The organism is Legionella sp., from assembly GCF_047605385.1.
Lineage (GTDB): Bacteria > Pseudomonadota > Gammaproteobacteria > Legionellales > Legionellaceae > Legionella.
Genome location: NZ_JASGFU010000006.1, coordinates 1 through 57,671, shown reverse-complemented (window position 1 = coordinate 57,671; position 57,671 = coordinate 1). Strand labels below are relative to the sequence as shown.

Genomic DNA, 57,671 nt, shown 5'->3' with positions numbered 1-57,671 from the left:
ATCTTAAGAGACTCATTTAGATTCGCTTAAATATCAAACTGCCATTAGTGCCACCAAAACCTAATGAATTACTTAATACGTAATTAATGGTTCTTTCTTGTGATTTATGCGGCACATAATTTAAATCGCAGCCTTCATCTGGGTTATCTAAATTAATGGTTGGCGGAGCAATTTGATCCCGAATTGCCAACACACTGAAAATTGCTTCTACAGAACCAGCAGCACCTAATAAGTGGCCAGTCATTGATTTTGTAGAACTTACTGCCAAATCATACGCATGTTCTTTAAAAACACGCTTAATGGCTTTGCTTTCGTTTAAATCATTAAGATAGGTGGAGGTACCATGGGCATTAATGTAATCAATTTGCTGCGGTTGGATGTTTGCATCTTTAATGGCAGCTTCCATAGCACGTGCAGCGCCATCAGCATCTTCATCCGGTGCAGTGATATGATAAGCATCCCCAGACATACCAAAACCAACTAACTCAGCATAAATTTTTGCACCGCGAGCTTTTGCATGCTCATATTCTTCCAACACGAGCACACCAGCTCCCTCACCCATGACAAAACCATCGCGGTCTTTATCAAAAGGTCTTGATGCTTTTTCAGGTTCATCATTACGCTTGGACAAAGAGCGTACTGCCGAAAATCCTGCCAAGCATAATGGTGTTAATGTCATTTCTGCGCCACCACACAACATAACATCCGCATCGCCATAAGTAATCATACGTCCAGCTAAGCCAATGTTATGTGTTCCTGTAGTACAAGCAGTCACAACTGCAATATTAGGGCCTTTTAAATTGTGACGGATAGAAATTTGCCCAGCAACCATATTAATAATGCCTGCGGGAATAAAAAATGGAGAAACTTTGCGTGCTCCACCTGCAACCAATTTATCTTGGTTGTTAGTAATCGTTTGAATACCACCAATACCGGCACCAACGGCAACTCCAAAGCGAAGAGACAATTTTTCGTCAATTTTCAACCCCGAATCCAGCATTGCCTCATCAGCTGCGGCAGTACCAAATTGGGTGAACATATCCATTTTTCGAGCTTCTTTGATCGGCACGTAGTCTTCAATGTTAAAGTTTTTCACCTTAGCCCAAATTCGTGTACTGTACTCAGAAGTATCAAAATCATCAACTACTGAAACACCACTCACTCCAGCCAAAATATTTTGCCAAGTATCTTTTACATTTAAACCGACAGGAGTAATCATCCCTATACCGGTAACCACTACACGCCGCTTGCTCAATCAGAACTCCTCGAAGAATTAAGCTTCTTCTTTATCCAAATTTGATTCAATATAATCAATCGCTTCTTGAATCGTTGTAATTTTTTCAGCTTTCTCATCAGGAATTTCTGTTTCAAATTCTTCTTCAAGAGCCATAACTAATTCGACAGTATCTAAAGAATCAGCACCTAAATCATCAACGAACGATGCATCATTTTTTAGGTCTTCTTCTTTAACGCCTAATTGCTCAACAACAATTTTGCGTACACGATCTTCAACAGTACTCATAACTTAATTTTCCTCTTTCGGTTGATAGAAACTTTTTAAAATCTGGCAGTTAATGCTATATCCACTTTATATCTTACTTAAATTCAACATCACACTAAACCACCAAGGTTAAATGGAAGTGATATAGTTTATTCATTTATACAGATAACGCAAGTATCTTACTCCATGTACATACCACCATTTACATGAATTGTACTACCAGTGATGTATTTAGCATCATCAGAAGCTAAAAAAGCAACTGCATTTGCTATATCTTCTGGTTGGCCGAGCTTACGAAGGGGTATTCGTTTTAACAACTCCTCTTTTACCATGTCTGGTAATGCTGTAGTCATATCAGTATCAATGAAGCCAGGAGCTACAACATTTACGGTAATATTTCTGCTGCCAATTTCTTGAGCCAGTGATTTTGAGAAACCAACAACACCGGCTTTGGCTGCAGTATAATTTACTTGGCCAGGATTTCCGCTTGAGCCAACCACAGAACCAATGGAAATTATACGCCCCCAACGCGCTCTAAACATTGATTTTGTGCATATTTTAGATATTTTAAATATGGAATTCAAATTCGTTTCAATCACTTTAAACCATTCTTCATCATCCATGCGTAAAATAAGATTATCTGCGGTAATTCCTGCATTGTTAACTAAAATTCCTGGGGATTGATTTTCTGCAGCCAATGCATCCATAACTTCTTCAATTTGTTCACTACTGGTCACGTCGAGGACGAGTCCTTTTCCTTGCAACTGCTCTTGTTTAAAATATTCGTTAATCTGCTGTGCACCTTTTTCTGTGGTTGCCGTGCCATAAACAAAAGCACCTTGCTGCGCTAATTTCAATGCAATGGCTTTGCCTATACCACGGCTAGCTCCAGTTACAAAGGCAACTTTACCCGCTAAATTACTCATTGATATTCCTTAATACGTTGAAATATGTGATATTTAGGCCGGTTAATTATTAAGAGCATCTAATTGCTCTAAAACTTGCTCCAGACTAATAGTATCGTAAACACTAATTGAATTTAAAGATCTATCTATTCTTTTAATTAAACCACTTAATACTTTTCCAGGCCCACACTCAAGAACTAACTCTACTCCACTATTTTTAAAGAGTTGAATAGTCTCAACCCAACGAACCGGACTATATAATTGCACTTTTAATTTTTCGCGAATCTCGGTTGCTGACTGGTAAATGCTGACATCGACATTACTTATTACATCAATTGTCGGTTTTTTAAACTCAGTAATGGATAAATACTCAGAAAAAACATCAGCTGCTTCTGTTAACAAAGGGCAATGACAAGGAACACTCACTGGAATCACTTTAGCAAGACGTGCGCCTGCTTCTTCAGCCAGGCTAATTAATCGATTTACTGCTGGAGTATGGCCTGCAACCACTGTTTGCTCTATTGAATTATAATTAGCTGGAGTGACAATTTCGCGTGCATTGCTCGCTTCTTTACATAACTGAGCAATTTGTACTTCATCAAGGCCAATGACAGCAGCCATTGCACCAACGCCTAAAGGTACTGCTTTTTGCATTACTTGTCCGCGGTGTACTACTAAATGTACAGCATCAGCTAAAGACAAAGCACCTGCACATACCAAAGCAGGGTATTCGCCTAAGCTGTGTCCCGCCATAAGTGAAGGTTTAATCATTTCTTGTTCTTGTAATAGGCGAAAAACCGCCACGTCTGCAGTAAGCATCACAACTTGTGTATATTCGGTTTGGTTCAAGCGTTCTATAGGTCCCTGTTGTACCAATTGCCATAAATCATAGCCCACTGATTCAGAAGCTTCTGCAAACACATCGACAACAATAGGATATTGCAGTTCAAAATCTGCCAACATTCCTACCGATTGTGACCCTTGACCAGGAAACACCAATGCTGTTTTTACCATATAATCAACTCCAACCTAAAGTAGCTCTATTAACTTCCAAAAATGTATACTGCAAATCACACAGTATGCACTTCGATCAAACTACATTGATTTAAATTATTAATAACGAATAACCATTGCGCCCCAAGTCATTCCCCCACCAAAAGACTCGATTAAAAATAATTCATCTCGTTTAATTTGGTTGGTTCTTACTGAATGATCTAAAGCTAAAGGAATAGATGCAGCAGAAGTATTGCCTTGATTAGCAATAGTAACGACAACACGTGACATTGGAAGTTCCAATTTTTTAGCAATTGCTTGAATAATGCGCATGTTCGCTTGATGAGGAATTAACCATTGAATGTCTGATTTTTCCAGCTGACTCAGTTTCAAAACCTCATCAACAACACTCCCCATAATGTTAACTGCCAGTTTAAATACTTCATTACCACGCATGCTGATTAAACTGCGTTGGTCTTGAAATGCACCATTAGAAAGATTTAATAGTTTTTCAGCATCATATAAAGCGTGAATCACGCTTCCCATAACACCAGCTCGATCACTTGCACTTAAAACAACAGCTCCAGCACCATCACCAAATAGCACACATGTTGCTCTATCCTCCCAGTTTACTACTCGAGACATGCTTTCACTACCAATAACCAGTACATGCTTTGCAGCACCAGACGCAATGTATTGTTTAGCAATATCCATGATATAGACAAACCCGCTGCATGCAGCGCTTACATCAAAAGCAGGTATAGGTTTTTTAATTTTTAGAGCATGCTGCACATAGCAGGCAACTCCAGGGAAAAAATCATCTGGAGTACACGTAGCCACTATAATGAGATCAATCTCATCAACATGAAGTTTAGATGCCATTAAAGCACGTTCTGCCGCTTTGGCGGCCATATACGACGTGGTTTCATATTCTTGGGCAATACTACGGCTACTGATACCAGTACGAGAAACAATCCATTCATCACTCGTATCTAACATTGATTCCAGCTCAACATTAGTGAGTTGTTTCTCTGGAAGGTAGCTTCCTGTACCACTAATTACCGCATTTTTCATAACAACAACCCTTGATTTATAAAGTCGTTTATTTGAGCACGCACTAAATCAATGACATCATTTTCTACTTCGAGAATAGCTTGTTCAATTGCATGCTGGAAGCCTAGCATGTTCGTTCCACCATGACTTTTAACAACAATACCATTCAAGCCCAACATGCTGGCGCCATTATAACGTGAAGGATCCAGTCGACTTTTAATTTGTTTTAGAACAGGCAGTGCAATAAGCCCAATCATTTTGGTAAATAAATTACGATTAAACGATTCTTTAAACAGATTGAGGAATAATCGCGCAATTCCTTCACTAGCTTTTAAAGCAACATTCCCCACAAATCCGTCGCAAACCACTAAATCAACCTCACCGGTATAAAAATGATCACCTTCTACATAGCCAATATAGTTCATCATAGAACATCCTTCGAGCATATGAGCAGTACGTTTGACTTGATCGTTACCTTTAATTTCCTCAACACCTATGTTTAATAAGGCAATTTTCGGATTTGATTTATTTGCAACAGCTTGCACCAAAGCCGATCCCATGACTGCAAACTGAAATAAATGTTCAGCACAGGAATCCACATTGGCTCCCAGATCAATCACCCAGGTCCGCCCTGTCACGGTAGGCACTTCGGAAACAATCGCGGGTCTATCTATCCCCGGAAGGGTTTTTAAAACGTAACGCGCAGTAGCCATTAAAGCACCTGTATTACCAGCACTAACACAAGCATGTGCAATGCCTTCTTTTACCAGATTTATAGCTACGCGCATGGAAGAATCTTTTTTATTGCGCAGCGCGTATGAAGGCAATTCATCCATAGCGACTACTTCAGAAGCATGCACTATAGAAAATTGCTTCGATGTAGAAACACCCAGTTTTTTTAAATAAGCACTAATCTTGTCATGAACACCAACAAGAATAAGTTTTAAATCCGGGTTATTTTTAGCTGCGCGCACACAGGCAGGAATCACTACACTTAAGCCATGATCCCCACCCATCGCATCGATTGCAATGGTAATATTTTTCAAGAAAATTACTCTTGTTCATCTTCGTAAACATTATCGGTATCAATAATTTTTCTACCGCGATAATAACCATCTTCAGTCATATGATGACGACGATGAGTTTCACCAGTTGTTGAATCAACTGAAAGCGTAGGCTTGGTTAAAGCATCATGCGAACGTCGCATGTCACGGCGTGAGCGTGATTTTTTATTTTGTTGTACGGCCATTGTATTACTCCTAAACAATTTGCATTCATAAAGCGTGAATATTACCGATATTTTAGCGTCAATCCAAGTATTAATTACAGAAAATATCAATAAGAGTTGTTTTTTCTGGTTAAAAATTGGTTTATTTCACTGCTACAATCGGTAATTTCTGGGTGGAACTGCAGCGCATAAAGGTGCAATTCATCAATAATCAAATCCTCTAAACGCACTTGAAAATGAGGCGAGGCAATGCACTCATAAAGCTCTAACAACTCCTCAGCTCGCTCATCGCTACAGCATACTGCAATCACAGTATCATTGTCATAAGTGTAGTCAAATTCTTCTAAACAGCGTTGACATTGTAGGTGCAATAACCCATTCACATGCAAGTAAATGAGATAAAAATCACTCTTGGCCTCAACACGATAACTTATGTTCAGCGTACAAGGCGCGGTAACAAAATGAGGTAAACGTTCGCTAAGCGTTACTTTTTGGCTCTGTTGCCCATGTTTAACTAATTCTTGTAAATGCAGCATCTTTGTATTCCTTTGATATACGCCCAACATTAATACATTGCTTTGATCTGGGCTACTTTTATGGCATAATGAGCAGTTTGCAATGGTAGTGCCTATTGCAAATCATCGCGTTTTTTCCCCTAATTTTAAGCGGTATCCGAATTTTATGAAAGCTAAAGTTATTGTTGGCATGTCGGGAGGAGTAGATTCCTCAGTCGCAGCCTGGTTATTAAAAGAGCAAGGCTATGAAGTTGAAGGCTTGTTTATGAAAAACTGGGAGCAGGATAATACTGAAGAATTCTGTCCTGCAACTCAAGATTTGGCCGATGCGCAAGCCGTGTGCAATCAATTGGACATTCCCTTGCACAGCATTAATTTTGCTCAGGAATATTGGGATCGTGTGTTTACCTATTTTTTAAGTGAATATGAAAAAGGGCGCACTCCTAATCCCGATGTTTTATGCAATAAAGAAATAAAATTTAATGCTTTTTTAAATCATGCATTAACTTTGGGCGCAGATTTTATTGCAACGGGGCATTATGCAAAAAATAAAATTAGTGGTGATGTAGGGCATTTATACAAAGCTAAAGACCGTGAAAAAGATCAAACTTATTTTTTACATGCTGTAACTCCAAGAGCCTTAGCGAAAACTCTGTTTCCAATTGGCGATTACACCAAACCTGAAATTAGAGCATTTGCCAAACAATTAGGCTTAGTCACTCAAGCTAAAAAAGACTCAACCGGAATCTGCTTTATCGGTGAAAAACGCTTTAAATCCTTTTTAAAAGAATTCATTCTGGCCCACCCCGGAGAAATTAAAAGTACTGAGGGTATAGTCCTAGGAAAACATGATGGCCTTATGTTTTATACTTTGGGGCAGCGCCAAGGCTTAGGCATTGGCGGCAAACATAATGCCACAGAGGATCCTTGGTATGTTGTGGATAAAGACGTAACTAATAATATCTTGTATGTAGCACAAGGGAGCACTCATCCTATGTTATACTCTCAAGGTTTGATATGTAGCTCCATCCACTGGCTTGCCAATTGCAAAGATCAACTCCCTCTCACTTGCTATGCAAAAACCAGATACAGACAATTGGAACAGGGGTGTATGATTTCACCAGTAGATAACAATCAGCATTATGTGATGTTTTCAAGCCCGCAAAGAGCAGTTACCCCAGGGCAATACGTGGTTTTCTATGAGAAAAATCAATGCCTTGGTGGAGCGACAATCGAGCAAATTATTCGCTAAATTTAATATATAATTTAATAAATAAAGAGATAACTGGAGTTAAAATGGCTGCTATAGATATATCCCCTGCATCCAGCGACATACTTTTCTCGGTCAGTGCTGCAGATAAGGTCGCTGAATTAATTAAAGAGGAAAATAATACTAATCTTAATTTACGCGTTTCAATCACTGGTGGTGGTTGTTCTGGATTTCAATATGGATTCAGCTTTGATGAAATAATTAACGACGATGATACAGAAGTAGTACAGTTATGCTCAGATGGAATAACCTCGGTAAGATTGCTTGTGGACTCCATGAGTTATCAATATCTTCATGAAGCAGAAATTGATTACATACAGGGCATACAAGGTGAACAATTTGTTATTCGTAACCCGAATGCCAAAACTACTTGTGGCTGTGGTTCATCATTTAGTATTGCTGATGATGATGACGATGAATAATAGAACTCTCCAGATTAAGCGAGCCTAATCTGGATTATTTCTAATAAGGCTTAATGATTACCTTAGTACCTATTCTAATAAAATTATTACTTAACCAACGAGCATCGCCGGGATGTAAGCGAACACATCCATGGCTGGCGTTATAGTGTGGTACCTCATAAGAGCCGTGAATAGCATAGTTCTTACTAAAATACATACAATATGGCATTGGCGCCCCTCCTCGACCCAAAGGATAACGGCTGGAGCGACATCCTGGACCGCCTTTACTCCAGACACGATAAACGCCAGAAGGAGTTTTACATCCCCGACGAATGTCTGGACAATATTTTCTTCCCCCTGAGCCTCTTCCGGTACGTACCACTTTACCTTGCTCGTTAATTGCTTTCCATGACAAAGTATTTGGATTAAATATAAATGTATTACCTGCCGAATGAGCCAAGCAGAATGGGAAGATAAATATAAATAGTGAAAATAAAAAAATGCGCGATAGTGGTAAAATGGAGGGTTTCTTTTCCATAATAATTCCTTTTTATATCCTTCTCATTGTTTATTTTAGTTTAAATTTTAAACAAAACAAATTAATTTCAGGCAAAGAAAGATTATTTGATCTACTATTATGAAGTGAGGAAATCAGATTAAGGATGATAGATCATGCAAAAACAATTACTTATAGCGGCCTTCATTTTATTAGGAAATGGATTTGCTTATGCAGCAGATACACCCAGTACTAGTACTACACCTGCAACAGCAACCCCGACGACTGCACCTGCAAACACAACTGCAACTACTCCTGAAGAAAATACAAATGAAATTTCTAAATCCACCTGGTTAGATACGATTGTACCTATGCTGCCTAGTCTTATTTGTAAAGGTTTTATGAATGATTCTGATTTAAAACAACGCCTGGATACCATTAAAATGAGTTATGATCAATGCGTGGGAGCAATTCCTGAAAGCGTTAGCAAATGCCAAAATCAATTATATGCAAATATCCCCGACAAGATCAGTAATTCTGATGCAGCAACCTGGGGGAAAAATCTGGGCGAATGTATTGGTAAAGATTTTGCAATGAAATACTTAATTCCGAAGCAATAAATATTCATAAATCTCAAGATTTGGTGATATGGTCCATATAAAACGAGACCATATCAATATCTTATCCCAACGAAAAACTTGAAATCACTAGGTTCTGTGAACAAAATTGTTTATTCACATCTATAGTGCTAACTCACACAATGTGGCGTCACTTAAGTTCGTCACATCATCTCGAGCGTTAGCGACAGATCCTCGAATACTGGAGATACTTCGTCGCAAGCTCTTCAGAATGACAACTAAACTTCTTAAGATACCACATTAGATACCACATTGCGTGAGCTAGTACGCCCTGCCAAAATGTTATCCAAGCTGCTACTATAAACACTATTCCCAAAAATCTACGCCTGTTTTTTTAGTCAAAAACTCGATGAATTCACGATGCTGTACTACCTCATCATCTTGTGCGCGAATAACTATTGGGTTAGCTAAATGCAATGCAGCAATCTCTTGAGTCTTAACTTTTTGATCATTAACAACCTCCGAAGCCTCAGCAAATAAGCTCCCCTGCCCCCCGGTCATTGCTAAATAGACAAAAGCCAGGATCTCCGCATCAAGTAAAGCTCCGTGAAAGTCACGATTAAAATGGTCGATTCCAAAACGCTTACACAACGCATCCAAACTGTTTCTTTGCCCTGGAAATTTATCACGTGCATAAGTTAAGGTATCAAAAACATCGCAATAGTCTTCCAGTTTCTTTTTCCACTGTACATGGCGTAATTCTGCATTTAAAAAACCCACGTCGAACGCAGCATTGTGAATAATTAATTGTGTACCGCCAATAAATTGTAAAAACTCTGAAACTTTATCTTTAAATAAAGGTTTATCTTGCAAGAATTCATCACTAATTCCATGTACACGAAAAGCTCCTTCGTCAACTGTGCGCTCAGGATTCAAATACACATGAAAGTGCTTCCCAGTGAGTTTTCTATCCACGAGCTCTACACAGCCAATTTCAATAATGCGATGCCCTTGTTCATGGCCTATACCGGTGGTTTCTGTATCTAATACAATTTGTCGCATAGACTTACTCACTTAACTCTTCAATACCTTGGTTCGCCAGGGCATCGACTAATTCATTTTCAACATGGCCAGAATGCCCCTTGACCCAATGCCATTTGATTTGATGTTGTCTTGCCAATTGCTCCAAAACCTGCCACAAATCAGCATTCTTCACCGGTTCTTTCTTAGAATTAACCCAACCATTTTTTTTCCAACCAGCCATCCAGGTAGTCATTCCTTGACGTACATACTGAGAATCAGTATATAAATCAACCTCGCAAGGACGAGTTAAAGCCTCTAATCCTTTTATGGCGGCAGTTAATTCCATACGATTATTGGTAGTATGCGCCTCGCCCCCATATAAGGTTTTTTCTTTATCTTTATAACGAAGTAAAACCCCCCATCCCCCAGGGCCTGGGTTTCCTTTGCATGCACCATCTGTGAAAATTTCAATACTCACCTATTCCCCTTTTATTCAGCAGGTGTCTTATCTAAAAAAACGCAAGTATACTCTGGAATCAGTTCTCTCGACTACAGGGCGATTTCATCAAAATTCAAAAAATAAACACTTAGATTAAATAACACGTAGGATGTGCCTTTTCTCAACAATTTCAGCATCTCACTTAACATCATGTTGGGCCAAGGCCCAACCTACTTTTATATTGTTTAAACTAGATGAATAAAAATTATACGTATCGCTTATCACCTAATACAGTTTGTGAAAATTCCTCATTAAGAATAATCTCTTTCACCACCACTAAGTCCGGAGCAAAATAGCGATCTTGCTCATAAGGCGCCACTTTACTACGTAATTTATTGTAGGCTCGCTCTAATAAAGGCGAAGTTTTTAAAGGTTTACGAAACTCAATGCCCTGGCAAGCAGCTAATAATTCAATAGCAATAATCGTTGCTGTATTGTCATTCATTTCATGCAAGCGTCTTGCAGCATTAGTTGCCATCGACACATGATCCTCTTGATTAGCTGAAGTTGGCAAACTATCCACCGAATGCGGATGCGCCAGTGCTTTATTATCACTAGCACAAGATGCTGCGGTTACGTGTGCAATCATAAAACCTGAGTTTAAGCCACTCTCTTTAACTAAAAAAGCAGGCAAGGAACTAAAATGCTTATCAATTAATAAAGCGACTCGTCGTTCTGCATTCGCACCAATCTCAGCAATTGCCAATGCGAGATTATCAGCAGCCATAGCAACAATTTCGCCATGAAAATTACCTCCGGAAAGAACATCATCTTGTTTACTAAAAACTAAGGGATTATCAGAAATTGCATTAATTTCCACTTGTAAGGTGTCACGAACAAAACGAAGCTGATGTAACGCTGCGCCCATAATTTGTGGTTGACAGCGTAGGGAATAAGGATCCTGAATTCGTGAACAATGTAAATGCGACTGGCGAATTTCACTTCCTGTTAATAAATCCCGATAATGATTGGCCACATCTCGTTGCGCCCGGTGTCCTCGTACTTCATGAATACGATCATCAAAAGGCACGTCACTTCCTAAAGCAGCGTCTACCGATAACGCCCCAGCAATTGCAGCGGTTTCAAACAAATTTTCAGTAACAAAAAGTGCTGATATTGCCAATGCAGTAGACACTTGAAGGCCATTTAACAAAGCCAATCCTTCTTTAGCTTCCAGCTCCATAGGATTTAAACCAGCGATGTTTAATCCTTCCACTGCACTAATGAGTTTACCTTGGTAACGTACTTCACCAACTCCTAATAAAGGCAATGATAAATGTGCTAAAGGCACCAAATCTCCTGAAGCGCCAACTGAACCTTTTGCAGGGATACAAGGATAAACCTGGTGATTCAATAAGGCCATTAAAGCCTCTATCAATTGTAAACGAACACCAGAAAACCCTTGAGCAAGATGATTTATTTTTAATAACATAATTAAGGAAACAATCTCATCACAAAGCAATTCCCCAGTTCCACAGGCATGCGATAATACTATATTCCTTTGTAATTGCTTTAAATTTTCCGGTGAAATAGTTTGATTAGCCAAAGAACCAAAACCAGTATTAATTCCATAGACTGTTTTATGCTCTTGCAGCACCTTTTTCACAGTTTGATGTGAAGCTTCAATTGCTGAAAATGCACTGTTGGCAAGTTTACATCGGAGTTTATTGCGTAAAATATACTTAATCACTGCTAATGATAATTGGCCTGGATGAAGAATAAAATGCTCAGACATTAATTAACTCCTTGTACATGCATTGGGCTATCGCCCACTAAGAACAAATACTTACAACATCGGCAACCATAGATGATTTTCTTTAGCACAATGCATTGCTAATTCATAACCCGCATCAGCATGCCGCATTACTCCTGTTGCCGGATCATTAAAAAGTACTCGTGCAAGACGTTGCGCTGCTTTTTCAGTTCCATCAGCAACAATAACTACTCCTGCATGCTGAGAAAACCCCATACCTACCCCACCACCATGATGGATACTGACCCAAGTAGCACCACTGGCACAATTTAATAAAGCATTCAATAAAGGCCAATCAGATACCGCATCGCTGCCATCCAACATCCCTTCCGTTTCACGGTTAGGACTTGCCACTGATCCTGAATCTAAATGATCGCGACCAATCACAATAGGTGCTTTTACCTCACCTTTTTTAACCATTTCATTAAAAGCCAAAGCAAGACGTGCTCTATCTTTTAAGCCAACCCAACAAATACGCGCCGGTAATCCTTGAAATACTATTTTTTCTTTAGCCATCGTTAACCAATGATGCAAATGTTTATCATCTGGAATTAGTTTTTTCACCATTGCATCGGTGGCATAAATATCTTCTGGATCTCCTGATAAAGCAACCCAACGAAAAGGCCCTATACCTTCACAAAATAATGGACGAATATAGGCAGGTACAAAACCTTCAAAAGCAAATGCATTTTTTTCACCAGCCTCAAAAGCCATTTGCCGTATGTTATTGCCATAATCAAATACTGGAATCCCCCATTGGTGAAATTCGAGCATGGCGTGCACTTGTACAGCCATGGACTTCTTGGCTTCAACAACAACTTGCTCCGGATTGGTTTGACGCATCATTGCCGCTTGCTCCAAAGTCCATCCCGCGGGCAAATAACCATTTAATGGATCATGAGCACTGGTCTGATCTGTTACCAAAGAAGGTGTGGCTTTGCGAGCAACCAATTCCGGGAATATTTCTGAAGCATTGCCTAAGAGCCCAACCGATAAAGGAGTTTTTCTCGCGCAGGATTCGTTTATCCAGGCCAAAGCTTCATCCAAATCAGAAGTATGGCGATCCAAATAACGAGTTCTCAAACGTTTTTCAATACGCGCCGGGTCACATTCCACTGCCAAAATACTAGCACCTGCCATTGTTCCTGCCAGGGATTGTGCTCCCCCCATACCACCAAGGCCACCTGTTAAAATCCAACGCCCCGATAAATTTCCACCATAATGCTTACGTGCAGCGGCAACAAAAGTTTCATAAGTTCCCTGCACAATCCCTTGAGAGCCAATGTAAATCCAGCTTCCAGCGGTCATCTGACCATACATCATCAAGCCTTTCTTATCGAGCTCATTAAAATGCTCCCAGGTAGCCCAGCGAGGAACCAAATTTGAATTAGCAATCAATACTCGCGGCGCATCTTCATGCGTGGTAAAAACACCAACAGGTTTTCCTGATTGCACTAGCAAGGTTTGATTAACATCTAATGTCTTTAAGACATGTTCAATTTTAGCAAAGCAATCCCAATTACGTGCAACCTTCCCCATGCCACCATAAACAATTAGAGAATCAGGATCTTCAGCAACTTCAGGATCCAGATTATTACGCAACATTCGCAATGCCGCTTCTGTAAGCCAGTTTTTTGCCTGCTTTTCACTACCGCAATTTGCTCTAATAACATGCCTGGATTGGTGATCGGCCATATAGCAACTCCTTTGCTAAAAAATTTGACTAATCATACACTAGACAGAATACAACGCCTAGTACTGTGCATAAGCAAGGATTCTATAAGAATCAGTTTAACTTATTGAATAGAATAAATAATTAGCACCAAAGACAATACATAGTCAATTTTGTATCGCTATGTTATACTCGCCAATTATACTCATGACTGTGAATAATAAATTGTCTGAATACATTGATAAACACCCTCAATCCTTGCGGGTTTATTTTGCTACAGAAATGTGGGAACGCTATGGTTTTTATGTTGTCCAATCTCTTTTAGCTCTTTATTTGGTATTACATTTCAAATGGCCTGACAAACAAACTTACGCTTTGGTCGGCTCTTTTACTGCCCTCACTTATCTTTCGCCTGTAGTTGGTGGCTGGATAGCAGACAAATTAATTGGTCAGAAACGCGCTGTCCTTTTAGGAGCTCTAGTGCTTTTTATTAGCTACTGCCTCCTATCAAGCGTCGATAATACTCAAGTCTTAACTGCTGCTTTAGCGGGTATTGCTGTGGGTACAGGATTATTAAAACCCAATATTTCATCCCTTTTAGGTAATGAGTACCTGCGAGGCTCTGCTCGTCGTGAGAGTGGTTTTACTATTTTTTATATGGGTATTAATTCGGGTATTATCTTAGGTACTACCTTACCCAGTATGCTTAATGAACATTTCGGCTGGGCCGCTACATTTACCAGTGCCGCATTAGGTATGATTATTGCTTTTTTTGTTTTCTCTTTTGGCATCAAAATCTATAAAATTAAAGATTATAACCCCTTTGTATTTTCTTATAAAAAAATCATTACTGCCTTCGTATTAATGACATTTCTATGGTCCTTATCATTTTTTATTTTGAACTGGCCCCAATTGGCCAATGTAGTTTTTGGACTCGTAGTTTTATTTTCTGCAGGTTATATTTTATATGCGGTTAGTGAAGAAAATGCAAACCAATCACGACAGACTCTGGTGATCGGTCTTCTATGTATTATATCTGTAGTTTTTTGGGCATTCTATTTCCAAATATTTATGTCACTGACTCTTTTTATCGCACGAGTGGTTGAGCCTAAATTTTTTGGTATTCAATTTCCTGCTCCCTATTATGTAGCTATTCAAAGTGTCGGTTTGTTAATTATTGGATATTTTTTATCAAGAAAATATCCACAAATGAACTTGATTGAGCGTGGCTTAAGTATTGGTAGAAAATTCCTTTATGCCATTTTTATTATTACTACCGCTTATGGCATTATTGTTTTGGCCAGCAATATAACTGATAAAACAGCCTTATTATCACCACTGTTAATTATTCCAGCCTATTTAATGTTTTCTTTAGCTGAATTATTACTCTCACCTGTTGGTCTATCTGCAATTACTTTGTTGGCAGATAAAGGCAAAGTAAGCACGATGATGGGGATCTTTTTTGTTTCTTTAGGTATAGGCGCATTTTTATCAGGGAAATTAGCCTCACTCACGGCAATTTCTGCTGGTGAAACCAATATTGTTACCTTGAAAACGCTGTATGCAGCAGCATTTACCCAGCAGTTAGAAATATTATTCATAGCAGCGTTGGGTTGTTTGATTTTATTTGCAGTGATTAAATTTCTCTTAACACATGTCCAGCTTTCGGAGTAATGCTGTACTCAAAAATTAAGTATTTCAATCGTAGATATATCAACCTAAGAAGAACTAGCGCTCACGAATAACATTATTTGATTGATTTAAAATCATAAATGGTTTAAAATAAACCATTTTGTTAATTATAAATATATTTTGGAGAAATGATGGAAACTGATTTATCTATATTTTTGACTGCACTAATACATCATCCAGTCCGGTTAGCTACTACTACTTTATTCGTAGCAGGCGCTACCTATGTAGCGAGTTCCAGTGTGGGAGTTGATAATACCACTTCGATAGTTTCTGGATTGGTCGCCGGTAGTATTTTTACCTATGTTAACACGGTGAATACTGAAAAACATGCCCGCCGATCTGCTCAGCAAGAGAGCATTCAGATCTTTTAATAAATAGAGTTTTTTCCTAACTTTTTTGAGTATCAATCTTTAGCCTTGCTCGATTAATTGATTGAGCCCTGTATTCTTGCCAAAAAACTTTTTATATTCGGAAAAAACTGCTATTATTCACCGCTTTTTGATAGAACGATTTTTTACCTATGCCAAATCAACATCCCAGGTTAGCCAAATTACTACACGCACTCGAAGACATTCAAGCCGTTGATATTAAAGTGCTCGATGTTCGTGAACAAACAACCATTACTGACTACATGATCATTGCCTCAGGGCGTGCTTCGCGCCATGTTAAAGCAGTAGCACAAAAAGTTATGGAAGACATGAAAACCGCTGGCATGCCCGCTTTAAACTGTACAGGTCTTGAAGCTGGTGATTGGATACTTATCGACTTTGGAGATATTATTGTTCATGTGATGCAACCAGAAAGTAGACAATTCTATAATCTGGAAGGTCTGTGGGACGAAACATCTGCCTAAGCCATGTTAAAAATTACCATTATTGCTTTAGGCAATAAAATGCCCGATTGGGTTACTCAAGGCACTCATGATTATGCCAAACGTTTTACTGATGGTATTCAACTAAAAGTAATCGAAATCCCTTTAATGCGCCGCAGTAAAGCTTTTGATTTAACGCGCATTATGGAAAAGGAATCTACACTGGTTAAAGAAGCAATGCCAACTGGTGCACGTGTTATTGCATTAGAAATCGAAGGCAAATCGTTTAGCAGTGAAGAGCTTGCGATAAAAATCAGCCAATTGCAACAAACATCAAGCCACCTATGTTTCCTTATTGGTGGTCCTGAAGGCCTGTCGCAAGAACTGCTGAAACTTTGCCAAGAGCGCTGGTCTTTATCCAAATTAACCCTACCCCATCCTTTAGTACGCATCATGCTGCTGGAAACTTTATATAGAACCTGGACTATTATTAATAACCATCCTTATCATAAATAAAGGTAATTTTATTGAAGCAATAGAAAAAACCTATATTTTAAGATACTATGCCGCTTTGTGCTCCTACTAACCCTCTGTACGTAATGAGTCTAAATCAATCATTTAAGAATTACCACACAGAATCACAGCATCAACGCGTTCGGCTTAATTTGTTGGTAGCTTTTATCATTATATTGTCTTTAATTCTGATATTAAGGCTGGCTTACCTGCAAATTTCAGAGTTTAAAAAATACCAAACACTCTCACTGAAAAATCAAATGAGCATTACCCCCATTGCACCACCTCGGGGAGTAATTATGGATCGCAATGGCATTTTATTGGCTGAAAATATCCCCGTTTATGTACTGGAAATCATTCCAGAACATGTAAAAAACATGCAGCAAACATTAAAGCAATTACACGAATTATTACCATCAATTACCGAAGATGACATTGATAATTTTAATCGTGCACGTAAGCAAAACCGCTCTTTTATGCCCATCCCACTCAAATTAAAATTAACTCAGGAAGAAGTTGCCCTTTTTGCTATTAACCAATACCATTTTCCAGGTGTAAGTATTAAAGCACGGTTAATGCGCCATTATCCCTTAAGCGAAGTTACTGCCCATGTATTGGGTTATGTGGGACGTATTAATGTTCAAGAATTAAAAACAGTTGATCTCTCAAATTACCGCGCCACCAACTTTATTGGAAAAGCGGGCTTAGAGAAATATTATGAAGATATTCTCCATGGCAAGGTAGGTTATCAGATGGTGGAAACTGATGTCAGTGGACGTACTCTTAGAGTAATTAACAAAATTAATCCCCACTCCGGTTCAAAACTTTATCTCAGTCTCGATGTACGTTTACAAAAAGCAGCCTTTGAAGCGCTGAAAGACAAACGGGGAGCCGCAGTGGTAATCAATTCCAAAAACGGTGAAGTATTAGCAATGGTCAGCTCACCAAGTTTTGATCCTAATATTTTTGTCAGTGGCGTCAGCGCTAAAGATTACAAAATATTATCGAACACGTTGCAAAAACCTCTATTTAATCGTGCTGTCCGTGGTGTTTACCCCCCAGCATCAACAATTAAACCTTTTGTGGGCTTAACAGGCTTGGATAAGGGTTTTATTACTACCTCCACTACCATTTATGATCCGGGCAAATATAAATTATCTAATTCCAGCCATATTTACCATGACTGGAAAAAAGGTGGTCATGGAATGATTAATTTTAAGCGCTCAATCACTGTTTCCTGTGATACGTTTTATTATCAATTAGGTAATAAAATGGGAATTTCCAATATTGAAGACATGTTAGTTAAATTCGGCTTAGGCCATTTAAGTCATATTGATCTTTATGAAGAAGCCACAGGCATTGTTCCAAGCTTACGCTGGAAAAAGCAAAATAAAGGCGTGACCTGGTATCCAGGAGATACCTTAATCACTGCAATTGGGCAAGGATTTATGCTGGCAACACCCTTGCAAATGGCCAATGCAACGGCTTCATTAAGTCAACATGGACAACGATTTAGACCCCACTTACTCACGAAAATAGCGAACAGCGATAATGGTAAAATCAAATACTATAAACCAATTGAAGAGTACCCTATTTATCTTCATGATGAAGCCAATTGGGAAATTGTCAAAGAAGCGATGCACAGTGTTCTGACAAGTAATGAAGGCACAGGCTATCGTTTTGGGCGTAATCCTCCTTATCCTGTAGGGGGAAAAACAGGTACTGCACAAGTTTTCAGTGGCCGTCAATACGAAAAAACTAAATACGAAGATATCCCGGAAGCCTTGCGTGATAATTCATTATTTATTGCCTTTACCCCAGTGGATAAACCTGAAATTGCCGTAGCCGTGGTTGTTGAAAATGACTTTGTTGCTTCGGTTGTAGCTCGCAAGATCCTCGATGCTTATTATAAACTTTACCCGATGAAATTAAATAATGAACAGAAGACATCATAAACCCGTTTATCGTTTCACAACACAGGCATTACATTTGGACTTTCCCCTACTGGGACTACTGCTATTATTAATCTGCTTTGGGTTGGTAATCTTATACAGTGCATCAAATGCCAACACGGGCATGATTTTTCGCCAATCCATGCGCTTGATATTTGCTTCGCTGATCATGATTATTTTAGGCTTTATTCCACCTCATAAATACAAAATATGGACTCCATGGATTTACAGTACTGGCTTAGCTTTACTTATTGCTGTCATGTTGATGGGAAAAATAGGAAAAGGAGCTCAACGTTGGCTGGAGTTAGGCTTATTTCGCTTTCAACCCTCTGAAATCATGAAATTAGCAGTCCCGATGATGGCGGCTTGGTATTTTGATCGACAAACACGCCCCAGCAGCCTTAAATCAATTACAGTCGCAGGCATTATTATTGGCATTCCCGCTTTACTGATTGCCAAACAACCAGACTTAGGCACGGCAATTATGGTCGCCGCAGCTGGTGCCTGCGTAGTATTTTTGGCTGGTATCCGTTTTAAAGTAATTTTATTATTGATCTTGCTGATTGGTTCTGCCGTCCCAGTAGTTTGGCAGGTAATGCATGATTATCAAAAACAAAGAGTGTATACCCTTCTTGATCCAGAGCAAGATCCCCTAGGATCTGGATACCACATTATTCAATCGAAAATCGCTATTGGTTCAGGCGGGCTTGTAGGTAAAGGCTGGCAACAAGGCAGTCAATCTCATCTTAATTTTTTACCTGAGCATGCAACTGACTTCATCTTTGCGGTAACAGGAGAGGAATTCGGATTTGCAGGAGGCTTTGCAATAATTACACTCATTGTTTTAATTTCTCTGCGTAGTTTAAATATTGCTGCTAATGCCCAAACAACATTTACACGACTATTGGCAGCCAGTTTGGCAATGTCCTTTTTTATGTCTGCTTTTGTAAATATTGGCATGGTGATGGGAATTATCCCCGTAGTAGGAGTCCCATTACCACTAGTCAGCTATGGTGGAACAGCGATGGTGACTTTTCTTGCCGGGTTTGGGGTATTAATGTCTATTAGTTCGCATAAAATCTTATTTAATTGCGTCCGTTAGTAACCACCGCTACCCAGCACGTATAAAGTAGATGAGTACTTTATAGCAACTCCGCCACGGGTGCATAACTTCTGCGATGAATTTCACAAGGCCCCAAGCGTACCAATGCTTCACGATGAGCGACTGTCGGATAACCTTTATGTCCAGCAAAGCCATAACCAGGATAAAGTACATCCAAGGCCTCCATTTCTTCATCGCGTAATACTTTAGCAAGAATTGAAGCAGCACTGATTTCAGCAATAAGACTATCTCCTTGAATAATCGCTTTGCAAGGAACATCCAATTTTGGAGTATGTGCACCATCAACCAAAACCTCATTTGGTTGAATCGGTAAAGCCTCCACCGCACGACTCATGGCCAATAGAGTCGCTTGATTAATATTCAACTCATCAATTTCTGCAACCTCTGCTCTGCCATAAGCAAATGCTAAAGCCTCTTCTTGGATTTGTATTGATAATAATTTGCGTTTTTTAGGTGTTAATTTTTTAGAATCAGCCAAACCATCAATCGGTTTTTTTAAAATAACCGCAGCGGTTACCACAGCACCAGCCAAAGGCCCACGCCCTACCTCGTCTACTCCTGCGATTAGTATTTTTTTATTCATTATTATTCCAACATTGTTTTATCTGGTCCAATAATACCTATTTAAAATTGATTTATCACTCAAGAAATGCGATTATCGCGTACAAATAATTAGCAAACAAACAAAATATGAGTAAAATTCGCTGTGCAGTTATTGGTGTCGGCTATCTTGGCCGCTTTCATGCACAAAAATACCAACAACTTTCTAATGCTGAACTCGTCGCTGTCTGTGATTTAAATCAAGAGTCAGCACAAAAAGTAGGCAATGAATTAAATGTTTCTGCATATACTCATTATCATGAGCTGTTTAATCAAGTCGATGCAGTAAGCATTGCGGCAACTACTAACAAACACTATGAACTTGCTAAAGCCTTTTTAGAGCAAGGTATTCACGTATTACTTGAAAAACCCATTACCGAAACCATTACACAAGCAGAAGAATTAGTTCAATTAGCTAGACAACATCATGCTAAATTACAAATTGGACATTTAGAGCGTTTCAACACCGCATATCTGGCTTTAGATAACTATTTGGAAAAACCATTATTCATCGAAGCTGAACGTTTAGCTCCATTTACCCCTCGTGGTACTGATGTCAATGTAGTGCTTGACTTAATGATTCATGATATTGATTTAATCTTAAATAGGATTAAAAGCCCCGTAGTATCCATTCTGGCCCAAGGATTACCCGTATTAACAAAGGCAATTGATGTGGCACACGTACGGATGACTTTTGCTAATCACTGTGTGGCTAATCTCACTGCAAGCAGGGTGAACTTAAATACATCACGTAAAACACGTATTGTACAAGAACACTCATTTATTGCTCTAGATTATCAAACCAAGCAGCTTTCTTTCTTTAAGAAAGGTCCAGGTGAAATGTTTCCAGGGATTCCTGAAATCGTCGAAGAAAAACAAGAGCTTGAAAAAAGTGATGCCCTTTTAGAGGAAATCAAGGCCTTTTTAAATTGCATCACCAAAAACACTCCACCTATTGTTCCTGGTGAAGACGGCCTGGTTGCTTTACAAACAGCAGAGCAAATTACTGCATTAATTAACAATAATCTGCTGGAGCATCATGCAAGCAAGTAAACATATTGTCATTGTTGCTGGTGAGGAATCTGGAGATGTTCATGCCGCAGCACTAATCAAGCAATTAAAAAGCACTTATGCACACTTAGAAATCAGTGGCATTGGCGGTAAGCATATGCAAGAAGCAGGAGCAGAATTAATTTGCGATCTAGCGCATTTTGGCGTAACGGGTTTTACTGAAGTAATACGTCACTTGAATGTCATTCGCAAAGCATTTACTGGGATGAAAAAACATTTAAGTGAGCGCAAACCTGATTTGCTGATTTTGGTGGATTACCCTGGCTTTAATTTACGTCTTGCAAAATATGCCAAAAGCAAATTAGGACTCAAAATTTTATATTACATTAGCCCGCAAATTTGGGCCTGGAAAGAAAAACGCATCCACACTATCAAAAAATGCATTGATAATATGGCAGTAATTCTGCCCTTTGAAAAAAATTTATACGAGCAAGCTGCTGTTCCCGTCAGTTTTGTTGGGCATCCTTTAGTGGAAAAAATAGCTACTGTTGGTAATTGTGCATCAGAGCGCCACGCTTTAAATCTCCCTCAAGACGCTAAAATTTTTGCTTTACTTCCAGGAAGTCGTAATCATGAAATCGAGCGTCATGTTCCGATACTAAGAGATACAGCAAAACTCCTGTATCAGAATTATCCTGATTTACAATTTGTTATCCCTATTGCTGGGACTATTGAACCCCAAAAGGTAAAGCGCTACTTTGCGCAAAGCACTTTACCGATTCATTTTATTAAAGGACAAGCATTAAGTTGTATGGCTGCTGCAAATTTTGTAATTGTCGCTTCAGGCACTGCGTCACTTGAATGTGCTTTACTGGAAAAACCGATGTGTATTATTTATAAGTCCTCCCTGTTAACCTATCTTCTGGCACTTAAATTGATTAAGGTAAAATTTTTAGGTTTATGTAATTTATTATCCAATAAAATGATTGTTCCAGAGTTTTTACAGTATGATTGTAATCCATATGAATTGAATAAATACATCACGAATTTTTTTAATGATAATGAGCAACCACATAAGATGCTTAGACACTTAGAAAAACTAAAAGACTCATTGTCAAAAGAGAGATCTGATAGAACTTTATTCAATCTAGTAGAGAGTGAATTGTTCGAAAAAAATGCATAGTTTTCGCATGAAGATGTAGAATATCAATTATCCTTCATGTACAATTAATTTTGCTTTCACTATAAATGTAAGCAATTGGACTGTTGTTGATTTAATTAATAATAAGGAAGTTAAGATGAATGTCATTGAAACACCTGAATCTACACAAACAATTATCAAGCAAGACCAAGGTCTTCAAGATTTAGTATACAGCCTGGTGACTCGTTTTCTTGCTGAAAACAAAAATAAAAGCATTGACGATCTGTATGACATGATTTTGTCAGAAGTCGAGCCACCCTTACTACAAGCAGTAATGGAAAAACGTCGCGGCAACCAGCTTCAAGCAGCCAAGATGTTGGGCATTAGCCGTGGCACCATTAGAAAAAAATTACAAAGGTACTTCGGAACAAAATATTTTCGTCTAACTGATGAATAATCTACTTCGTTAAAATGAAAAGGCTCATACATTGAGCCTTTTTTAAGAATTTGAAAGATCATAAATCCGAACTAATTTTTCAATGTTATTCGTCCCATCATCATAGTTATCTAGAACTTTTTATGAAATGCGATTCATGTGACTTTTTGAAAGAAATCAAAACTATTTCAATATATTTTTGTTAATTAGAATATGTTGGGCTCTCATGCCCAACATAATTATTATGTCTTTTATATCTTACGATAAAACCAGCAGTTTATTCACGCGATTAATAAAATCTGCAGGATTATCCAACTGGCCACCTTCAGCAAGAACTGCTTGTTCAAATAACATGGTTACCCATAACTCAAACAAACTATCGTCTTGAATATCATGCAAACGCTTAATTAAGGCATGTTCCGGGTTAATTTCAAAGACTGGTTTAGTTTCAGGAATTTGTTGCCCTGCAGCTTGTAAAATACGTTGCATTTCCAAATTCATGTCATGTTCATCAGCAACAATACATGCAGGAGAATCAGTTAAACGATTAGTCAGCAATACATCTTTAACTTTAGAATCCAAGACCTTTTTAATGTGCTTTAGCATAGGTTCTAAAGTTTTTTCTTGCTCTTTAATTTGTTCTGTTGATTCATCATCAAGCTCTACCTTACCCTTAGAAATTGATTGCAGTTTCTTACCGTTATATTCACTCATATAACCAACTAACCACTCATCAACTCGATCGCTTAGCAACAAGACCTCAATTCCTTTTTTGTTAAATATTTCCAAGTGTGGACTGTATTTTGCAGCATTGTAACTTGAAGCAGTAATGTAATAGATCTTATCTTGACCTTCTTGCATACGGCCAACGTATTCATCTAAAGACACATCTTGCGTTTCTGAAGCTGATTTAGTAGTAGCAAAACGCAATAATTTGGCAATAGCTTCTTTATTTGCAAAATCTTCAATTGGCCCTTCTTTTAAAGCCAAACCAAATTCGCCCCAGAATTTCTGATACGTTTCTTTATCTTGGGTACTCATTTTCTCAAGCATCGATAAAATACGTTTCGTGCAGGCCGCGCGAATACTTTCTACTTGTTTATTATCTTGTAAAATTTCCCGTGAAATATTCAATGGTAAATCACTCGCATCAACAATACCTTTTACAAAACGTAAATAACGAGGTAAAAATTGAGTTGCATCATCCATAATAAACACGCGTTTTACATACAATTTCAAACCGTGTTTCATTTCTTGTTGCCATAAGTCAAAAGGTGCATGTGCAGGAATATACAGCAAAGAAATATAATCATTTTTACCTTCTACATGATTATGTGACCAAGTTAATGGATCTTGGTAATCATGAGAAATATGCTTGTAGAGTAATTTATAATCTTCATCGGTGATTTCTGATTTTTGCAAAGTCCATAAAGCAGTTGCTTTATTAACTTTTTCAAATTCATTGGTTTCTTTATCTTCTTCATTCCTTTTTTTCATTTCAATTGGCCAGCAAATATGATCGGAATACTTGCTAATAACATTACGTATACGCCAATCGCTTAGGAATTCATCCATATCTTGTTTTAAACGTAAAGTAATTTCTGTCCCACGAGTAGCTTTCTTTTCATAACCAATGGTAAATTCGCCATCACCTTTTGATTCCCAAACAATAGCCTCTTCAGGCTTTAAACCAGCACGACGGCTTTTTACTGTAACTTTATCAGCCACAATGAACGCAGAGTAAAAGCCCACACCAAATTGGCCAATCAATTGTGAGTCTTTAGCATTTTCACCCGTTAACTGACTCATAAATTCTTTAGTGCCTGACTTGGCTATAGTTCCTAAATTTTCTACAGCCTCATCCCAACTTAACCCAATACCATTATCACTAATCGTAATGGTTCTATGTTTTTCATTAACTTCAACTGTAATTTTTAAATCAGAATCATTTTCAAACAAAGAGCCGTCCGATAAAGATAAAAATCTTAATTTATCTAACGCATCAGAGGCATTAGAAATCAACTCGCGTAAAAAGATTTCCTTGTTACTGTACAGTGAATGTACGACCAAATGCAACATTTGTTTGACTTCAGTTTGAAAACCCATTGTTTGTTGCTTGCTAACCATCTAACCCTTCTCCTATTTAATCTATTTGTATGTCAATATAGGGTTAGACAAAGGAATTTCAAGTGTAGCTCGCTGTTTTCCTGATAAAATTAAGTAAAATCAAAATTAGGCAGGGTTAAAGTACCACCTGAATGAATAAGAAGTATATTCCCTTTTAACGCCACTAATTCGATATAACGTCTGGATTCATAAAATAATTTTGCCGAGTAAATCGGATCTGCTAAAACTCCTTCTTCACGTGCCAAGCGTTTAATTTCATTCTTAATTGTTTGATTAACCGCACCGAAGGCTTTGGCCGTTGTAGGATAAAAGCATTCATAATTTTGGGGTTCAAAATCCAGCCAGGAAACTAATTTTGCTTTAAATATCTTCGCATCATCTACGAGTAATAACACATGAACTTGGGCTAAATGGCCTAATTGTTCTAAACCCTTAAGTAATGCTGCGGCAGAAAATCCAGTCCCGGCATCAATAAAAATATGATCAAAACGAATTGCTAAATCACGTTCATTTGCGATGATATCCTCTGCAAGACTCATAGCACCTTTCATAGCTTGGGGTACACTGGCTCCTTCTTCTAAAATAAATCCTGGTTCTGGCAAAGTCTGTAGATATTTTTGCGCCAAATCATTAACGCTATCCCAATCTTCTCGCGCCACCCATACTATTTCGTGTTCGTCTAAAAAAAGGCGACTAAGCTTAAAATTTCCCTTAAGTTCTAAATTCCAAGGCTTAATTAAAAATGCAGTGACTTTCCAATTAAATTCACGAGCCAGTTGCAATGCAGCCAACACATTATTTGATTGTGGGCTACCAATGATAAGCAAATGTTGTATGCCTTGCTCATCAAGAAAAGGCATTAAACTGGAGTATTTGCGTAATTTAGAACCACAAATACCACAGCCAAGTTCATCATCTCTTTTCACATAACAACGTACTTCTTGATTAGGAAAATGATTTAAAAGATGAACCCGACTATTTAAATTCCACATAAGTCGCTTATTTACCTCGGACAAAGTCTAAATGATTTGCGCTTGAGGTGCCAAGATGATACTCATAACCAAGCTCTTGAAATGATTTGATGCCTTCCACATCATCGATTTCGTTTTGCATCATGAACTTAGCGAGAGTACCTCGCGCTTTTTTTGCATAAATGCCAATCATCTTAAGTTGCCCTTTTTTACGTTCATAAAAATTAACAGTAAGCATGGGATACTGCAATTGCTTCTCATTCACTACTTTGAAATATTCCGAAGAAGCTAAATTAATCACAATTGGACTTTTTTGCTCTTTTAATTGCTGATTTAATACCTTAGTAATAATATCTTGCCAAAACTCATACAGATTTTTTCCTTTGGGATTTTCCAAATGTACGCCCATCTCCAAACGATAAGGCTGAATATTGTCTAAGGGTTTTAATAAGCCATAAAGTCCTGACAAAATACGCAAATGAGATTGTGCATACTCCACAGTCTTTGCATTCCAGGTTTTTGCTTGCAGACCTTGATAAACATCTCCCTGAAATAAAAACAGCGCGGGATAAGCATGAGGTGAATTCCCATCAAGAGCAAACTCTTGGTAACGCTCATAATTTAAGAGTGCTAAGTTCTGCGATAAATCCATCAATGTGGCAATGTCAGCCACTGATTTACTCTGCATAATATTAACCAAGTTCTTGGTTTTTTCTGGAAATAAAGGCAGTGATGTGGTTCCAGAATACGGCTTGGTTGCTTTTAATAATTTTTTTGCTGGTGATAATAAAATTAGCATAATAAAAAAACCTATAAGGAACTTGTTATCGTCCCCACGCAGGTGAGCACTGCCATTAAGTTAAGGAACATAATGAGGCAGTGCCCTGTTCTCAAATAATCCTTATAGACTGTAATACAATTCAAATTCATAAGGATGAGTTAAACTTCTAATCTTAGTAATTTCCTCTTCTTTCAAATCGATGTAATTATTAATGAAGTCCGAAGTAAATACATCGCCTTGTAATAAGAACTCATGATCTGCTTTTAAATTATCCATAGCTTGCTCTAATGAAGAACATACAGTAGGCACATCAACAAGCTCTTCTGGTGGTAAATCATAAAGATCTTTATCCATAGCTTGGCCTGGATGAATTTTCTTTTGAATACCATCTAAACCTGCCATCACCATCGCAGAGAAGGCTAAGTAAGGATTAGACATAGGATCAGGAAAGCGAACTTCAATGCGGCGTGCTTTAGGGTTACTGACATGTGGAATACGAATTGCTGCAGAACGGTTTCTTGCCGAATAAGCCAATAATACTGGCGCTTCAAAACCAGGGACCAAACGCTTATAACTATTAGTTGCCGGGTTAGTAAATGCATTTAGTGCGCGTGCATGTTTGATAATACCACCAATATAATACAGTGCTGTTTCAGAAAGACCGGCATAGAGATCCCCTGCGAATAAATTGACCCCATCTTTTGAGAGTGATTGATGACAGTGCATACCACTTCCATTATCCCCTACTAAAGGCTTAGGCATAAACGTAGCTGTTTTACCATAATTGTGAGCTACATTATGAATTACATATTTTAAAATTTGGATTTCATCTGCTTTGTTGCATAATGAATTAAACCGCGTAGCAATTTCACATTGGTTTGCTGTAGCTACTTCATGGTGATGTGCCTCAACAGTAATGCCTAATTCTTCTAAAACCAAACACATTGCAGAACGAATTTCATGAGATGAGTCAACTGGAGGTACTGGAAAATAACCGCCTTTAATTGAAGGACGATGACCAATGTTTCCACCTGCAAACTCTTTAGCAGAATTCCATTGCCCCTCTTCAGAATCCACCTTAGAGAAGGTACCAGAAATGCCTGTTTGCCATTGCACACTATCAAAGATAAAAAATTCTGGTTCAGGACCAAAATTCGCCGTATCTGCAATACCTGTTAATTTAAGATATTCTTCAAGGCGCTTTGCCAAAGAACGAGGGCAGCGCTCATAACCCATCATCGTTTTGGGATCAGTTACATTACAACGAACAAACAAAGTATTATCCTGGAAAAAAGGATCCAATTTAACTGTATCAATATCAGGCATTAATGATAAATCTGATTGATGTATTTTCTGCCAACCTTTGAAGGAAGACCCATCGATCATTTTACCATTTTCAAAAAGATCATTGTCTACTGCAGAGATAGGGATGGTGATATGCTGCTCTTTACCTCGAATATCGGTAAAACGCAAATCAACAAATTTAGCATCATGTTCCTCTATTGCTTCAACTACTTTGTTATTGCTCATTTATTTCTCTCCAGAATAATGTGGTTATAGTGTACCTTAAGTGACTTATTAAACCCAATAGATTAGACTCTATAGTTTTACTCTAGATTAGAAAAAAATGGGTGCATACCAATACCAAGCACTAAAAAAAAATGGCAATACCAGCAAAGGCGTTTTGGAGGCAGATTCTGAACGCCATGCACGACAATTATTACGTGATCAAGGCTTAATACCGACCTATGTACAACTATTAACGCAACAACGCAATAATGGAAAAACCACGACTAAAAGCAAAATTTCTGCAGCAGATCTGTCTTTATTTACGCGCCAATTAGCCACTTTACTTGCTGCAGGCATTCCCGTGGAAGAATCATTACGGGGTGTAAGTGAACAAACGGAAAAAGATAAAGTTCGTGAATTAATTATTGGTGTACGCGCCAAAGTACTTGAAGGATATGGATTAGCGCAAGCTATGTCACATTATCCACAAGCCTTTCCAGAATTGTATCGCGCAACGGTAGGTTCTGGTGAACAAACTGGGCATTTAGATGTGGTTTTAGAAAAATTAGCGGACTACACTGAAAACCAACAACAAACTCGCCAAAAAGTGCAGCAAGCACTAATTTATCCCATTTTAATGATCCTTGTTTCTGTAGGTATCATTTCATTTTTATTAAGTTTTGTTGTGCCTAAAATTATTGAAGTATTCACTAGCAGTGGACAAACCTTACCCACAATGACTGAACTGTTAATAAAGATCAGCAATTTTGTAAAATCTTATGGTCTATATGCTTTATTAGGTTTAATTCTGCTAATTCTTACCTTCAAGAAAAGTTTAAACAATATTAAAATTAGAACAGCTTGGCATCGCTTATTACTCAAATTGCCTATTGTTTCTTATTTGGTAAAAACAATTAATGTCGCACGCTATATTCATACCTTTGGTATTTTATTTGCCGCAGGAGTTAGTGTTTTAGAAACCATGCGCGTGTCAGCAAGTTTGGTCACCAATTTAGTCATGCGTCAAGCCTTTGATATGGCAACACTTAAGGTTCGTGAAGGTGCTGGTATTAGTGAAGCACTTAAAGAAACCCGTTATATTAGTCCTATGGCCATACATTTAATTGCCAGCGGTGAAAAAAGTGGGCAACTTTCTGCTATGATGGAGCGTGCAGCCAGCCATTTAGATAATGAGGTAAAACGACTAATTGATACATCTCTCACTTTATTGGAGCCCTTAGTAATTTTATTCATGGGGGCCATTGTTTTATTCATCGTTTTAGCAACCTTATTGCCTATCTTCTCGATGGAGCAATTAATCACTTAGCAAAAATTTAACTTTTAATAACACAGGAGTACAAATGAACAAACAAAAAGGCTTTTCATTAATTGAAATTATGGTAGTCGTTGTTATTTTAGGTATTTTGGCCTCCATAGTCGTGCCTAAGATCATGGGACGCCCAGATGAAGCACGTAAGGTTAAAGCCAAACAAGACGTATTAGCCATTCAAAATGCATTGGATTTATATAAATTAGATAATGGAAATTATCCAACTACAGATCAAGGTCTAATTGCATTAGTAGAAAAGCCAACATCCAACCCTATTCCCAATAATTGGAAACAATATTTAAAATCACTGCCTAAAGATCCTTGGGGTAGAGATTATCTTTATTTAAACCCTGGGCAACATGGTGATGTGGATGTCTTCACTTATGGTGCTGAAGGCCAACCTGGTGGCACAGGCATTAATGCAGAAATTGGTAATTGGGATGAGAAATAAGCGAGGATTTACTCTTATTGAAATTATGATTGTCATTGTAATCATAGGTATTACCGTTGGTTTTGCCTTAATCGCATTTGGCGATTTTGGCGAAACCAAACGTATTTTGTTTGCTGCTGAGCAATTAGCCCATAATCTGCAACTTGCGCAACAACAAGCTACATTGGAAACAAGCACCTTAGGCTTAAAAATTGACAATAGTAGTTATCAAATTCTGCAATTACAAAATAACACCCAATGGGCACCGGTGGCAAATAAGGGAATTTTTAAGGTTAATTATTTTCCTAACAATACAGTAATCACTCTTAATACCAATACCCTCACCCACTCAGGCGCACACGCAATTATTATTAATGACTCTGGAGACATGACCCCGTTTAGCTTAAGTTTTGGCACCAGCAAAGAGAATAAAATAGCCACCTTACTCGGCACACGTAATGGAGATTTAAAATTTGAAAAGGTAACAGCTAAATGAATATAAAACGTCATACTTTAGGATTTACCTTAATCGAGGTTTTATTAGCGTTAACCATCATTGCCATTGCCCTAGCTGCCTTGCTCAAAGCCATAGCACAAAATGTCGAACATACTCATCGCATTAAAGAAAAATCCGTAAGTCATTGGGTTGCCATGCAAGGAGTAGCCATGGTACAACTCGGCTTATTACACATTACTCCTGGTCAAGAAACAACTCAAGAAACGACGATGCTGAATGAACATTGGTTTTGGCGCGCGCATCTTAGCGTAACCCCCATAAAATCAGTTCAGCTCATAACCATTTCCGTCAGCACCCAAAAATCGGGACCTTTTCGTGACGAACTACAAGCATTTAGGTATCAACAATGAAGAAACTCCGAGGATTCACGCTCATTGAAATTTTAATTGCTTTAACAGTTTTTGCAATTTTGGCAACGATTACCTCTTCCACTTTATATCATGCATTTAATACCCGCACTCGTGTTAATGAGCAAAGTAAACGTATTGCCAACTTACAATTAGCAATTAGCCTGCTACAACAAGATTTGAGCCAAACATTAGAAAGAGCTATTCGTGCTAATGACATGCGTCTTTTTCCTATTTTTTTAGGGCAAGCAGATTATATGGAGTTCACTCGCGATGGAGATGTTAATCCAGGAAGTAATGAAAAACATAGTACCTTAAAACGTGTTGCTTACGTGTGTACCAATAATAGTTTAATACGCCGTACCTGGGACACTCTTGATCCCGTAGAACGAAAGAACAATGCCAATAAAGTACTGCTGAGCAATCTAAGCAATTGCCATTTCGGTTATTTAAACAACAGCTTGCAAGTATTTCCTGACTGGCGTGCAGATGCTGTAAATCAAAACCAAAATAAAGAATCATTGCCCAAAGCAGTGCAAGTGAATTTTACCGTGCAGGATCAAGGCGAAATGAATTTATTATTCCCCATTCCTGAGGCATTGTATGCACTCAATTAAACACAAGTACCGCGGTGGTGCCTTACTAACTGCCTTATTTATTATGACCTTGGTCGCCATAGTTGCAACTGCAATGAGCAGTCATCTACAAGTTGACATTTATAGAACCCGCCTGATTGTAAATCATGACAGGCTTTATTACGCTTCTCAAGCAGTCGCTTTTTGGGCAATGAGCGAATTAAATGATCCGAAAAAGAAATTTAATATGAGTAATAATGAAGGCGTAGTCGGCAGACTTCCAAAGTCAATGAGTCATGTCTACCCTTCAGTCATCTTAAGTGGCGAACTCTATGATCTGCAATCCCGCTTTAATCTTAATAACTTATTAAATAGAAAGAGTTTTTTAGGTTTTGCAAACTTAGTTAGCCATGTGATTTCCGATTTAAATGGTCCTGAACGGATTAATTTGGCATTCGCAATTAATAACTGGATTTCAACTTACGATCTAGCTTTAGGTACTGATAAATATCTATCTTATTACTTGAAGCAAAAACCACCGTATCATCCTAGCCATCAATTGATGCAAAGTGCCTCTGAGCTTCGCTTAATTAAAGATGTGAATAGTAACACGTACTTAGCATTACAACCTTACATTACCGCATTACCCGAAACAACTTCCTTAAATATCAACACCGCAACACCCAAAACCTTGCTGTCACTAGGAACCTTAGATAATGATAAAGTGAAGCAAATCATTGAAGCTCGCGGCGAAAAAGGATTAAAAGATCTAGCGAAACTTGAGCCTCTTTTGAAAAAGCTAAATATAGCCTATGAGCAAATTACGTTGGAAAGCACTTATTTTCTCAGTGTAGCGCATGCTACCAGCGATAATCAGAATTTCACCGTTTATACTTTACTCAAACGCAGCCGCGATAAAAAAGGCAAATTGTCAGTGAGCATTCTGCGCGAAAGCATTAATGTGTTCTAAGTTATTGCTTGGTTGCCGGCACGTTGTTTGCAGGTACTTGTTTATCCTCTGCTTTCTCTTCACCCTTTTGTGTTGAGGCCTGAGTCATCTTTTTAACCAATTGCTCAGCCTCTTTGATGTCTTGAGCAGACATTTTCTCCTTAAGGACTTTAAGTTCTTTAATTGCTTCCTCATTTTTACCACTGGCAGCAATTCTAAACCAAGCATAGGCAGTCACCCAATTTTGTTCGACTCCTAAACCTGCCAAATACATATAACCCAGTTTTGCTTGGCCTGCTGGATTTCCCTGTTCGGCAGATTTAGTAAACCAAAAGGCTGCTTGCTCATAATCTTTATCTACACCAATTCCAGTTAACAGTAACTGCCCAATTTCTGCCTGAGCATCAGAATCCCCACCTTGAGCAGCAACTTGATACCAGTAAGCTGCTTTTTGTGGGTTTGCCTCAGTACCATAACCTTTGAGATAATAAAAGGCGAGGTAACTAGCTGCTTTGATGTGGCCTTGATTGGCAGCTTGCGCAAACCAATAAAAAGCGGCCTTATCATCAGCTACAATTCCTGGCTCTTGTCCTGTATATAACAACCCTAAACTGTAAGCTGCTTTGGTATCTCCCTGTTCTGCTGCTTTTTGATACCAATATAAAGCCTTATTCACCTCTTTATGGGTACCTATGCCCATAATGTAATTGTATGCTAGATTTACTTGCGCTTTGGAATAGCCTTGTGCTGCTGATTTTTTAAACCATTGCATGGCTACTTCATTATCTTCTTTAACTCCTTCACCAGTAGAATACATTAACCCCACATTCCGTTGTGCAATAGGATTACCTTGCTGTGCGGCTTTCATGTACCACTTAAATGCTTCAGGATAATTTTGTTTAACACCCTCACCCAAATCATAGAGAAATCCCAAGCTCAATTGTGCCAAAGCATTTTTATGATCGGCGGATTTTTGATACCAATTTAATGCTTCACTGTAGTTTTTGGAAAGTCCTTCTCCATATTGATACATACGTCCAAGCAAATACATCGCTTCAGGATTCCCATCACGAGCTGCTTGCATTAGATGAGGATAAGCAGTGGTATAATCTCCATTTTCATATGCTGAAAAGCCAACAACTTCATCCGCAAATGCTGCATTCATCATGAAAAATGCTAATGCTAAAATTAGACGATACATACCGACTCCATTTCGATTCTCTTACCTAAAATAGTAGGATAAAGAATCAACAAAGCAAATATTTATAAATATTGGATTGTTTTTGTAATATTACTACTCGCCGGCTAACATCATCTTTGCAATTAATACAGAACCACAACGCATGGCGATATTAGTATTTAGGTCATTACCTACGGCAATAATGTCTCGATACATATCTTTTAAATTACCCGCAATAGTAATCTCATCCACTGGAAATTTAATCACCCCATCTTCCACCCAATAACCACTGGCTCCACGGGAATAATCTCCAGTAATTCCATTAACTCCTTGCCCCATAAGTTCCGTTACTAATAAACCAGTACCCATCATTTTGAGCAATTCAGGAAGATCTCCAGCATTAGAATCAACTGTCAAATTATGGACTCCATCACTATTAGCAGTTGTTTTTAACCCCATGCGCCGTGCAGAATAACTGCCTAAAACATATTGCATCACCTTACCTTTTTCTACAATAAGATTAGGACGTGTAGAAACACCTTCCCCATCAAAAGGTGAACTGCCTAAAGCTCCTAATAAATGAGGTTGTTCATAGATATTAATAAACTCAGGAAAAATCTGCTGTCCAATAGAATCTAATAAGAAACTATTTTTGCTATACAAATTAGAACCACTAATCGCGCCGATAAAGCTGGAAAATAAGCTACTGGCAATCCGCGATGAAAAAATAACCGGTGTCATTTGTGTTTTTACTTGTTTTGCGCCTAAACGACTCAAAGCACGTTCTGCAGCATTTTTTGCCACCTCATGCGGTGCTGCTAAATCCTTAGCATTACGTGCGGTCGTGTAATCATATTCCCTTTGCATTTCCTCACCTTCAGTGGCAATCAAAGAGCAACTTAAACTATGACGAGTACTGTGAATAAATCCTGAACCTCCGTTGGTATTTGCAAAACCATGATGAGACTCATAAGAGGACACATTAACACCATCCGAATTAGTAATACGTTTGTCTAATGATAAGGCATAAGATTCACACTCTAGCGCTAATTCAATGGCTTTTTCAGGATTAATATCCCAAGAATGAAATAAACCCAAATCCGGATGCTCTGTAGTCATTAATTCTCTATCAGGCAAACCAAAACACGAATCTTCAGCACTAACTCGGGCAATATCACATGCAGCCTTGACCATTGCTTGTAATGCTTCAGATGAAGTATCCGTACTACTGGCACTGCCTTTACGTTGACCAATATAGACCATTAAGCCCACACCTTTATCTTCACTAAAAGCAACAGTTTCTACCGCTCCCATACGTACATCAACTGAAAATCCACGGTCATTATTCACGGCTACAGAAGCGTCTGTAGCGCCTTCTTTTTTAGCCAATGCTAAAACTTCATCCATCAATCGAGTTAATTCAATTGTTGACTTATGTACTTCACTATTGTTATGTTGCGTTCTAATTTGCATAAGCGATTCCGTGGTGTTGAATGATGCCCATAAGGATACAATAACATGTCTTCGCAAACCAATGATTATCTTGAAAACAAATCATATTTGTTGAACCTGCTCTTTTTTCTTGCAAGCACTCTGTTCTCTTATTGTGCTACTGCTTCAGATAATTGGCAAAGATTAAGTCCAGGCATTGAATATCAAGATTTAGCAGGAGGAATACTCGCCCCTTGGTCTCATATTTATGCATTTCGCATCGATCTTAATAAAAATAAATTGGCAATCGTCAGCGCAAAATCTTTAGCGCTAAAAAATGCTTCTGCAGATCAATTTGCTGAACAAAGTCAGGCATTGTTAAGTATCAATGGTGGTTTTTTTGATCATAATTTCAATCCTCTGGGATTACGCATCAACGAGAAAAGAATGGAAAACCCTATAAAACACATCAGCTGGTGGGGTATTTTCTATGTAAAAAATAATAAAGCCTTTATTTCTAGCATGCATCGCTTTCATCACAGTAAAGACATTGATTTCGCCATGCAAAGTGGACCACGTCTATTAATTAAAAGAAAAATTCCTTCTTTAAAACCAGGAGATGCAGATCGCTCTGCTTTAGGTATTACTGCCGATGGTAAAGTCATCATTCTAGTATCAACCAATGCAGCCATGTCCACTAATAAATTAGCACGACTGATGAGAACCGCTCCTTTATCTTGTACAGATGCAATTAATTTGGATGGAGGGAGTTCAAGCCAATTATACGCACATATGGGTTCTTTTTTACTCAACGTTCATAGTTTTTCTAATGTAAGTGATGCAATTATTGTAAAAAAAACTTAGAATCATTAGATACGACTTATTTTTCCAAATGACTGAAGAGCCCTAAGAGAGCAAAGAACATTTGTTCCTTATTTACTCGATTTTATACTGAATTAAACTGGAACTTAAAAAAATCCACCAACCCACAAGTTATCCACAATATACTCCCAATTTGTTCTATTGACCATTAAGTAAAAACACATTATCTTGTTATATAAGCCACGATATGACCCTACATATTGGGTTTTATGCTATAATTGTAAGAGACAATGAACAAAATTCATTTGACTGTTAATAACAAATATACTGCTTGGAGGAAAAATGTCCGAAATACTTGACCCGGTGAATGAAGTACCGCTAACAAGTCAACAGGAATTGACAGCTAATGCTCCGGGTGTACTAAAAACAATAAAACGTAACGGTACAGTAGTGAATTATGAGCAATACAAAGTTGAAGTAGCAATCACTAAAGCTTTTATTGCGAATGAAGGTGGTACTGCCCCTACTTCTGATCGTATTCATCAATTGATTAAAGAACTGGCTCATCAAGTTACCCAAACATTCAGACGTCGTATGCCAAGCGGTGGTGCAGTCCACATTGAAGATATTCAAGACCAAGTAGAGTTAGCTCTCATGCGCAGTGGCCATTATAAAGTTGCCCGTGCCTATGTACTCTATCGCGAGGAGCATCGCCAAGCCCGTCTGGCAAAAGTAAAACAACAAGCAAGTGACAGCAAAACCTTATTAATCACCATGCCTGATGGCGAGTTGATACCTTTAGATATGGAGCGCATCAATACCATAGTAAATGAATCCTGCCGCGCTCTTGAAAATGTTACAGCCGAACCTGTCATTAAAGACGCCTTACGTAATTTATACAATCAGGCAAAATTCGAAGACGTACACAAAGCATTGATTATGTCTGCGCGCACGCTGATTGAAAAAGAACCAAATTATACTTATGTTAGTGCTCGTTTGTTATTAGACAGTTTACGTATGGAGGCACTAAGCAAATTACAAATCAAAGCAGATGCAACCTTTGATGAAATGGCAGCACTTTACCCTTCCTACCTCCAAGCTTATATTCATCATGGCATCAATCAAGGAATTCTTGATGTGAAAATGGCTGACTTTGATTTAGACAAATTAGGTAAAGCATTGCTTCCCGAGCGCGATATGAAATTTACCTATCTTAGCCTGCAAACTTTATATGATCGTTATTTCATTCATGAACACGGTGTTCGTTATGAATTACCACAAGCTTTTTTCATGCGTGTGGCTATGGGCTTGGCAATGCGTGAAAAAAATAAAAATGAGAAAGCAATTGAATTTTATTTATTACTGTCTTCTTTTGATTACATGTCCTCTACACCGACTCTATTTAACTCCGGAACTATTCGTCCGCAATTATCCAGTTGCTATTTAACCACAGTTCCTGATCATTTAGATGGTATTTATAGCGCGATTAAAGACAATGCTCTACTTTCTAAATTTGCTGGTGGTCTAGGTAATGACTGGACCCCTGTTCGAGCTATGGGTTCACACATTAAAGGCACCAACGGCAAATCTCAAGGTGTTGTTCCTTTCTTAAACGTAGCAGATGCTACCGCAGTGGCAGTAAATCAAGGAGGCAAACGCAAAGGAGCCGTCTGTGCTTACCTCGAATGTTGGCATAAAGACGTTGAAGAGTTTCTTGAATTAAGAAAAAACACTGGGGATGATCGTCGTCGTACCCATGATATGAATACTGCCCTGTGGGTTCCTGATTTATTCATGATTCGTGTACGTGAAGATGGTGAGTGGACTTTATTCTCTCCAGATGAAGTGCCTGAGTTACATGACCGTTATGGTAAAGAGTTTGAAACGCTCTATAAAGAGTATGAAGAGCAAATGCGTCAAGGTCGCATTAACAATGCCAAAACCATCTCTGCGGTAAAATTATGGCGTAAAATGCTGTCTATGCTGTTTGAAACTGGTCATCCCTGGCTTACCTTTAAAGATCCTTGCAACTTACGCTCACCACAACAGCATGCAGGTGTAGTTCATAGTTCTAATTTATGTACTGAAATTACATTAAATACTTCTGAAGAAGAAATCGCTGTATGTAATCTAGGTAGCGTTAACCTGCCAGCACATATTAAAGATGGTAAGTTAGATAAAGAGAAATTAAAACGTACAATTACCACAGCAATTCGTATGTTGGATAACGTAATTGATATTAATTATTATTCTGTACCTCAAGCACGTAATTCCAACTTAAAACATAGGCCAATTGGTATGGGTTTAATGGGCTTCCAAGATGCGTTATATGAGTTAAAACTTGATTACGCATCACAAGCAGCTGTTGAATTTGCTGATGAGTCTATGGAGTTAATCAGTTACTACGCGATTGCGGCTTCTTGTGATTTAGCAAAAGAGCGCGGCAGCTACTCAAGCTATGAAGGTTCATTATGGAGCAAAGGCATATTACCGATTGACTCGATTAACTTGTTACAACAAGCACGCAGCAAATACCTGGAACAAGACCGCTCTCAACGTCTTGACTGGGAAAGCTTACGCATTAAAGTGCGCACCCAAGGAATGCGTAATTCAAACGTGATGGCAATTGCGCCTACAGCGACCATTTCCAATATTTGTGGTGTGGCGCAATCGATTGAACCAACCTATCAAAACCTCTATGTCAAATCGAATCTATCTGGAGAATTTACTGTAATTAACCCTTATCTGGTTGCTGACTTGAAAGCCCTAAACTTATGGGATGAAGTCATGGTTAACGATTTGAAATATTTTAACGGCAGCGTGCAACCAATCAGCCGTATTCCTGCCCAGCTGAAAAAACGTTATGCAACCTCATTTGAAATAGATCCAATTTGGTTAGTAGATGCAGCTTCTCGACGTCAAAAATGGCTTGATCAAGCACAATCACTGAATATTTATATGGCTCAACCTTCCGGTAAAAAGCTAGATCAGTTGTACATGCATGCATGGATCTGCGGATTAAAAACTACTTATTATTTACGTAGCATGGGAGCAACCAATGCTGAAAAATCAACCATTACTGATGGTGCATTAAATGCGGTAAAAATCATCAGTGATGAGCAACCTAAAGTGTGTTCAATCCTTGATCCAGATTGTGAAGCATGCCAATAAACAGGAGAATTTTAATGTCAAATATGAATATACATGTTACAACTTCCTGTATTATAGGAGCTACAGGCTATGAAACTCTCGAAATGGGAGCAGCGCGTATCCACGTTGATGATAAGCAAATCATTAATTGCCGCGCTGACTTAAATCAATTAGTTCCATTTAAATACAAATGGGCTTGGGAGAAATATTTAGCTGGATGTGCTAATCACTGGATGCCTAATGAAATCAACATGAGCGCTGACGTTGCTCTGTGGAAAGACCCTTATGGTTTAACTGAAGATGAGCGTTTAATCATTAAACGCAACCTGGGTTTTTTCTCTACTGCCGATTCACTGGTTGCCAATAACTTAGTATTAGCAGTATATCGACATATTACAAACCCAGAATGCAGACAATACCTTTTACGTCAGGCATTCGAAGAAGCATTGCATACCCATGCTTATCAATACGTCATTGAAAGCTTAGGATTAGACGAAGCTGAAGTATTTAATATGTATCGAGAAATTCCTTCTGTTGCCACTAAAGCAGCTTGGGCTCTTCCTTTTACACAGAGTTTAGGTGATGAAACCTTTCATACGGGTACACCAGAAAATGATCAACGTTTATTACGTGATTTAATTGCATTTTATGTTGTATTCGAAGGAATCTTTTTCTATGTAGGCTTTACACAAATTCTTTCCATGGGACGTCGTAACAAAATGGTAGGGACCTCTGAACAGTTCCAATATATTTTACGTGATGAATCCATGCACATGAATTTTGGTATTGATGTAATTAATCAAATTAAAATTGAAAATCCACACCTATGGACACCTGAATTCAAAGAAGAAATGATTCATTTAATTCGACAAGGTGTTGAGCTGGAATATCAATATGCTAAAGATACTATGCCACATGGTATTTTAGGAATGAACGCAGAAATGTTCGAAGAATATCTGCACTTCATTGCTAATCGCCGCTTAAGCCAAATTGGTTTACCGGAGCAATATCCACGCGCAGAAAATCCGTTCCCATGGATGAGTGAAATGCTTGATTTGAAGAAAGAGAAAAACTTCTTTGAAACTCGCGTTATTGAATATCAAGCTGGTGGTACATTAAGCTGGGATGATGAGGATGAGGACCAATAATCATCCTTTATTGGGCAATAGCTCTTGCTTTGCCCGACTCCTTTTCTGCAGCCATAAAAACTTTTAAGTTAAAGCTGTTTTTTATCTTTTTCTTTGCTATCATAACAGGCCTTGTAGTGAATTTATTTCCTGCCTTTCTGTGGATATCTCTCTTAAGCATTTCGTATAGCTAAAAAACAGCTTGAAATAAAATCCCCAAAAAACCCTTATTCTATAAGGGTTATAACCAATTTTTTATTTTAAAATTTATCCACAAAATCTGTGGATAACTCTGTGTATAGGCTGTAAAACATACTGTATTTTCAGGATTATTCATCCCTGACTTAGAATTTATCAATCTGCTAAATCATACAAAATCTTCTCAATATCCTAGCCTAACCATCTATAAAACCCTCCGAGTTAGTATTGGCTTACACTTCAATTTTTAATCATTCTATACTTTGACATAAGACAATAACCTCTGCTTTGCTCAACCTCTCTTACAAATTTTCTCTTCCATTTTGGTAAAGTAACTGATACATTTCTTAACATAAAATTAAAAAAGAGGTGAACAATGGTAAAAGGAAAACAATCGCAAGAAAAAACTAATTACTACTTTTTACTAAAATGCATGGGAGCTCTCATTACTGCTGCAGCAGTAGCAGCCACTGCACTAACTATAGCCATGTTTAAATTTGGAACCGCAGCAACAACTGCATTCACAGCAACTAAAGCGACTTTTGCAATATCAGCAATCAGCATTGCTCCATTTGTTCCTATTTTTATTGGCGGCTGCTTCTTAACCATGTTTTTATTGGCTTGTTGCAGTGATAACTGCTTCGTAAACAACCACTATCACTATGCAAGAGTTCCAAAGCATAGCCCAAGTTTTTATCCACCAGCCCCTGTTAATGTTCATCCACCAATATATACTATACGTAGGGTTGGTCCTGTACACCAGCATGGCGCTCCTGTACACCAGCATGGCGCTCCTGTACACCAGCATGGCGCTCCTGTACACCAGCATGGCGCTCCCATACACCAGCATAGCGCTCCCATACACCAGCATGGCGCTCCCATACACCAGCATGGCGCTCCTGTGCATAATAAGCTCTGGTAACTCCAAATAGCGCAGCAACTATTTGGAACCTTTCATAATAATTGCTGCCTTCTACCTGAAATAATAATTTTTGGTGATACTTAGAATGAAAATACATTAGGAAATACTAACTGATATGGGATTCGAGCTGTAATACAAAGATTTGTACTCAGATTGATTGCTTAGCCAAGATCATTGGACAAATTTAAATACGTTTACCTTGCTTAGGTTGTTATTTACGAACGATAAAGGTAGACTTAGCATCTACGTCCCGGTGGCACAGATGGATAGCGCAGCCCCCTCCTAAGGGGCAGGTCAGAGGTTCAAATCCTCTCCGGGACGCCATTAAAATCAAGGGATTACGCCAAATACATCTAACCTAATTTAATTTACAGGGTGCGCACAGGGTGCATATTGATTGAATGAGTATAGTATAAATTGTAAAACTATATATGATGATGCAATCAGCAATGATGAATAGTTAATTATCTTTGAACCCTAATCAAATGGATATAGTCGCTATATGAAGAAATTTGCGTTAATTATTTTATTGCCACTCTCCCTCCCTTCTTTTGCTTTTGACTGTCATCCAGAAATTAATCCTAATCTGCCACAATATATTGTTGGCTATGGAAGTTTAATCGATGAGACATCTAAAAGAAGAACAGATCCATCTGCTGAAGACAATGTCTCCATTTTGATAAAAGGATATAAAAGAATTTGGGCGGGCACGGTAATTTACCCGGAGTAAATGCTACATTTTTATCTGTAATTGAAAATAAAAGTTCTTCTTTTATTGGCGTAAGTTACCAATTGAGCGAACCGTCAAACATCAGCAAGTATGATAAAAGAGAAAGTATTTATTGCAGAAAAAAAATTAATCTGGATAACTTCGTGTTCCTCTCTCAATCTTCAAACTTTTCAACTCAAAAACAAGTTTGGATATACACTATAACCTCAACGGAAAATCAATTACCTACCAAAGACTTCCCAATTGTCCAATCCTATGTTGATATTTTCTACGTGGCTGTATTCAAGTTGAAGAAAAATTTAAAATTACAAATTTTGCTAAAGATTGTATTGAAACTATTGATGGATGGCCGATTTATTGGATAAATGATAGGATTTTTCCTCGGCGCCCATCTTTTTATGAACCTTTTGCTGCGCAGATAGATGCTTTATTAAAAGATACTGTGACGGAGCAATTCAAACATATTAGTTTTGAAAAGCCATGAGCCAATCACAGCTTTATTTATTTTCTGTGCAATTCCAACCAAGAATCAAGATCATCTTTTAAATAGCGAACAGACCGACCAATTTTAATGTATTTAGGGCCAGGAGTTCTATTTGCTAAGGTTCCATAAGCTCTATCTTGAGAGAGAAAAGAACGACTCATACAAATATAATTTGCTGCTTCAGCCTCTTTAAAAACCCTTTTTTCCATAATTGCATCCTTATAGATATAAATGTACTTGTAAGTAAATACATTATATACCTTAAAAAGGTATAACATCAATATAAAATACGTTTATTGCGTATATCTATTTTAAGATATTATCTTGTACTTCAAAAATTCTTCGCTCTGCAGAGAATTTATCTTTAAACATCCTAATCCCTTCATCGCGCATCTTAGCTGCGAATTGAGAAAAATAAACATTTAGAGATTCTCGATTTTCCAGTTGATACTGAACTGTTAATTTTTCTTTCCCAGAAACATCTTCATTTTCAGGTTTTAAAATACTGGCTTTAATAAATCCCGGGAACTGCAGCATTTCTTTGGCATGCTCTTTTAACCATAATTGAAACTGAGAATAAATATCCCCGTCAATAGCTAGGTTCACTTCGTAAATAATCATATTTTTTTCCTTTAAAATGAATAAAAATCAAACATACAATAGCACACATACTTATTGGGATACCTGCATTTAATTGATTTTTTGAAGTTACAATTAAATAAGGCATTAATCCGCCAAATATAGTCAAACTCATGTTATAGGAAATGGCTAGAGCCTTACCCCTTTGATTTAATTGAAATAGAGATACCATATATACAGGTAATGCTGAATTAAGTAAGGCTTGAATTATTGCGAAAAAAATCAACATAACAATACAACAAATACTATTCATTTGAGCTATAACAGCAAAAGCCATATACGAAAATAATAAATAAAATAATGCAGCAATTTTTATTTGCCTTTCTACCCCAATTTTATCAGCTAAAACCCCCATAAATGGCAATAATATGATGTACACCAATAATACTATTATTGTAATCATAAGAGCTTGTTGGTGAGAATGTAGATTTAATGACGTTGATAACATTGTAGGCATAAAAATAAATGTAATATAAAAAGCTGATGCAGAAAGGCTTGAAACTATAAATGTGGTTAACAACTCTCTCTTGTGGCTTTTGAGAAGATTGCTAAAACTCGAATACTCATATGCTTCAGAGATAAAGCAATCGACTTTACACCTAATCATGATCAAAACAAAACAACCAAAACTGCCAATTAAAAAAGGAACACGCCAGGCATACTCAATGATTTGCTCATGGGGCATCAAATAAACAAGAATTAAAACACTAAGATTTGCTAATAAAAGACCTACACTCCCACCAACAAATGCAAAGCTACCAGAAAAAGCCGAAGGTTTCTTTCCTTGTTCCACAACCATGATTATTGCTGAAGAAAACTCTCCAGAAATTGATATCCCTTGGACAATTCTACAAATAATTAGACCTGCTCCATAATAAATCCCCATAATATTTGATGGAAGCAAACCAATTGCTGATGTAGCAATCGTCATAAGAATAGTTGTAACAAGCAACACCCTTTTTCGACCAAAATGATCTATTAAATATCCAAAGCCAATAGAACCCAAAGGCTTAACAACATAACTAATGGCATAAGCTAAAATGGTAAAATTGATTGCGTTGCCGCTTTCTTGAAAAGAAAAAAACACTTCAGATAAGATCGGAATAAGGAAAGGAAATAATGTAAAATCATAAACTTCAATCAAGGTTCCTAAAAAAGCAGAGATTAAAGTAACTTTTTTCATTTACATCCCAGTAGAGATTGATTAGATTATTGTATCACTGAATGTAATAAAATAGCAGCATGGATATTTGTACAACACTAAAAGCGCGAAACATACACAATATTTTTCCTGAGATGTTCGAATTACAATTTTACCTAGTTTTTCATTCCCTAAAGTTGTTAGGGTGCGACTACTTTTATTTTTTGGGATTAGACGCAGGACTTTCCTACAGATTTTGTACTCATGAAGATTGGATTGACTTTTATCATGATGAAAAACTTATACTAAATGATCCATTAAAACGAGTCATAGAAGATACTAAATTTATAGTTCTTCCATGGGAACAAGTAACTCATATACATGGTAATGAAAAAAGAACTATGAGTGGAAGAATTTCTTTTGGATTATTTAATGGATTAACAATAGCCCGGAAGCATCATAATAGAAAATATATTTTTGCATTAGCAACTGAGCTTAAAGAGCATGATATAGCAAAGTATCTTCTACTGGAAAAAACAAATCAGTTAGAAAAGTTCGTCTCTGACTGTATGAGGTTATTTGATCAGTATTTACTATTAATGTTAGAACCAATTGCACAAATCATGTAATTATTGAGACATCAATTTTTGAGGCCTTGTCAAATGAAGAATCACCATGAACCTAAAACATTTCTGGAGTTCCAGAAAAATATAGTCAATAGCCTTTCTTATTTTATGTTCTATAGTATCATAGACCTAATTTATATACAGTATGTACTCTAAACGTTTCTTCACATTCCATTCAATTGAAAAAATTGTGGCCGCAGTGTTGGCGGCAAAATTACAATCGATAATTAAACCATAAAAAATTCCTGATTCTTTATCTGTAGTAACATCTTTAGGACTCACCAGATACTGAACAATTTATTTCACATAACTGGTCTCTGACAATCAACTGACCAAGTATCACATGATAATGTGACTTTTTTAAATTAACCTTAAAGCTTTATATAACCACTTCAATTTAATCTTTTCCGAAAGAGGTTTTTAAAACCTTCATTACATTTATTGATTAAGCCCTGACATTGATGAATCAGCAAAGTATTTTATGGACATAAAAATTTCAGTTTGACTTTTATTTTTAAATGATGAATGATTGTCATAGGATTTATATTAAGGATAGAAAAATGATTGAGACAGAAAGACTTCTTTTAGAACCAATCAAAGAAGAATATTATCAAGTATTAAATAAGGAAATAAAAAAATCTCACTCTTTCCTTTCTCAATGGTTGTTTTGGGTAACCCCCATTCCTACAGAAGAAGAAACCAAAGCGTTTTGTATTGATTGCCATGAGAAATATTTACGAAACGAAAATCTTCAACTCGCAATATTTGATAAAACCCATAAAGTGTTTATGGGATGTATAGGAATCCACTCTTTTAATTATAAGAATGAAAAGAATAGCTTTAATATAGGCTATTGGATGGGTACCGACTTCTCTCATCAAGGATACATGTCCGAAGCACTAAAAGCCTTATGTGACTATTCATTTAAAACTTTAGGTGCCACAAAAATATACATTACTAATGATGCGGAAAATATGCCAAGTAATAAGCTTGCCAAAAATTCTGGTTTTTTACTTATAGAGAGCATAAAGAATCACATCAAAAATGTGAATGGGGAACACAGAGATACCAATGTCTATTGCTTATCAAAATAAACATTAATCCCCCATTCTCAATATACAAAGAATATATTTTTAACCACAACCATAAAGGAGCTCATGATGATTGGCAAACCACACAACTAAGCAATTCACAAAGTTCAAATAATCGCCTTTTTAAGCATGTATCTTGATGCATGCTTAGTATTTAAACTCCATATGTGAATCATGATGAATTATATTAAATCCCCCTGCTTTGAAGCATTTACTCTCGATGGAAATAATGTCATTTTTACTGGCTCAAGACAAAAAATTATCACCAATCAAGAGTTTTTCTTTGAGGTGATTGAAATCGCCAATTTTTGTAATGAACCTAGAAACTCTTTAGAACTTAATGAATTTATGATTCATAATCACATAAAACAAAACTCGCTTGAATATGCCCTTGAACATAAGATCCTAATAAACAATCAGATTGATCTTTCTTCAAGATACAGCAGGAATGATATTTATTTAGAGTATCAAGGCATAGACAGCAAAGCATTACGCGAAAAACTTCAGGAAATGAATTTCTTGATTGCCGGATGTGGTGGCATAGGAAATATTATGTCATTTACCATGACCTCATTGGGAGCAAAAAATCTAATTCTCTTAGATGATGATGTGGTAGAAATCTCCAATCTCAATAGACAATTTCTGTTTACCGAAGAAGATGTAGGTCAAAAAAAAGTGGACGCATTGGAACGTAGTCTTAAAAAAATAAACTCGACCCTTAATATAAAGAAAATAAATTCAAACTTAGAACGTCTAGAACTGAATAATAGCGATGTATCCTTAATTATTTTATCGGCAGATAGTGATAACGCATTAGAAATGGTTACTCGATTTGCGACCTCTCGCAGAATACCCATATTAAGTGTTGGATACTTAGCAGATATTTCTTGTGTGGGTCCATTTTATATCCCTAGGGTTTCTTCATGCCCTTTATGTACTAATATCTATACAGATGAACATAAAGAAATTGATGAGCGCCTGGTACTGGTGAATTCTAATTACAAAGCACCTTCCGCGCCAATGAATAACTTCTTAGCATCCATTCTCGCGGTGAACGACATTATTAATTTTATTTCAGGAAACACAGAACGCATTAAATCGCTAAATAAAAGATATGGGATGAATTCATTTACCTTTGAACAAGATTATATTGACTGTCCGATATCTGGACACTGCCGCTATTGCTCGGATAATTAAGTTGTGAGATAAAAGAATCAAGCTTAAATAAGCAATCATCATGAGGATTAGCCCAATAATGATTAAGCTCTGTATCCCATAAGAGTTAATGAAGTATCCCGAGATTAAAAGGCCAGCTCCTGATAAAACCGTAGTCAACACATATAAGAAACTATCAAATCTTGCTCTTATTTGCTTGGTAATGTTTTTGTGAGACTTTGCATTGGTTAATATTATAGTGATTCTTACGCTAAAGAATAAAAGGCTAAGGCCCAAAATCATGAAATAACTATTTGAAAGTCGAAGTGATGCACTTAAAAAGAGAAGCGATATCAAAATAAGAAAAAAACTCAAGGTTAAAATGTTCACTCGAATATGCCTGACAAGTTTTCCTGCTAAAGATTGAAGACAAAGGCTTATTATAAATATCAAACCAAGGAAGTAAGGATTTTGTTGTACTACAGAAATACTTGACGCAAGAACTTGCCAATATTGAATCACCACTTGATAAAATAAGGAAACAAACATTAATGGAGCAATAAAAGGTAATAATTGCAGTACTTTTCTTTTTATTAATTTTATTTCATAACTTTTTCTAGAACTTACTAAAACATTGTTATGACGCCCTTTCTGAGCAGGTAAGAATAAAAATCCATTAATAATTAGAATCACCATGAATACAAACGCTGCAAAAAATAAGTATTCACCGAGGTATTGATAAGCAATAGAACCAATCCCTGCAAAAACCGCCATTCCTAAAAAAGATAAATTCGTGTATTTACCTAAAATAGATTCAAACTCTTTATTTTTTTCTATCTTAAAATATTCATCTAAAAGATAAGCATTATAAATACTATTAAAAATAACTAAACCGATGGCATTAAATAGTTCAGCGATATAGAAATAAAAAATATGAAGACACCATCCTCCTAAAAAAAACATTAAAAGCCATAATGAAGAGGCAATCATGGAAATCAGGTACATTGATTTTCGATCAAAACCATCCATTCGATGAGCAATAAAAATACCAAAACACAAAGTGATAAGCGCTTGCACGACTTTTATATAAGCGATGCTATCTAGTCCCACACCTGCCTGAAACATATAGATAACGGACACAGCTCCGGTCAGCATCCTTAGGCTGCTAAAGGTAGCCATATTTAATACAATGGTGTTATAGCTTTTTATTCTCTGAATCATAAAGAAACATTATTCCATGCTGTATGAATTTTCTCGAAGATGACTTCAAAAGAAACAAATACTTTGATTTTATTATTTACTCCAATGTCATGTAAAGATTTTTTTGTGACTCATTTTATTTTTTTTCATTACCCTCATCAAAGAAAAGATCATCCTTCGTTTTCTTATCGATTGCAAACAGCCATCTCATACATTAATTCAATAATAGGATCACTGGATTTAAGGTTTAGTACCCTATATTCAATAAACTCGGATCAAGAACCAATTTATCTTTCTCTACACGCGATAATTTTTTAATAAAACGCTCTACGTTCATTGCGGTTAATTTATCGTTGATTTCCCAGGATTGGGCAATTTTTATTGGCTTAAAACTACGCGTGTATTTACATCTACCGGTACCGTCAACATGAGATAAGTAACGCTTTTCAAGATTATTCGTATACCCAGTATAATACGTATTGTTTTCGCAAAGTAATATATAGACCCAATAAGAGACGTCACTCACCTTTGTTATCCTTACACTTAATTTCTCTATCAATTGGCGCGCATTATTCGATGAGACCTGCTTACAGTGAGTTAATCCAACACCAATTGTTTGAGCATCCACGTATCACACCCGTAATGTCCTGTATCCCCCATCGCCTGAGTTAAAAACTCAAACCCTGCTTTACGATATAAAGAAATCGCTTGCGTCATCTGCGATAACGTTTCCAAGTACATTGCTTTATAGCTGGAGGTCGCATCGTGCATTACTCGACGCAACAACTCATTACCAAGTCCCAGCCCTCTACTTCCTTTGTCTAAATACATCTTACGTAATTCACACACATCAGGACTCGCCCCGTGTAACGGAGCAAATCCTATCCCTCCCAATAATCTATGGTCCTTTACAGCAACATAGTATCTTTGTCCCTGTTCTTGATAAAACTCATACATCGAATGGGTTTCTTCGTCCATCGAGGCAAAACCTGGTTTATTGGCACCAAACTCACTTAAAACCGCTTTGATTAAAACACAAAGAGATTCATTATCTTTTTTCTCAATAGGACGAATCACTACGCCTTGAAGCGTACGTGATTTTTTAAGTGCGTGACTGTACCCTCTTAATCCTTCACTAACCGTCTTATGCTCTTCGGGTGTTAAATAGTGAAGCGCAGAAGCCACGTTGGTTCTTGCCTGTTCATTAATCTCTTTAACTTTCATTAACCCTAAATGAGTCAGGCGGATGGGTTTATTTTTTTTATTCTCATCGACTTCATAAAAAGTAACATAATCAAGGTGGATTAAGGATTTGATTAATCGACTGACGTAGGATTTATTTACTCTTAAATTGTTAACCAAAAGCTGTTGTTCGATAATTCCATAACGCTCACACTCAAGTAATACATGAATTTGCGCCACATTTAATTCATCATTTTGAGCATTCTCGTTTAAAAAACCCAATTCGCGAATCAGCTCGCGTGAATAAAAGCGTAATTCATCAACCGTATCTAAATTCATAATGCACCTTAAAGTTTCCTTGAGAAACAATACAGAAATTTAAGAAACCATTCAACTCCTTTTTTATGAATGAGCTAATAAATCATGCCGCTTAATACCCAGCTTAACTAAAGCGAGTGCGGCATGGCTCAATTTAAAGGAAACCACCCGTACTCATAAGAAAAATCCATGGTGCCGTTTAAAGTGTAATCAGGAAGGGATATGAGTCACACGTTTGAGCCATTGAACTAATTGAGAATGAAGCATCCAGCCATCATCAATACAGGTGCTGAAGCGTTGCTTGGTGCACTTAAAATCATTCAAAAGAATCCTCGGAAAATAACTAATCACCGGTATCTCATCGGGTACCCAGTCCATGCAGTGACGGATTAAACTCTGATTTTGAGGCAAACATGCCAGATTAATGAACATGAGATGATATGGAGTGGTGTTAAGATCTAATTCCTCTTGAGTAGTCACGTAGGTGATGTCATGCTCTAAATGGAGAAACAAACGCAAAATGAGATGCGCCGTGTGTGGATTGTCATCAATAAGCACAATGGGATTAAATCGATGGAGCATGCAGTTCTTCAAAAAAATTCCTAAGAAAAAATGAAATTAATCAAAGAAGGCATGCCGTGCACGCTGCACGAGCAAGTGGCTTTAGAGAAAACCAAAGAGCGACTGCGATGCTCTATTGAGTTATGACCCATGGCAAACCATAGATACATGCGCACACGCAAATTGTCACGCGCAATAAATATGATACACTGTACTTAGCCACAAACTTAGTTAGCGCTAGGATTGTGGTTAGTGCAGTGCGACATGAAGTCGTTTTATTGATTGTTTCAACTCAACTAAGAGGGTGAAACCAGTTGTTTCGCCAACTGTTTCCTATCCAAACATGCGATCTTAGCAATGAGATGGTGTGAAGCTTTGGAGACAATGAAGCCACTAATACAGTAAGAGTAATCGTGAGAGTACTCTTAGACCTCAAGTATCTAAAGGTCAGGCGCTAGGAAAGGTGGTATGGTTAAAACGAAATGAATCCTCTAAATCATCGTAACCAAAAACAGCTAAAGGTACTGATAAGCTTAACCAAAAGGTAAGTAGTCGGTATAGGAGCTTGCACTTCTCCTATCGCGAACAAAGCACTACCGGTGAACAGAAGAAACCTAACCCATCTCGGCAATAAAACGGAACATGGTAAGCCTGTTTACCTCCCACGGGGAAAGTAGCCTGCAAAGGATACCATGGGTAAGCAGGTAAAGGAGGATGGAAAAAGCGAAGGTCATCTTGTAATGAGATGGATAGAGGTTGAGACAACAACATCACCTCACGTGAAAACGAGCCCACTTCCATCTGGTTCTTCATTACGAAACCAATTAGGACACCGAATGAAAGCAGGTACGCAGGAAAGGAGCTCTAGAAATAGAGTTGACGCGGCCTCACACACCTTAAATTGGCACCAGATTAACTGGCATCAAGCCTACAAGACTGTGAATCGGCTCCAATCACGAATCGTAAAGGCTACACAGGAAGGAAACAAACGCAAGGTCCGTGCGTTACAAAACCTTCTAACCAGTTCACTCGCTGCATCTGCTGTAGCGATAAGACAGGTGACAGAAAATACGGGAAAACGAACACCGGGTATTGATAAGATATTATGGCGGACACACCAACAGAAAAGCAAAGCGATTCCAATCGTACGACGCCATCAATACCGAGCGAAACCTTTACGCCGAATATACATACCGAAACCAGGTAAACCCAATCAAAAGCGACCATTAAGTATTCCCTGTATGGACGACCGAGCAAAACAAGCGTTATATAGTTTAGCCCTAGCGCCCATTGCCGAATACTATGCCGACCCTAATTCTTATGGCTTTCGCAAACTCCGCTCAACAGCAGATGCTATGGAAGCTTGCCGCAAGGCGCTCGTAAGCGTGTCGCTACCTCGTTAAAAATTCTGGGACATCCCAGTCCCCAGAATTCACTCGCCAACGCGACAGGTTAAAGGCCGCGACCGTCCTGTTTCCGGCACGATTGCTCTGAACGAGCAATACGTATGCCTGCACCAATGACTCTACGGCTGCATAAAGATTTACTCCGCATCCCTTCGGGCTGTCTGCGTAAATCGCAGCCTATCGCGGTCTCCTCGCCTCGGCGTTCCGCCTTCCATAGCGAGCAGTAAAAGAAAAGGTTCAGCACAATGGGTTTTAGAAGCAGACATCAAAGCCTGTTTCGACACCATCGCACATGACTGGCTCCTTAAATGGATTCCTATGGATAAACGGATACTCGCTCAATGGTTAAAAGCGGGATATGTAGATAAACGAGTTCTCTACCCAAGTAATCAAGGAACTCCTCAAGGCGGAATTATCTCTCCTCTGTTGGCAAACTTAACCCTCGATGGTTTGGAACGCACCATCAAACTCCAATTCAAAAGAGGAAAAGTACATGTCATCCGGTACGCCGACGACTTTATTATTACAGGAAACTCAAAAGAACTACTGGAAAACAAGGTTCAACCGGCGGTAGAGAAATTCCTCGCACCAAGGGAACTCACCTTATCGAAGGAAAAAACTCATATAACTCCTATCCAAAATGGTTTTGATTTCCTAGGATTCAACTTCCGTAAACTGGATTCTAAATTAAGAATTCAACCAGCGAAAAAGAAAATCAAAGAAATCAGGAGCAAAATAAAAACCATTATTAAAACGCACCAACAAGCTAAAACAGGAACGTTAATAACCAATTTGAACCCCATCATACGGGGTTGGGCTAACTATTATCGCCACTGCAAAAGCAAACAGGTGTTCTCATATCTCGATCACCAAGTCTTTATCCTAACATGGCGCTGGGCAAACAGAAGGCATCCAAATAAAGGAAAACGGTGGATTAAAAAACAGTATTTCCGAGTGACTCCTCACTCCGCCTGGACCTTCTGCGGAACCACACCCGACACCAAATCAATTTCTCTACGACTGTTTCGAGAGACATTTATTAAACTCCATATAAAAATTCGTAGCGAAGTTAATCCCTACGACCCACAATATGGACTCTATCTCGAACAAAGGAAAACAAGAGATATACATAAGTCTGAATACAGTAAATACATTCAGAAATTTTTACTCAGGCAAAAACACTCTTGTCCTATATGTCATGAAGAATTGAATCAGCAGACTGGCTGGCACTTGCACCACCTGACTCGTCGAAGAGATGGGGGAAAAAATCATAGAAACAATCTTGTCCTCTTGCATCCCACTTGTCATGAGCAGTGGCACAGCCGCAACCGTGGATGTGTAACCGGGCCCCTACGTAGAGAGCCTTAGAAGAGCTTGAGCTGTATGCAGTGAAAGTTGCACGTACAGTTCTTAGAGGATAGGATGGCAGTAATGCCATCTTCTTACTCGACGCGCTGGTGTTACTAGCACCAGCACGGCACGCCTTAAAGATTAGTTTATGGCGGTTTCTACCCAAAAGTCAATCAATCTCATCCGCTGGTTTTCTCTTCGATTTTATTTCAAAATACATCAACACTATTGAGCCTACTAAAGAATAAAGGACAGTTTTCCCACGTACGATTTAAATAAACGAAGCAGACATGATAGGAGTTTCAGAAAAGAGGCCTTCGTGCTTGAACACAGCATCAACACACCTTAAGCCCCTAAGGATTCAAGTTCGACCTCCTGTCGATTGATGGCTGTGTCAAACTCGTTTAGTATAAACATCTGTATTTTGTTGATACAGAAGAGACAACTGATTAACACCGCAGAAATTTCTTATTTCACACCCTAAACACCTAATACACACGCACTTTAGGGAGTTCAGACCAGCGACTCATATATGCAGGGGATTTTAACTCCGAACGCATCGCCCAGGGCTTTGCATAACCTTCGGCCGCCAAGCGAAGCGTGCTGCGTCCGTATTTTTGATTCACTTGGTCCAACACGTTCATCAGTCGCTCGGCATGAATGCGCTGCGCCTCATTCGGTTGTTCAAACAAATCCAATTGCTGCGTTGTTTTGGGAATCAACTCATGAAGACACACACCTACTTTCTTATAAAAATATCCTGGTTTAAACAGGCGCTGCACACACTCTTTGGCCCTCTTTGTGATGATTCGTACATCATCGACAGGATTTACAAAATGGGTTTCAATAGATTGAGCATAATATGCCAAATCCTGACGAAAACGAGGGGTACACACAAACACCGACATCCTGTGGGCAATTAACCCTTGCTGACGCATTTTGTCCACCGCGCGAGCGCAATGACTGCTCACCGCTTGCGCCAGGGCAAACTCATCTGTTTGCAGGGTACCAAAGGATTTGGACGACATGATGTTTTGTTTTAATGTGGCGTCTTCAAGTCCTCCACATGAAACGCCACAAAGCTCCATGGCCGTGCGCATCAACACCACATTAAATTGCCTTTTTAACACTTGGGGATTGCCTACGGACAAGTCATAGGCAGTGTGAATGCCTTGAGCACGTAATTTTTTATCCCATGAGCGCCCTATTCCCCATACCTCCCCTACATCAATGTGTTTTAATAATTGCATCTGATGTGTGATGTTCACCACAGGCACGTGAAGCACTTTTTTACATAAATGATTCGCTACTTTCGCTAACGTTTTGGTTTTCCCAATCCCAATAGATGTGGGAATTCCCACATGTTTTAAAATCTTTTTTTGTAAATCCCGACAAAATGATTCATGTTGGGTTGTAGGCATCGAACTTAAATCCAGAAAAGCTTCATCAATAGAATAGAACTCCACATGGGGCCAGCTCGCTTCAATAGTATTCATTACTCGTTGACTGATGTTTCCATAGAGGGTGTAATTGGAGGAAAACACCTTGATGCCATGCTGTCGGCACATGTGTTGGATTTGAAAATAAGGCACGCCCATGGCAATGCCTAATGCCTTGGCTTCATTAGAGCGCGCAATGCAACACCCGTCATTATTCGACAAAACCACAATAGGTGTATTTATTAAATCCGGTCGAAACACACGCTCACAACTGGCAAAAAAATTGTTGCAATCAATGAGGGCAAACATATTTAGAGTAACTCATGAAAGACACACGTCACCACACCCCAAATTACCAGGTCCATTTCTTCAGTGATGTCAATAGGTGGAAACTTAGGATTTGCTGACAGCAATTGCACACGCCCTTTCGTGCGCGATAAGCGTTTCACCGTTAATTCACCATTGATGGCGGCAATCACAATATTACCATCAGCTACGTCCAAACTTTTATCCACCAACAACCAATCACCCGAAAAAATACCCGCATCGGTCATGGAATCCCCTGTGGCCTGCACCACAAAGGTTGCCGAAGGATTGCGAATGAACTTACTATTTAAATCCAAATGCCCCTGAATGTACTCATCAGCAGGCGATGGAAAACCTGCTTGTACTTTACTTGAATACACTGGCAGTGCATACGTTTTTCGAATGAAGTGGGGCGCGAGTTCTGCTTGAATCATTGGCGCTCGCATCATGGAAATTGACTCCCAACGAAAACATTCTGAGCCCCCTTTTTTTCCATCACGAGAAATCATCATCGCTACCTTTTTTAATTGCTGATGCAAAGAGGATAGAGAGCCCTAATGGTGCTGTAAATCCCCGAACATTAAAAGAATAAACTCACAAAAGTTAACTCTTGGAGAATATTCACTATTTATTTTTTAGAACACTCAAGTCATGAATGAAATCACACCAGAATAGAATACTGCAACCCTATCACCCGCACACGGCGGTATAAAACCTATTTTTGCCGGGACGAAGTACGCATTATTACACGAAATCACGAAAAGCAACTTATCGCTTCCAAATAGATGCTCAAAATACCTTATTGATGTATAATAAACACTCAACACAAATTTAAGAGAGTTGTATGGAATCTGAAAAAGAAGAGCCCACCCTTCCTATAAACATACTCAAACAAACGAGTAGCTATCTGAATACAACAGAGGCCTATTGCTGGTCTATAACCTGCAAAAGGTTCCATTTTTTATTTCGTACCCATGATTTTTTTCTTTCATCTTTTCTAGAGTGCGTGGTTCGTGGAGAACAAGACGATGCCATGAACTTTTTGAAAAAAATAGACCTCACCTTAATGATTAAAAAAGGCGCGGTAATCGATTATTCAAACCGTCATTTTTCGAACATTTCGGCATTTCAATACATTCTAGGGGCTTTAGACACCCGCTACATGTGGGGTATGTTTCTTCGCTGCATTAGAGAAGATAAGCTTTTATCATTTCAAAAAAAGAAAGAAATTGTTTTAGAATTACTCAATCAATATCAGGAAGTTGAGAACAAAGGAATTACTTATACTTTGCATGGGATAACTCATAAAAATGAACCCCACTTTGGTTTTACTCCATTACTTAAAACACTGGGTACTTATGTAAAAGATTATCGGTTATTACCTCAACCAGGAATCTACTTCGGTAAGGAAGTAGGTAAAGCACAAACGTTAGTCTCAGCACATGTAGCACAACATTATTGCGACCTAGATTATTCTTTTTCCGCAAAAACAACCTTCACCGCAGAACGATTTATGCGACGTTTAGATGTTCATGGTTATTGGGGTGGCATCTTCAAATGGTGGAACTCCTCCGTTTTAGGTCAGCTGTATGGCGCTATTTATGGCACTATTCGGGCAGATAATAACGACGCAAAACAAATGTTCACACCATCGCCTATGTTAGCAAAAATCGACCTAGACGCAATGACCACCTTATTTGAAGTAAGAATGAAGGATAGATTGGCCATAGGTACTCAGTTGGAGATATTCCTCAAAGAACTTGAGCAGGCTTTGAATTCGCAAGAGCATTTCTCGTTGAACATAAAGTAAATGCGCTCGCTCTGCGCCATACGCCGCAGGAGCGAACTCTCAAGGCGTTTCCAAAAGAACCAGTAATTTCTAAACCGCAATTACTCAATTGTATTCAATTTTTATTATTCCATTGGGTAATGTAAGGATTGGGGTATCCTTCAATCGCAGCAACTTGATTCCCCCAGGTATGCTCCCAAGCATTTGGTGGAAACTGTTGATTCCACGCCTCGAATAATTGGCGTTGCGACGAACTTAAGGACAAGTGATAATATTCCGCCATAAAAAGATACGCACGGGCTACCACCCCTTTAGCCTCATCCGCAGGCTCCACCCTTCGTGAAAATTTATCAATTTTAATAGTACATCCCATATAAGAATCATGATTAGGTAACACCCCAAATCGATAATTTGACCGTGCTTGATTAATTAAACCGACCTCTGGCCATAAATTATAGAGTTCCGCTTCAATATGGCGAAACCGCTCATCCATTTTTTGACAACAACGACGCCCTTTATAGGCTTTACCATTTGGACTCTGACACAATGGTTCACGCCAACAAGCAAACTGCTTCCCAAAATGCTCAGCCGCCATAATGTGCTCCCATTCAATCCGATGCGCTCTTTTTTTCGAATCGGCTTCTTGCATTCCACAAGACGCAAGATATACCGTCTTTTCCTTATAAGTACATTGGCAATAAACCGTTTGTGGATGATCATGA

General features: G+C 38.1%; 61 protein-coding genes, 1 tRNA gene and 2 pseudogenes (1 of these 64 running past the window's edge). 30 read left to right on the top strand and 34 right to left on the bottom strand.

Annotation, left to right across the window (positions count from 1 at the left end; translation table 11 throughout):
• The 9 genes from mltG to QM652_RS02680 all read right to left on the bottom strand — a co-directional run.
• Positions 1 to 16: the 5' end (the start) of an endolytic transglycosylase MltG gene (gene mltG / locus QM652_RS02720; protein ID WP_415072644.1), read on the bottom strand. 983 nt of this gene lie to the left of the window's left edge; the window shows 16 of its 999 coding nt (coding positions 1-16); the start codon lies at positions 14 to 16; the stop codon falls past the left edge of the window.
• Positions 17 to 1,255: a beta-ketoacyl-ACP synthase II gene (fabF, locus tag QM652_RS02715; protein WP_415072642.1), complete on the bottom strand. Its 1,239-nt coding sequence runs from the start codon at positions 1,253 to 1,255 to the stop codon at positions 17 to 19. It lies immediately after the preceding gene.
• 18 nt (positions 1,256 to 1,273) lie between these two features.
• Positions 1,274 to 1,522, bottom strand: coding sequence for an acyl carrier protein (gene acpP, locus QM652_RS02710; protein ID WP_006871648.1), 249 nt, complete (start codon positions 1,520 to 1,522; stop codon positions 1,274 to 1,276).
• Between the two features lie 158 nt (positions 1,523 to 1,680).
• The gene (fabG, locus tag QM652_RS02705; protein WP_415072639.1) at positions 1,681 to 2,427 is read right to left on the bottom strand and encodes a 3-oxoacyl-ACP reductase FabG; all 747 of its coding nucleotides are present in this window, start codon (positions 2,425 to 2,427) and stop codon (positions 1,681 to 1,683) included.
• Positions 2,428 to 2,469: 42 nt separating this feature from the next.
• Entirely contained in the window at positions 2,470 to 3,420 is a 951-nt protein-coding gene (gene fabD / locus QM652_RS02700; RefSeq protein ID WP_415072637.1) for an ACP S-malonyltransferase, read from the bottom strand.
• Between the two features lie 99 nt (positions 3,421 to 3,519).
• Entirely contained in the window at positions 3,520 to 4,473 is a 954-nt protein-coding gene (locus QM652_RS02695) for a beta-ketoacyl-ACP synthase III (RefSeq protein ID WP_415072635.1), read from the bottom strand.
• Positions 4,470 to 5,498 carry a phosphate acyltransferase PlsX gene (plsX, locus tag QM652_RS02690; RefSeq protein WP_415072633.1) on the bottom strand — a complete coding sequence of 343 codons (1,029 nt, stop codon included), beginning with the start codon at positions 5,496 to 5,498 and terminating at the stop codon, positions 4,470 to 4,472. Before plsX ends, QM652_RS02695 begins: the two co-directional genes overlap by 4 nt.
• Before the next feature lie 5 nt (positions 5,499 to 5,503).
• Positions 5,504 to 5,701 carry a 50S ribosomal protein L32 gene (gene rpmF / locus QM652_RS02685; RefSeq protein ID WP_415072631.1) on the bottom strand — a complete coding sequence of 66 codons (198 nt, stop codon included), beginning with the start codon at positions 5,699 to 5,701 and terminating at the stop codon, positions 5,504 to 5,506.
• An 86-nt stretch (positions 5,702 to 5,787) separates the two neighbouring features.
• Positions 5,788 to 6,216 (bottom strand): YceD family protein, encoded by a 429-nt coding sequence (locus QM652_RS02680; RefSeq protein WP_415072629.1) that lies wholly within the window; start codon positions 6,214 to 6,216, stop codon positions 5,788 to 5,790.
• A gap of 145 nt (positions 6,217 to 6,361) precedes the next feature.
• Between QM652_RS02680 and mnmA the strand changes: the two genes are divergently transcribed.
• The gene (gene mnmA / locus QM652_RS02675; protein WP_415072674.1) at positions 6,362 to 7,447 is read left to right on the top strand and encodes a tRNA 2-thiouridine(34) synthase MnmA; all 1,086 of its coding nucleotides are present in this window, start codon (positions 6,362 to 6,364) and stop codon (positions 7,445 to 7,447) included.
• 44 nt (positions 7,448 to 7,491) lie between these two features.
• Complete coding sequence (gene erpA / locus QM652_RS02670) at positions 7,492 to 7,887, top strand: iron-sulfur cluster insertion protein ErpA (RefSeq protein WP_415072627.1); 396 nt, start codon at positions 7,492 to 7,494, stop codon at positions 7,885 to 7,887.
• Between the two features lie 40 nt (positions 7,888 to 7,927).
• Here erpA and QM652_RS02665 read toward each other — a convergent pair whose 3' ends face one another.
• Positions 7,928 to 8,404, bottom strand: coding sequence for a L,D-transpeptidase (locus tag QM652_RS02665; protein WP_415072625.1), 477 nt, complete (start codon positions 8,402 to 8,404; stop codon positions 7,928 to 7,930).
• 134 nt (positions 8,405 to 8,538) lie between these two features.
• Here QM652_RS02665 and QM652_RS02660 point away from each other — a divergent pair, with 134 nt between their 5' ends.
• Positions 8,539 to 8,982 (top strand): hypothetical protein, encoded by a 444-nt coding sequence (locus QM652_RS02660; RefSeq protein WP_415072623.1) that lies wholly within the window; start codon positions 8,539 to 8,541, stop codon positions 8,980 to 8,982.
• 324 nt (positions 8,983 to 9,306) lie between these two features.
• Here QM652_RS02660 and dnaQ read toward each other — a convergent pair whose 3' ends face one another.
• The 4 genes from dnaQ to hutU all read right to left on the bottom strand — a co-directional run bounded on the left by dnaQ (position 9,307) and on the right by hutU (position 13,910).
• On the bottom strand, positions 9,307 to 10,002 hold the full coding sequence (gene dnaQ, locus QM652_RS02655; RefSeq protein ID WP_415072621.1) for a DNA polymerase III subunit epsilon: 696 nt from the start codon (positions 10,000 to 10,002) through the stop codon (positions 9,307 to 9,309).
• 4 nt (positions 10,003 to 10,006) lie between these two features.
• Entirely contained in the window at positions 10,007 to 10,441 is a 435-nt protein-coding gene (gene rnhA, locus QM652_RS02650) for a ribonuclease HI (protein ID WP_415072619.1), read from the bottom strand.
• A gap of 226 nt (positions 10,442 to 10,667) precedes the next feature.
• Positions 10,668 to 12,197, bottom strand: coding sequence for a histidine ammonia-lyase (gene hutH / locus QM652_RS02645; RefSeq protein WP_415072617.1), 1,530 nt, complete (start codon positions 12,195 to 12,197; stop codon positions 10,668 to 10,670).
• A gap of 51 nt (positions 12,198 to 12,248) precedes the next feature.
• Positions 12,249 to 13,910 carry a urocanate hydratase gene (gene hutU / locus QM652_RS02640; RefSeq protein WP_415072615.1) on the bottom strand — a complete coding sequence of 554 codons (1,662 nt, stop codon included), beginning with the start codon at positions 13,908 to 13,910 and terminating at the stop codon, positions 12,249 to 12,251.
• Between the two features lie 214 nt (positions 13,911 to 14,124).
• Between hutU and QM652_RS02635 the strand changes: the two genes are divergently transcribed.
• From QM652_RS02635 to rodA, 6 genes are all read left to right on the top strand, one after another.
• Entirely contained in the window at positions 14,125 to 15,561 is a 1,437-nt protein-coding gene (locus tag QM652_RS02635; protein WP_415072672.1) for a peptide MFS transporter, read from the top strand.
• 146 nt (positions 15,562 to 15,707) lie between these two features.
• On the top strand, positions 15,708 to 15,950 hold the full coding sequence (locus QM652_RS02630; protein ID WP_415072613.1) for a hypothetical protein: 243 nt from the start codon (positions 15,708 to 15,710) through the stop codon (positions 15,948 to 15,950).
• A gap of 149 nt (positions 15,951 to 16,099) precedes the next feature.
• Positions 16,100 to 16,432, top strand: a complete 333-nt coding sequence (rsfS, locus tag QM652_RS02625) for a ribosome silencing factor (protein WP_415072611.1) — start codon at positions 16,100 to 16,102, stop codon at positions 16,430 to 16,432.
• Positions 16,433 to 16,435: 3 nt separating this feature from the next.
• The gene (gene rlmH, locus QM652_RS02620) at positions 16,436 to 16,906 is read left to right on the top strand and encodes a 23S rRNA (pseudouridine(1915)-N(3))-methyltransferase RlmH (RefSeq protein ID WP_415072609.1); all 471 of its coding nucleotides are present in this window, start codon (positions 16,436 to 16,438) and stop codon (positions 16,904 to 16,906) included.
• 83 nt (positions 16,907 to 16,989) lie between these two features.
• Positions 16,990 to 18,858 carry a penicillin-binding protein 2 gene (gene mrdA, locus QM652_RS02615; protein ID WP_415072607.1) on the top strand — a complete coding sequence of 623 codons (1,869 nt, stop codon included), beginning with the start codon at positions 16,990 to 16,992 and terminating at the stop codon, positions 18,856 to 18,858.
• Positions 18,839 to 19,957, top strand: a complete 1,119-nt coding sequence (gene rodA, locus QM652_RS02610) for a rod shape-determining protein RodA (protein ID WP_415072605.1) — start codon at positions 18,839 to 18,841, stop codon at positions 19,955 to 19,957. The genes mrdA and rodA overlap by 20 nt, the downstream gene beginning before the upstream one ends.
• Before the next feature lie 40 nt (positions 19,958 to 19,997).
• Here the strand turns inward: rodA and rnhB are convergent, their stop codons facing one another.
• Complete coding sequence (gene rnhB / locus QM652_RS02605) at positions 19,998 to 20,561, bottom strand: ribonuclease HII (protein WP_415072603.1); 564 nt, start codon at positions 20,559 to 20,561, stop codon at positions 19,998 to 20,000.
• A 107-nt stretch (positions 20,562 to 20,668) separates the two neighbouring features.
• Between rnhB and QM652_RS02600 the strand changes: the two genes are divergently transcribed.
• The 3 genes from QM652_RS02600 (at position 20,669) to QM652_RS02590 (ending at position 23,187) form a co-directional block, all read left to right on the top strand.
• Positions 20,669 to 21,631: a Gfo/Idh/MocA family protein gene (locus QM652_RS02600; RefSeq protein WP_415072601.1), complete on the top strand. Its 963-nt coding sequence runs from the start codon at positions 20,669 to 20,671 to the stop codon at positions 21,629 to 21,631.
• Positions 21,618 to 22,772: a lipid-A-disaccharide synthase gene (gene lpxB / locus QM652_RS02595; protein ID WP_415072599.1), complete on the top strand. Its 1,155-nt coding sequence runs from the start codon at positions 21,618 to 21,620 to the stop codon at positions 22,770 to 22,772. Before QM652_RS02600 ends, lpxB begins: the two co-directional genes overlap by 14 nt.
• A gap of 115 nt (positions 22,773 to 22,887) precedes the next feature.
• Positions 22,888 to 23,187: a helix-turn-helix domain-containing protein gene (locus tag QM652_RS02590; RefSeq protein ID WP_415072597.1), complete on the top strand. Its 300-nt coding sequence runs from the start codon at positions 22,888 to 22,890 to the stop codon at positions 23,185 to 23,187.
• Positions 23,188 to 23,424: 237 nt separating this feature from the next.
• Here the strand turns inward: QM652_RS02590 and htpG are convergent, their stop codons facing one another.
• From htpG to glnA, 4 genes are all read right to left on the bottom strand, one after another.
• A complete protein-coding gene (gene htpG, locus QM652_RS02585; protein WP_415072595.1) occupies positions 23,425 to 25,293 on the bottom strand; it encodes a molecular chaperone HtpG in 1,869 nt (622 codons plus the stop codon).
• Positions 25,294 to 25,382: 89 nt separating this feature from the next.
• Entirely contained in the window at positions 25,383 to 26,285 is a 903-nt protein-coding gene (locus tag QM652_RS02580; protein ID WP_415072593.1) for a pyridoxal-phosphate dependent enzyme, read from the bottom strand.
• A 7-nt stretch (positions 26,286 to 26,292) separates the two neighbouring features.
• Positions 26,293 to 27,063, bottom strand: a complete 771-nt coding sequence (gene yaaA, locus QM652_RS02575) for a peroxide stress protein YaaA (RefSeq protein WP_415072591.1) — start codon at positions 27,061 to 27,063, stop codon at positions 26,293 to 26,295.
• Between the two features lie 102 nt (positions 27,064 to 27,165).
• Positions 27,166 to 28,575, bottom strand: coding sequence for a type I glutamate--ammonia ligase (glnA, locus tag QM652_RS02570; protein ID WP_415072589.1), 1,410 nt, complete (start codon positions 28,573 to 28,575; stop codon positions 27,166 to 27,168).
• Positions 28,576 to 28,672: 97 nt separating this feature from the next.
• Here glnA and lspF point away from each other — a divergent pair, with 97 nt between their 5' ends.
• The 6 genes from lspF to gspK are packed head-to-tail and all read left to right on the top strand — an operon-like array spanning position 28,673 to position 32,723.
• Positions 28,673 to 29,881 (top strand): GspF family T2SS innner membrane protein variant LspF, encoded by a 1,209-nt coding sequence (gene lspF, locus QM652_RS02565; protein ID WP_415072586.1) that lies wholly within the window; start codon positions 28,673 to 28,675, stop codon positions 29,879 to 29,881.
• Positions 29,882 to 29,915: 34 nt separating this feature from the next.
• Positions 29,916 to 30,335, top strand: coding sequence for a GspG family T2SS major pseudopilin variant LspG (lspG, locus tag QM652_RS02560; RefSeq protein ID WP_415072584.1), 420 nt, complete (start codon positions 29,916 to 29,918; stop codon positions 30,333 to 30,335).
• On the top strand, positions 30,325 to 30,810 hold the full coding sequence (gene gspH, locus QM652_RS02555; protein ID WP_415072582.1) for a type II secretion system minor pseudopilin GspH: 486 nt from the start codon (positions 30,325 to 30,327) through the stop codon (positions 30,808 to 30,810). The genes lspG and gspH overlap by 11 nt, the downstream gene beginning before the upstream one ends.
• A complete protein-coding gene (lspI, locus tag QM652_RS02550) occupies positions 30,807 to 31,181 on the top strand; it encodes a GspI family T2SS minor pseudopilin variant LspI (RefSeq protein ID WP_415072580.1) in 375 nt (124 codons plus the stop codon). The genes gspH and lspI overlap by 4 nt, the downstream gene beginning before the upstream one ends.
• Positions 31,178 to 31,795 (top strand): GspJ family T2SS minor pseudopilin variant LspJ, encoded by a 618-nt coding sequence (gene lspJ / locus QM652_RS02545; RefSeq protein ID WP_415072578.1) that lies wholly within the window; start codon positions 31,178 to 31,180, stop codon positions 31,793 to 31,795. The genes lspI and lspJ overlap by 4 nt, the downstream gene beginning before the upstream one ends.
• Positions 31,782 to 32,723: a type II secretion system minor pseudopilin GspK gene (gspK, locus tag QM652_RS02540; protein ID WP_415072577.1), complete on the top strand. Its 942-nt coding sequence runs from the start codon at positions 31,782 to 31,784 to the stop codon at positions 32,721 to 32,723. The genes lspJ and gspK overlap by 14 nt, the downstream gene beginning before the upstream one ends.
• 1 nt (position 32,724) lies before the next feature.
• Here gspK and QM652_RS02535 read toward each other — a convergent pair whose 3' ends face one another.
• Positions 32,725 to 33,903 carry a tetratricopeptide repeat protein gene (locus QM652_RS02535; protein WP_415072576.1) on the bottom strand — a complete coding sequence of 393 codons (1,179 nt, stop codon included), beginning with the start codon at positions 33,901 to 33,903 and terminating at the stop codon, positions 32,725 to 32,727.
• Between the two features lie 93 nt (positions 33,904 to 33,996).
• The gene (gene pmbA, locus QM652_RS02530) at positions 33,997 to 35,355 is read right to left on the bottom strand and encodes a metalloprotease PmbA (protein ID WP_415072575.1); all 1,359 of its coding nucleotides are present in this window, start codon (positions 35,353 to 35,355) and stop codon (positions 33,997 to 33,999) included.
• A 45-nt stretch (positions 35,356 to 35,400) separates the two neighbouring features.
• Here pmbA and QM652_RS02525 point away from each other — a divergent pair, with 45 nt between their 5' ends.
• The 3 genes from QM652_RS02525 to QM652_RS02515 all read left to right on the top strand — a co-directional run bounded on the left by QM652_RS02525 (position 35,401) and on the right by QM652_RS02515 (position 40,433).
• Positions 35,401 to 36,177: a phosphodiester glycosidase family protein gene (locus QM652_RS02525; protein ID WP_415072574.1), complete on the top strand. Its 777-nt coding sequence runs from the start codon at positions 35,401 to 35,403 to the stop codon at positions 36,175 to 36,177.
• Positions 36,178 to 36,477: 300 nt separating this feature from the next.
• Positions 36,478 to 39,306, top strand: coding sequence for a ribonucleoside-diphosphate reductase subunit alpha (locus QM652_RS02520; RefSeq protein WP_415072573.1), 2,829 nt, complete (start codon positions 36,478 to 36,480; stop codon positions 39,304 to 39,306).
• A gap of 14 nt (positions 39,307 to 39,320) precedes the next feature.
• Positions 39,321 to 40,433, top strand: a complete 1,113-nt coding sequence (locus QM652_RS02515) for a ribonucleotide-diphosphate reductase subunit beta (protein ID WP_415072572.1) — start codon at positions 39,321 to 39,323, stop codon at positions 40,431 to 40,433.
• A gap of 7 nt (positions 40,434 to 40,440) precedes the next feature.
• Here QM652_RS02515 and QM652_RS02510 read toward each other — a convergent pair whose 3' ends face one another.
• The 3 genes from QM652_RS02510 to QM652_RS02500 all read right to left on the bottom strand — a co-directional run bounded on the left by QM652_RS02510 (position 40,441) and on the right by QM652_RS02500 (position 41,629).
• On the bottom strand, positions 40,441 to 40,593 hold the full coding sequence (locus QM652_RS02510) for a hypothetical protein (RefSeq protein WP_415072571.1): 153 nt from the start codon (positions 40,591 to 40,593) through the stop codon (positions 40,441 to 40,443).
• A 431-nt stretch (positions 40,594 to 41,024) separates the two neighbouring features.
• Positions 41,025 to 41,261, bottom strand: coding sequence for a hypothetical protein (locus QM652_RS02505; protein ID WP_415072570.1), 237 nt, complete (start codon positions 41,259 to 41,261; stop codon positions 41,025 to 41,027).
• Positions 41,262 to 41,344: 83 nt separating this feature from the next.
• On the bottom strand, positions 41,345 to 41,629 hold the full coding sequence (locus tag QM652_RS02500; protein WP_415072569.1) for a hypothetical protein: 285 nt from the start codon (positions 41,627 to 41,629) through the stop codon (positions 41,345 to 41,347).
• Between the two features lie 150 nt (positions 41,630 to 41,779).
• Between QM652_RS02500 and QM652_RS02495 the strand changes: the two genes are divergently transcribed.
• Together QM652_RS02495 and QM652_RS02490 are read left to right on the top strand one after the other, a co-directional pair.
• Positions 41,780 to 41,856, top strand: a tRNA-Arg gene (locus QM652_RS02495).
• A gap of 178 nt (positions 41,857 to 42,034) precedes the next feature.
• A complete protein-coding gene (locus QM652_RS02490) occupies positions 42,035 to 42,262 on the top strand; it encodes a hypothetical protein (RefSeq protein WP_415072568.1) in 228 nt (75 codons plus the stop codon).
• Between the two features lie 501 nt (positions 42,263 to 42,763).
• On the opposite strand, the gene QM652_RS02485 is transcribed toward QM652_RS02490, so the two are convergent.
• From QM652_RS02485 to QM652_RS02475, 3 genes are all read right to left on the bottom strand, one after another.
• Entirely contained in the window at positions 42,764 to 42,955 is a 192-nt protein-coding gene (locus QM652_RS02485; protein WP_415072567.1) for a helix-turn-helix transcriptional regulator, read from the bottom strand.
• 97 nt (positions 42,956 to 43,052) lie between these two features.
• Positions 43,053 to 43,367 carry a DUF4286 family protein gene (locus tag QM652_RS02480; protein WP_415072566.1) on the bottom strand — a complete coding sequence of 105 codons (315 nt, stop codon included), beginning with the start codon at positions 43,365 to 43,367 and terminating at the stop codon, positions 43,053 to 43,055.
• The gene (locus tag QM652_RS02475; protein ID WP_415072565.1) at positions 43,336 to 44,568 is read right to left on the bottom strand and encodes an MFS transporter; all 1,233 of its coding nucleotides are present in this window, start codon (positions 44,566 to 44,568) and stop codon (positions 43,336 to 43,338) included. The genes QM652_RS02480 and QM652_RS02475 overlap by 32 nt, the downstream gene beginning before the upstream one ends.
• Before the next feature lie 182 nt (positions 44,569 to 44,750).
• On the opposite strand from QM652_RS02475, the gene QM652_RS02470 reads away from it, so the two are divergent.
• The 3 genes from QM652_RS02470 to QM652_RS02460 all read left to right on the top strand — a co-directional run bounded on the left by QM652_RS02470 (position 44,751) and on the right by QM652_RS02460 (position 47,440).
• Entirely contained in the window at positions 44,751 to 45,155 is a 405-nt protein-coding gene (locus tag QM652_RS02470; RefSeq protein WP_415072564.1) for a hypothetical protein, read from the top strand.
• Positions 45,156 to 45,712: 557 nt separating this feature from the next.
• Positions 45,713 to 46,246: a GNAT family N-acetyltransferase gene (locus QM652_RS02465; RefSeq protein WP_415072563.1), complete on the top strand. Its 534-nt coding sequence runs from the start codon at positions 45,713 to 45,715 to the stop codon at positions 46,244 to 46,246.
• A gap of 171 nt (positions 46,247 to 46,417) precedes the next feature.
• On the top strand, positions 46,418 to 47,440 hold the full coding sequence (locus QM652_RS02460; protein ID WP_415072562.1) for a ThiF family adenylyltransferase: 1,023 nt from the start codon (positions 46,418 to 46,420) through the stop codon (positions 47,438 to 47,440).
• Here the strand turns inward: QM652_RS02460 and QM652_RS02455 are convergent.
• From QM652_RS02455 to QM652_RS02440, 4 genes are all read right to left on the bottom strand, one after another.
• The gene (locus QM652_RS02455) at positions 47,369 to 48,619 is read right to left on the bottom strand and encodes an MFS transporter (RefSeq protein WP_415072561.1); all 1,251 of its coding nucleotides are present in this window, start codon (positions 48,617 to 48,619) and stop codon (positions 47,369 to 47,371) included. The two genes, QM652_RS02460 and QM652_RS02455, sit on opposite strands and share 72 nt — an antisense overlap.
• A 226-nt stretch (positions 48,620 to 48,845) precedes the next feature.
• Entirely contained in the window at positions 48,846 to 49,124 is a 279-nt protein-coding gene (locus QM652_RS02450; protein WP_415072670.1) for a GIY-YIG nuclease family protein, read from the bottom strand.
• Between the two features lie 71 nt (positions 49,125 to 49,195).
• Positions 49,196 to 50,119 carry a bifunctional helix-turn-helix transcriptional regulator/GNAT family N-acetyltransferase gene (locus QM652_RS02445; RefSeq protein ID WP_415072560.1) on the bottom strand — a complete coding sequence of 308 codons (924 nt, stop codon included), beginning with the start codon at positions 50,117 to 50,119 and terminating at the stop codon, positions 49,196 to 49,198.
• Positions 50,120 to 50,308: 189 nt separating this feature from the next.
• Positions 50,309 to 50,680 (bottom strand): hypothetical protein, encoded by a 372-nt coding sequence (locus tag QM652_RS02440; protein ID WP_415072559.1) that lies wholly within the window; start codon positions 50,678 to 50,680, stop codon positions 50,309 to 50,311.
• 671 nt (positions 50,681 to 51,351) lie between these two features.
• Between QM652_RS02440 and QM652_RS02435 the strand changes: the two are divergent.
• The 3 genes and pseudogenes from QM652_RS02435 to QM652_RS02425 all read left to right on the top strand — a co-directional run.
• Positions 51,352 to 51,786 (top strand): annotated as a pseudogene (locus QM652_RS02435) (reverse transcriptase N-terminal domain-containing protein); the annotation flags it as partial.
• A gap of 39 nt (positions 51,787 to 51,825) precedes the next feature.
• Positions 51,826 to 52,026, top strand: a pseudogene (locus QM652_RS02430) (reverse transcriptase domain-containing protein); the annotation flags it as partial.
• Between the two features lie 168 nt (positions 52,027 to 52,194).
• Complete coding sequence (locus QM652_RS02425; RefSeq protein WP_415072668.1) at positions 52,195 to 53,433, top strand: group II intron reverse transcriptase; 1,239 nt, start codon at positions 52,195 to 52,197, stop codon at positions 53,431 to 53,433.
• A 470-nt stretch (positions 53,434 to 53,903) separates the two neighbouring features.
• On the opposite strand, the gene QM652_RS02420 is transcribed toward QM652_RS02425, so the two are convergent.
• Positions 53,904 to 55,163, bottom strand: coding sequence for a Y-family DNA polymerase (locus QM652_RS02420; protein ID WP_415072558.1), 1,260 nt, complete (start codon positions 55,161 to 55,163; stop codon positions 53,904 to 53,906).
• A 2-nt stretch (positions 55,164 to 55,165) separates the two neighbouring features.
• Positions 55,166 to 55,669 carry a LexA family protein gene (locus QM652_RS02415; protein WP_415072666.1) on the bottom strand — a complete coding sequence of 168 codons (504 nt, stop codon included), beginning with the start codon at positions 55,667 to 55,669 and terminating at the stop codon, positions 55,166 to 55,168.
• A gap of 335 nt (positions 55,670 to 56,004) precedes the next feature.
• Between QM652_RS02415 and QM652_RS02410 the strand changes: the two genes are divergently transcribed.
• Positions 56,005 to 56,970 (top strand): hypothetical protein, encoded by a 966-nt coding sequence (locus QM652_RS02410; RefSeq protein WP_415072557.1) that lies wholly within the window; start codon positions 56,005 to 56,007, stop codon positions 56,968 to 56,970.
• A 94-nt stretch (positions 56,971 to 57,064) separates the two neighbouring features.
• Here QM652_RS02410 and QM652_RS02405 read toward each other — a convergent pair.
• A partial coding sequence (locus QM652_RS02405; protein WP_415072556.1) for an endonuclease occupies positions 57,065 to 57,671 on the bottom strand: 607 nt, incomplete at its 5' end.

Excerpts from the sequence above, each read along its gene's own strand:
- rodA (WP_415072605.1), top strand. The coding sequence starts at position 18,839 with ATGAACAGAAGACATCATAAACCCGTTTATCGTTTCACAACACAGGCA.
- hutH (WP_415072617.1), bottom strand. The coding sequence starts at position 12,197 with ATGTCTGAGCATTTTATTCTTCATCCAGGCCAATTATCATTAGCAGTG.
- gspH (WP_415072582.1), top strand. The coding sequence starts at position 30,325 with ATGAGAAATAAGCGAGGATTTACTCTTATTGAAATTATGATTGTCATT.
- QM652_RS02490 (WP_415072568.1), top strand. The coding sequence starts at position 42,035 with ATGAAGAAATTTGCGTTAATTATTTTATTGCCACTCTCCCTCCCTTCT.
- QM652_RS02600 (WP_415072601.1), top strand. The coding sequence starts at position 20,669 with ATGAGTAAAATTCGCTGTGCAGTTATTGGTGTCGGCTATCTTGGCCGC.
- glnA (WP_415072589.1), bottom strand. The coding sequence starts at position 28,575 with ATGAGCAATAACAAAGTAGTTGAAGCAATAGAGGAACATGATGCTAAA.
- lpxB (WP_415072599.1), top strand. The coding sequence starts at position 21,618 with ATGCAAGCAAGTAAACATATTGTCATTGTTGCTGGTGAGGAATCTGGA.
- QM652_RS02590 (WP_415072597.1), top strand. The coding sequence starts at position 22,888 with ATGAATGTCATTGAAACACCTGAATCTACACAAACAATTATCAAGCAA.
- QM652_RS02580 (WP_415072593.1), bottom strand. The coding sequence starts at position 26,285 with ATGTGGAATTTAAATAGTCGGGTTCATCTTTTAAATCATTTTCCTAAT.
- rlmH (WP_415072609.1), top strand. The coding sequence starts at position 16,436 with ATGTTAAAAATTACCATTATTGCTTTAGGCAATAAAATGCCCGATTGG.
- acpP (WP_006871648.1), bottom strand. The coding sequence starts at position 1,522 with ATGAGTACTGTTGAAGATCGTGTACGCAAAATTGTTGTTGAGCAATTA.
- rnhB (WP_415072603.1), bottom strand. The coding sequence starts at position 20,561 with ATGAATAAAAAAATACTAATCGCAGGAGTAGACGAGGTAGGGCGTGGG.
- erpA (WP_415072627.1), top strand. The coding sequence starts at position 7,492 with ATGGCTGCTATAGATATATCCCCTGCATCCAGCGACATACTTTTCTCG.
- htpG (WP_415072595.1), bottom strand. The coding sequence starts at position 25,293 with ATGGTTAGCAAGCAACAAACAATGGGTTTTCAAACTGAAGTCAAACAA.
- QM652_RS02460 (WP_415072562.1), top strand. The coding sequence starts at position 46,418 with ATGATGAATTATATTAAATCCCCCTGCTTTGAAGCATTTACTCTCGAT.
- QM652_RS02480 (WP_415072566.1), bottom strand. The coding sequence starts at position 43,367 with ATGATTATTTACGAAGTGAACCTAGCTATTGACGGGGATATTTATTCT.
- QM652_RS02520 (WP_415072573.1), top strand. The coding sequence starts at position 36,478 with ATGTCCGAAATACTTGACCCGGTGAATGAAGTACCGCTAACAAGTCAA.
- fabG (WP_415072639.1), bottom strand. The coding sequence starts at position 2,427 with ATGAGTAATTTAGCGGGTAAAGTTGCCTTTGTAACTGGAGCTAGCCGT.
- QM652_RS02440 (WP_415072559.1), bottom strand. The coding sequence starts at position 50,680 with ATGCTCCATCGATTTAATCCCATTGTGCTTATTGATGACAATCCACAC.
- QM652_RS02500 (WP_415072569.1), bottom strand. The coding sequence starts at position 41,629 with ATGTATTTTCATTCTAAGTATCACCAAAAATTATTATTTCAGGTAGAA.
- QM652_RS02485 (WP_415072567.1), bottom strand. The coding sequence starts at position 42,955 with ATGGAAAAAAGGGTTTTTAAAGAGGCTGAAGCAGCAAATTATATTTGT.
- gspK (WP_415072577.1), top strand. The coding sequence starts at position 31,782 with ATGCACTCAATTAAACACAAGTACCGCGGTGGTGCCTTACTAACTGCC.
- QM652_RS02510 (WP_415072571.1), bottom strand. The coding sequence starts at position 40,593 with ATGCTTAAGAGAGATATCCACAGAAAGGCAGGAAATAAATTCACTACA.
- QM652_RS02465 (WP_415072563.1), top strand. The coding sequence starts at position 45,713 with ATGATTGAGACAGAAAGACTTCTTTTAGAACCAATCAAAGAAGAATAT.
- QM652_RS02420 (WP_415072558.1), bottom strand. The coding sequence starts at position 55,163 with ATGTTTGCCCTCATTGATTGCAACAATTTTTTTGCCAGTTGTGAGCGT.
- lspJ (WP_415072578.1), top strand. The coding sequence starts at position 31,178 with ATGAAGAAACTCCGAGGATTCACGCTCATTGAAATTTTAATTGCTTTA.
- QM652_RS02455 (WP_415072561.1), bottom strand. The coding sequence starts at position 48,619 with ATGATTCAGAGAATAAAAAGCTATAACACCATTGTATTAAATATGGCT.
- hutU (WP_415072615.1), bottom strand. The coding sequence starts at position 13,910 with ATGGCCGATCACCAATCCAGGCATGTTATTAGAGCAAATTGCGGTAGT.
- QM652_RS02445 (WP_415072560.1), bottom strand. The coding sequence starts at position 50,119 with ATGAATTTAGATACGGTTGATGAATTACGCTTTTATTCACGCGAGCTG.
- fabD (WP_415072637.1), bottom strand. The coding sequence starts at position 3,420 with ATGGTAAAAACAGCATTGGTGTTTCCTGGTCAAGGGTCACAATCGGTA.
- pmbA (WP_415072575.1), bottom strand. The coding sequence starts at position 35,355 with ATGCAAATTAGAACGCAACATAACAATAGTGAAGTACATAAGTCAACA.
- lspI (WP_415072580.1), top strand. The coding sequence starts at position 30,807 with ATGAATATAAAACGTCATACTTTAGGATTTACCTTAATCGAGGTTTTA.
- QM652_RS02410 (WP_415072557.1), top strand. The coding sequence starts at position 56,005 with ATGGAATCTGAAAAAGAAGAGCCCACCCTTCCTATAAACATACTCAAA.
- lspF (WP_415072586.1), top strand. The coding sequence starts at position 28,673 with ATGGGTGCATACCAATACCAAGCACTAAAAAAAAATGGCAATACCAGC.
- QM652_RS02515 (WP_415072572.1), top strand. The coding sequence starts at position 39,321 with ATGTCAAATATGAATATACATGTTACAACTTCCTGTATTATAGGAGCT.
- rpmF (WP_415072631.1), bottom strand. The coding sequence starts at position 5,701 with ATGGCCGTACAACAAAATAAAAAATCACGCTCACGCCGTGACATGCGA.
- QM652_RS02695 (WP_415072635.1), bottom strand. The coding sequence starts at position 4,473 with ATGAAAAATGCGGTAATTAGTGGTACAGGAAGCTACCTTCCAGAGAAA.
- mnmA (WP_415072674.1), top strand. The coding sequence starts at position 6,362 with ATGAAAGCTAAAGTTATTGTTGGCATGTCGGGAGGAGTAGATTCCTCA.
- QM652_RS02525 (WP_415072574.1), top strand. The coding sequence starts at position 35,401 with ATGTCTTCGCAAACCAATGATTATCTTGAAAACAAATCATATTTGTTG.
- dnaQ (WP_415072621.1), bottom strand. The coding sequence starts at position 10,002 with ATGCGACAAATTGTATTAGATACAGAAACCACCGGTATAGGCCATGAA.
- QM652_RS02630 (WP_415072613.1), top strand. The coding sequence starts at position 15,708 with ATGATGGAAACTGATTTATCTATATTTTTGACTGCACTAATACATCAT.
- QM652_RS02475 (WP_415072565.1), bottom strand. The coding sequence starts at position 44,568 with ATGAAAAAAGTTACTTTAATCTCTGCTTTTTTAGGAACCTTGATTGAA.
- QM652_RS02535 (WP_415072576.1), bottom strand. The coding sequence starts at position 33,903 with ATGTATCGTCTAATTTTAGCATTAGCATTTTTCATGATGAATGCAGCA.
- QM652_RS02665 (WP_415072625.1), bottom strand. The coding sequence starts at position 8,404 with ATGGAAAAGAAACCCTCCATTTTACCACTATCGCGCATTTTTTTATTT.
- QM652_RS02680 (WP_415072629.1), bottom strand. The coding sequence starts at position 6,216 with ATGCTGCATTTACAAGAATTAGTTAAACATGGGCAACAGAGCCAAAAA.
- rsfS (WP_415072611.1), top strand. The coding sequence starts at position 16,100 with ATGCCAAATCAACATCCCAGGTTAGCCAAATTACTACACGCACTCGAA.
- lspG (WP_415072584.1), top strand. The coding sequence starts at position 29,916 with ATGAACAAACAAAAAGGCTTTTCATTAATTGAAATTATGGTAGTCGTT.
- mrdA (WP_415072607.1), top strand. The coding sequence starts at position 16,990 with ATGAGTCTAAATCAATCATTTAAGAATTACCACACAGAATCACAGCAT.
- QM652_RS02660 (WP_415072623.1), top strand. The coding sequence starts at position 8,539 with ATGCAAAAACAATTACTTATAGCGGCCTTCATTTTATTAGGAAATGGA.
- yaaA (WP_415072591.1), bottom strand. The coding sequence starts at position 27,063 with ATGCTAATTTTATTATCACCAGCAAAAAAATTATTAAAAGCAACCAAG.
- QM652_RS02415 (WP_415072666.1), bottom strand. The coding sequence starts at position 55,669 with ATGATTTCTCGTGATGGAAAAAAAGGGGGCTCAGAATGTTTTCGTTGG.